The organism is Pseudomonas aylmerensis (assembly GCF_001702265.1).
Classification (GTDB): domain Bacteria; phylum Pseudomonadota; class Gammaproteobacteria; order Pseudomonadales; family Pseudomonadaceae; genus Aquipseudomonas; species Aquipseudomonas aylmerensis.
Window position 1 is genome coordinate 1 of the sequence record NZ_MAUE01000049.1, and the last position, 48,968, is coordinate 48,968.

At 65.1% G+C, this 48,968-nt stretch carries 15 protein-coding genes; 8 read left to right on the forward strand and 7 right to left on the reverse strand.

Annotation, left to right across the window (positions count from 1 at the left end; translation table 11 throughout):
• Positions 1-6,912 (forward strand): non-ribosomal peptide synthetase (locus tag BBG20_RS31375; protein ID WP_141697332.1); only part of this gene is annotated, 6,912 nt, incomplete at its 5' end.
• A 153-nt stretch (positions 6,913-7,065) separates the two neighbouring features.
• Here BBG20_RS31375 and BBG20_RS31380 read toward each other — a convergent pair.
• Both BBG20_RS31380 and BBG20_RS31385 read right to left on the reverse strand, forming a co-directional pair.
• Positions 7,066-9,507 (reverse strand): TonB-dependent siderophore receptor, encoded by a 2,442-nt coding sequence (locus tag BBG20_RS31380; protein ID WP_065910354.1) that lies wholly within the window; start codon positions 9,505-9,507, stop codon positions 7,066-7,068.
• Positions 9,508-9,606: 99 nt separating this feature from the next.
• Entirely contained in the window at positions 9,607-11,259 is a 1,653-nt protein-coding gene (locus BBG20_RS31385; RefSeq protein ID WP_065910356.1) for a cyclic peptide export ABC transporter, read from the reverse strand.
• A gap of 199 nt (positions 11,260-11,458) precedes the next feature.
• Here BBG20_RS31385 and BBG20_RS31390 point away from each other — a divergent pair, with 199 nt between their 5' ends.
• The gene (locus BBG20_RS31390; RefSeq protein ID WP_065910358.1) at positions 11,459-12,289 is read left to right on the forward strand and encodes a N(5)-hydroxyornithine transformylase PvdF; all 831 of its coding nucleotides are present in this window, start codon (positions 11,459-11,461) and stop codon (positions 12,287-12,289) included.
• 489 nt (positions 12,290-12,778) lie between these two features.
• Here BBG20_RS31390 and pvdO read toward each other — a convergent pair whose 3' ends face one another.
• The 3 genes from pvdO to pvdM are packed head-to-tail and all read right to left on the reverse strand — an operon-like array spanning position 12,779 to position 16,325.
• Entirely contained in the window at positions 12,779-13,651 is an 873-nt protein-coding gene (gene pvdO / locus BBG20_RS31395; protein WP_065910359.1) for a dihydropyoverdine dehydrogenase, read from the reverse strand.
• Positions 13,652-13,685: 34 nt separating this feature from the next.
• Complete coding sequence (gene pvdN / locus BBG20_RS31400) at positions 13,686-14,957, reverse strand: pyoverdine-tailoring periplasmic protein PvdN (protein WP_065910361.1); 1,272 nt, start codon at positions 14,955-14,957, stop codon at positions 13,686-13,688.
• An 18-nt stretch (positions 14,958-14,975) separates the two neighbouring features.
• Positions 14,976-16,325 (reverse strand): pyoverdine-tailoring dipeptidase-like protein PvdM, encoded by a 1,350-nt coding sequence (gene pvdM / locus BBG20_RS31405; RefSeq protein WP_065910363.1) that lies wholly within the window; start codon positions 16,323-16,325, stop codon positions 14,976-14,978.
• Positions 16,326-16,467: 142 nt separating this feature from the next.
• Here pvdM and pvdP point away from each other — a divergent pair, with 142 nt between their 5' ends.
• From pvdP to BBG20_RS31430, 5 genes are all read left to right on the forward strand, one after another.
• Positions 16,468-18,099: a pyoverdine maturation tyrosinase PvdP gene (gene pvdP / locus BBG20_RS31410; protein WP_065910364.1), complete on the forward strand. Its 1,632-nt coding sequence runs from the start codon at positions 16,468-16,470 to the stop codon at positions 18,097-18,099.
• A 275-nt stretch (positions 18,100-18,374) separates the two neighbouring features.
• On the forward strand, positions 18,375-31,283 hold the full coding sequence (locus BBG20_RS31415; protein ID WP_065910366.1) for a non-ribosomal peptide synthetase: 12,909 nt from the start codon (positions 18,375-18,377) through the stop codon (positions 31,281-31,283).
• Positions 31,280-42,547 (forward strand): non-ribosomal peptide synthetase, encoded by an 11,268-nt coding sequence (locus BBG20_RS31420; protein ID WP_065910368.1) that lies wholly within the window; start codon positions 31,280-31,282, stop codon positions 42,545-42,547. Before BBG20_RS31415 ends, BBG20_RS31420 begins: the two co-directional genes overlap by 4 nt.
• Before the next feature lie 17 nt (positions 42,548-42,564).
• Positions 42,565-43,686 (forward strand): macrolide transporter subunit MacA, encoded by a 1,122-nt coding sequence (gene macA / locus BBG20_RS31425; RefSeq protein WP_065910375.1) that lies wholly within the window; start codon positions 42,565-42,567, stop codon positions 43,684-43,686.
• Between the two features lie 3 nt (positions 43,687-43,689).
• Positions 43,690-45,648, forward strand: a complete 1,959-nt coding sequence (locus tag BBG20_RS31430) for a MacB family efflux pump subunit (protein WP_065910370.1) — start codon at positions 43,690-43,692, stop codon at positions 45,646-45,648.
• 60 nt (positions 45,649-45,708) lie between these two features.
• On the opposite strand, the gene BBG20_RS31435 is transcribed toward BBG20_RS31430, so the two are convergent.
• Both BBG20_RS31435 and BBG20_RS31440 read right to left on the reverse strand, forming a co-directional pair.
• Positions 45,709-46,380 carry a helix-turn-helix transcriptional regulator gene (locus tag BBG20_RS31435; RefSeq protein WP_177343972.1) on the reverse strand — a complete coding sequence of 224 codons (672 nt, stop codon included), beginning with the start codon at positions 46,378-46,380 and terminating at the stop codon, positions 45,709-45,711.
• Positions 46,381-46,491: 111 nt separating this feature from the next.
• Positions 46,492-47,736 carry a methionine gamma-lyase gene (locus tag BBG20_RS31440; RefSeq protein ID WP_065910373.1) on the reverse strand — a complete coding sequence of 415 codons (1,245 nt, stop codon included), beginning with the start codon at positions 47,734-47,736 and terminating at the stop codon, positions 46,492-46,494.
• 123 nt (positions 47,737-47,859) lie between these two features.
• Here BBG20_RS31440 and BBG20_RS31445 point away from each other — a divergent pair, with 123 nt between their 5' ends.
• Complete coding sequence (locus BBG20_RS31445) at positions 47,860-48,330, forward strand: Lrp/AsnC family transcriptional regulator (protein WP_065910374.1); 471 nt, start codon at positions 47,860-47,862, stop codon at positions 48,328-48,330.
• Positions 48,331-48,968: the final 638 nt, after the last annotated feature.

Below are 48,968 nucleotides of genomic sequence, written 5' to 3' on the forward strand. Positions count from 1 at the left end.
GTGTATGTGCCGCTGGATATCGAATACCCCCGCGACCGCCTGCTGTACATGATGCAGGACAGCCGCGCGCAACTGCTGCTCACCGACAGCCGAGCGTTGCAGCAACTGCCGATCCCGGCAGGATTGACCAGCCTGGCGATTGATCGCACTGAGGAGTGGGCGGGGTTCAGCGACACGGCACCCGATGTGAAGCTGGACGGCGACAACCTCGCCTACGTGATCTACACCTCCGGCTCCACCGGCATGCCCAAGGGCGTGGCGGTGTCCCACGGCCCGTTGGTGGCGCACATCATCGCCACCGGCGAGCGTTATGAAACCTCGCCGGCCGATTGCGAATTGCACTTCATGTCGTTCGCCTTCGACGGCTCCCACGAAGGCTGGATGCACCCGTTGATCAACGGCGCGAGCGTGCTGATCCGCGATGACAGCCTGTGGCTGCCCGAGTACACCTACGAACAGATGCACCGTCACAACGTGACCATGGCCGTGTTCCCGCCGGTGTACCTGCAACAGCTGGCCGAACATGCCGAGCGCGACGGTAATCCTCCGAAAGTCCGTGTGTACTGCTTCGGCGGTGACGCCGTGGCGCAGGCGAGCTATGACCTAGCCTGGCGCGCACTCAAGCCGACCTACCTGTTCAACGGCTACGGCCCGACGGAAACGGTGGTTACGCCACTGCTGTGGAAAGCACGCAAGGGCGACCCGTGCGGCGCCGTCTACGCACCGATTGGCACGCTGTTGGGCAATCGCAGCGGCTACGTGCTGGACTCGCAACTCAACCTGCAACCGATCGGCGTGGCCGGTGAGTTGTACCTGGGCGGCGAGGGCGTGGCGCGCGGTTACCTGGAGCGTCCAGCACTGACCGCCGAGCGCTTCGTGCCGGACCCCTTCGGCAAGCCGGGTAGCCGCGTGTATCGCAGCGGCGACCTGACCCGCGGGCGGCCGGATGGCGTGGTGGACTACCTCGGTCGCGTCGACCATCAAGTGAAAATCCGCGGTTTCCGCATCGAACTGGGCGAAATCGAAGCGCGCCTGCGTGAGCAGGACAATGTCGGCGAAACCGTGGTGGTGGCCCAGGAAGGCCCGACCGGTAAACAGTTGGTGGCTTATGTGGTGCCGGCCGACACGCAGCCGGCAAATGAAACCGAATTTCGTGAAAGCCTGCGTCGCGCGCTGAAAACCCGCCTGCCGGACTACATGGTGCCGACCTACTTCATGTTCCTCGCGCAGATGCCGCTGACCCCCAACGGCAAACTCGACCGCAAGGGCCTGCCGCAACCGGATGCGAGCCTGCTGCAACAAGCCTATGTGGCACCGCAGAGTGAGTTGGAGCAGCAACTCGCGACGATCTGGGCGGATGTGCTGCGCCTGCCGCAAGTGGGCCTGAACGACAACTTCTTCGAGCTGGGTGGCGACTCGATCATCTCGATCCAGGTGGTCAGCCGTGCGCGTCAGGCCGGTATCCGCTTCACGCCCAAGGACCTGTTCCAGCACCAGACTGTGCAGAGCCTGGCCGGTGTCGCGCGCCAGGGCGTCGAAGGGCTGACGATCAGCCAGGCTGCATTGAGCGGCGAGGCGCTGCTGTTGCCGATCCAGCAGGCCTTCTTCGCCGACGACATTGCCGAACGTCATCACTGGAACCAGTCGGTGGTGCTGCAACCCCATGCGCGTCTCGACGCGGCAACCTTGACCCAGGCCCTGCAGGCGTTGCTCGTGCATCACGATGCCTTGCGCTCGCAGTTCCTCGCAGGCGCTGATGGCTGGCAGGGTGTGTATCGCGGCGCCGAGCAGCATCAGGCCGATGCCGTGCTGTGGCAGACCGCACTGCGCAGTGTTGACGAGCTGGCGGCGCTCGGCGAAGAAGCCCAGCGCAGCCTGGATCTTGGCCAAGGCCCGTTGATGCGCGCAGTGCTGGTCGAGCTGGACGATGGCTCGCAGCGCCTGTTGCTGGTCATCCACCACCTGGTGGTGGACGGTGTGTCATGGCGGATTCTGCTGGAAGACCTGCAAACCGCCTACCGCCAGGTTGACCGTGGCGTCCCGGTGGCATTGCCGGCCAAGACCAGCTCGACCCGCGACTGGGCGCAACGTCTGCAGCAATACGCTCAAGGTGACGCGCTGACGCAAGAGCTGGCGTGGTGGCAGACCCAACTGCATGGCGTCGAGGCCGATCTGCCGGGCGCCCAGCCGGGTGCGAGCCTGAGCAACCGGCATGCCGCCAGTGCGACCACGCACCTGGATGCCACGCACACCCGTCGGCTGTTGCAGGACGCACCGGCGGCCTATCGCACGCAGATCAACGACCTGCTGCTGACCGCGCTGGCCCGTGTGGTCGGACGCTGGACCGGTCACGCCTCGACCCTGATCCGCCTCGAAGGACATGGCCGCGAAGACCTGTTCGAAGACATCGACCTGACCCGCACCGTCGGCTGGTTCACCAGTCTCTACCCGGTGAAACTGACCCCGGCGCTGACCCTGGGGGGCTCGGTGAAAGGCATCAAGGAGCAGCTGCGCGGCATTCCCGACAAGGGGATCGGCTTTGGCGCCTTGCGTTACCTGGGGCCGCCGCAAGTGCGTGAAACCCTGGCGCATCTGCCGCAGCCACGCATCACCTTCAACTATCTCGGCCAGTTCGATGCCAGCTTCGAAAGCAGTGACGAGCAGGGCCTGTTCATGCCTTCCGGTGATGCGGCCGGGGCCGATCAAAGCCCCGAAGCGTCGCTGGGCAACTGGTTGGAAATCAATGGCCAGGTGTATGGCGGCGAGTTGAACCTGAGCTGGAGTTTCAGCCAGGAAATGTTCGACCCGGCGAGCATCCAGCAGTTGGCCGACGACTATGCCGCTGAGCTCAAGGCGGTGATCGAGCATTGCTGCCAGCCCGAAAACAGCGGCGCGACGCCGTCGGACTTCCCGTTGGCGCACTTGAGCCAGGCGCAGTTGGATGGCTTGGCGCTGCCGTTGAGTCGCGTCGAGGACATTTACCCGTTGTCGCCTATGCAGCAAGGCATGCTGTTTCAATCCTTGTACGGCCAGGGCTCCGGCGACTACATCAACCAGTTGCGCGTCGACGTGCAAGGGCTGGATGTTGCACGGTTCGCGGCGGCCTGGCAGGTGGCCCTGGAACACCATGACATCCTGCGTACGGCGTTCCTCTGGCAGACCGAGCTGGAGCAGCCGTTGCAGGTGGTCTACAAGACGGTACAAGTGCCGTTGATCGAGCACGATTGGCAGCACCGCCCGGACCGCGCCGAGGCGCTCGATGCGTTGGCCGAATCCGCGCGCACCGAAGGTTTTGTGCTGGAGCAGGCGCCTCTGCTGAGCCTGGTGGTGGTACGCACTGGTGCCGACAGTCACCATCTTATCTACACCAATCACCACATCCTGATGGATGGCTGGAGTGCCTCGCAGCTGTTTGGCGAAGTCATGCAGCAGTATGCCGGCGAGTCGCTGCGTGCACCGAACGGGCGCTATCGCGACTACATCGCCTGGCTGCAGGCGCAGGATCCAGTCATCAGCGAAACCTTCTGGAAGGCCCAATTGGCGGGGCTGCAGGAGCCGACGCGGCTGTCGCGCGGGATCCAGCGCGAGCAAGACCTGGCCCAGGTCAACGGGGTTCACCGGTCGGTACTCGCACCGGCGGCGACCGAGCAGCTCAAGGCGTTCGCCCAACGCCACAAAGTTACCCTTAATACCCTGGTGCAAAGCGCCTGGCTGCTGCTCTTGCAACGCCACACCGGCCTCGACACCGTGGCATTTGGTGCGACGGTGGCCGGACGTCCGGCCGAGTTGCCGGGGATTGAGCAGCAGGTCGGCCTGTTCATCAACACGCTGCCGGTGGTGGCGACGCCCAGCCCGCAGTTGAGCGTGGAGACCTGGTTGCAGACCGTGCAGACGCAAAACCTGCGCCTGCGCGAACAAGAACACACGCCACTCTTCGATATCCAGCGTTGGGCGGGCCTCGGTGGTGAAGCGTTGTTCGACAGCATCCTGGTGTTCGAGAACTACCCGGTGTCTGCAGCGCTGGAGCAGGGCTCCCCAGCCGGCTTGCGCTTCGGCGCGATGGACAGCCTGGAGCAGACCCATTACCCCTTGACCGTGTTGCTGGCCATGGGCGACAGCCTGGCCGTGGAGTTCAACTACGACCGCGCCGCGTTCGATGCACAGGCGATCGTCCACCTGGCCGAGCACTTCCAGCAGCTGTTGCAGGCCCTGACCCTGCCGCAGGTGCAGCGCCTGGCGGACCTGCCATCGCTGCCGGACGCGCAGCGCACGCTGATCGTCGAGGATTGGAATGCGACGGCGCGCGAGTACCCGTTGCAACGCACGGTGCATCAGTTGATCGAGGACCAGGTCGCGCTGACACCGCAGGCTCCGGCCCTGGCCTATGGGCCGCAGCGCCTGAGTTACGCCGAGTTGAACCGACGCGCCAACCGCCTGGCCCATCGTTTGCTGGAAGCCGGCGTGGGCCCGGACGTACTGGTCGGCCTGGCGCTGGAGCGTTCCATCGAGATGGTGGTCGGCTTGCTCGCGGTGCTCAAGGCCGGTGGCGCCTATGTGCCGCTCGACCCGGAATACCCGCGTGAGCGCCTGGCCTATATGCTCGAAGACAGCGGGGTGAAACTGCTGTTGACCCAAGCCCATCTGCGTGAGCAGTTGCCGGTCCCTCAAGGCCTGGAAACGCTGATATTGGGTGACGCCGGGTTCGAAGACTACAGCGACGCCAACCCCGGGATTGTGCTGGACGGCGAAAACCTCGCCTACGTGATCTACACGTCAGGCTCCACCGGCCAGCCCAAGGGCGCCGGCAACCGTCATGTGGCGCTGACCAACCGCCTGTGCTGGATGCAGGAGGCTTACGCGCTGGATGCCGGCGATACCGTGTTGCAGAAAACCCCGTTCAGTTTTGACGTGTCGGTGTGGGAGTTCTTCTGGCCACTGATGACCGGCGCACGCCTGGTGGTCGCGGCGCCAGGCGATCATCGTGATCCGGCCAGGCTGGTCAGCCTGATCAACGCCGAGCAGGTCACCACCCTGCATTTCGTACCGTCGATGCTGCAAGCGTTCCTGCAGGATGCCAACGTGGCGTCCTGCACCAGCCTGCAGCGTATTGTCTGCAGTGGCGAGGCGTTGCCCGTCGATGCGCAGCAGCAAGTCTTCGCCAAGCTGCCTCATGCCGGGCTCTACAACTTGTACGGCCCGACTGAAGCCGCCATCGACGTGACGCACTGGACGTGCGTCGAGGAAGGTCGCGACGCGGTGCCTATCGGCAAGCCGATTGCCAACCTCGGCTGCTACGTCCTCGACGACAACTTCGAGCCGGTCCCGGCCGGCGTACTCGGCGAACTGTTCCTCGGCGGCGTTGGCCTGGCGCGGGGTTATCACCGTCGCCCGGGCTTGACTGCCGAGCGCTTTATCGCTCATCCGTTCATCGCGGGTAAGCGCCTGTACCGTACCGGCGACCTGGCCCGCTATCGCCCTGATGGGGTGATCGAATACGCCGGGCGTATCGACCATCAGGTCAAGCTGCGCGGCTTGCGCATTGAGCTTGGCGAAATCGAAGCGCGGCTGCTGGAGCACGCCTCGGTGCGTGAGGCAGCGGTGCTGGCGGTGGACGCCAAGCACCTGGTCGGTTACCTGGTCTTGCAGGAGCAGGGTGAACACTGGCGTGAAATCCTCAGTGCACACCTGGCCGTTCATTTGCCGGACTACATGGTGCCGGCGCAATGGCTGGTGCTGGAACAGATGCCCCTGAGCCCCAACGGCAAGTTGGATCGCAAGGCCCTGCCGAAGCCGGACACACAGGCAAGCCAGCGTTTTGAAGCGCCGCAGACCGCGTTGGAGCACACGGTCGCGCACCTCTGGCGAGAGGTGCTCGGCGTCGAGCAGGTGGGTGTCCACGACAACTTCTTCGAACTCGGCGGCCACTCGCTGTTGGTCTTGATGCTCAAGGAGCGGATTCGCAAGGCCAGCGGCATCGGCCTTTCGGTCAGTCAGTTGATGCTCAACCCGACCGTGCGTGCCCAGGTTGCTTGCCTGGAAGGCACTGCGCGCCGGTCGCTGCTGGTGCCGCTCAATAGCCGCACCGAGGGCACGCCGCTCTACCTGTTCCACCCCAGCTACGGTTCAGTGCATTGCTACAAGGCCATTGCCCTGGCGCTGCGCGATCAGCGGCCGGTGGTCGGTGTGATTTGCCGTGCATTGGCCGAGGAGGGCGCGCAAGTGCCGTCCTGGGCCGCGATGGTCGAGGACTACACCGCACAGTTGCTGGAGGCTCAACCCGAAGGCGCCTTCCGTCTGGGTGGCTGGTCATTGGGCGGCAACCTGGCGGTCGAAGTGGCCCATGGCCTGGAGCAGGCGGGTCGGCAGGTGGAGTTTGTCGGTTGGATCGACTCCTCGCCACCGCGCTGGCTCACGCAGTACTGGGACGCGGCAGTCGTCTGCGATGACAGCGAGATCTCCGACAACGAACGACGCGTGGCATTACTCGGCGTGATGTTCCCGGCCTCTGCAGAGGCGATCCACCGCGCTTGGAAAGGCTTGCAGGCCACCCACATCGCTGAAGACCAGCAATGGGCAGGCTTCGTCGAATGGGCCGAGGCCTCCCTGGGCCAAGCGTTCCAGGACATCAAGCAGGAACTGTTGGGCGGCAATGAGGCACAGGTCTCCTGGGAGGTCGACCGTGCGTTGTTCAAGCGCATGGAACAGGCGGACTTCAAGCCGCTCAAGGCGCCGGTCAGTTGCTGGTGGGCGGCCAAGAGCCGTGCAGGCCAACACAAGGCATTGATTGAGGCGAGCATGCAGCGGGTGATCGGCGCGGCGTGTGTGGTGCGCTCGGAGGTCATCGAGGTGGACCATGAGCGCATCATTGACAACGCCGGGTTCGTACGCAGCTTTGTAGCCGCCATGGAGTAACCGTCGCCTGACCAGACAGCCCCAGCCCACGTGATGTGCGCTGGGGCTTTTTGATGTGCGGGCGGCAACGGCAGCCAAGACGAATTACCCGCCCAAAAAAACACCCTGTGCAGGGTGCCTGCACAGGGTGTTGGGGGATTGCCTAGGCGGGGGTCAGAAGTCCCAGCGGGTCGACAGCATCACGTTGCGGGGGTCGCCGGAGTAAGACGAGGTGTAGAACCCGATGTTGGTGTAATAGCGTTTGTCGAACACGTTGTTGACGTTGATCGTGGCCGAGAGGTTTTTGCTGATCTGGTAGCGCGCCATCGCGTCCACCAGCCAGTACGGGTCTTGGGAAAACCGCTGGGTCACATTCTTGCCGCGGTTGTAGACATCCTGCCAGACCTCACCCTGCCAGCGCGCGCCGCCGCCGAGGGTCAGCTTGTCGAGGGCGCCGGTCAGCTTGTAGCTGGTATAGAAGTTCAACTGGTCCTGAGGCTCAAAGGTGGAGAATTTCTTGCCGTCGTCATCGCGGATCACCTTGTGGGTGTAGCCCGCCTGCACCTGCCAGCCTGGCGCCAATTCGCCGGAGATCTCGGCTTCATAGCCCTTGGTCTTGGCCTTGATGCCCATGTAGGCCCACTCGACGGGCGAGTTGGCCGGCATATTGTTGTTGTACTCGGTGTCTTCCTCGGCCCGATTCGATTCATGAATCTCGAAGTAGGCGAGGCTGGCGTTCAAGCGGCCGTCATAGAACTCGCCCTTCAGACCCAGCTCGTAGTTCTCGCCCTCGTCAGGCTCGACCATTTTGTTGTTGCGGTCGGGCCGCAGCATCTGCGGCATGAAGATCGAGGTGTAGCTTGCGTACACCGAGAAATTCTTGTTGAGGTCGTACACCATGCCGGCATAAGGGATGACCTTGCCGGTTTCCCGCGAGTCGTTGGTGCCGGTCAGCCGGTAGTCGGCCAGGCGCGAACCGAGCAACAGCGACAGGTCGTCGGTGAGGCTCAGGCGAGTCGAGAAGTAGACGGCCGCCTGGCGGGTGATGTCGTCTTTCTCGTGGGCCGGGCCCCATTGCGGTTCGAGGCTGTCACCGTCCCACTCATAGAGCGGGAAATTATTGCCGTCCCTGTAGGTCGCTTCGTAGCCGTAATAGTCGTTGCCTTGCCAGTGCGAGCGCGAGACCGAGGAACCGACGACCAGTTGATGCTCCCGTCCACCCAGGCTGAACGGCCCGGAGAGGTAGAAATCACCGTTGTTGCTGATGGTCTTGCCGGTGAACTTGGAGCCATAGACCGACGCCCGGTCGCTGGAATTCGGTATGGGCGATGCGTAACCCAGCGGCGCGTTGTAGCCATTGAGCTGGTTGCTGTAGTTGGCCTTGGCGATCCAGCCGTTATCCAGGGCGTGTTCCAGGGTGGCGAACACACTGCGGCTGTATTGCCCCCAGCTGCTCCATTTCGGACCGTTGTTGTAGCCGCGGTTGAAGCTGATCTCGTTACCGTTGCCATCGAACAGCGAACGGCTGCCCGACCAGCTGGAGCCTTTCGGGTCGTTGTTCTGGTAGTCGGCGCCGACGGTCAGCAGGGTGTCGGGCGTCAGGTCGAATTCGAGGATGCCGTAGTAGACATCCGTCTTGCGTTCATAGTGGTCCATGAACGAATGGCGGTCCTGATGCACCGCCACGGCGCGCCCGCGCACGTTGCCGCTGTCGGTCAGCGGGCCGCTGACGTCCAGCTCCGAGCGGTAGTTGTCCCACGAGCCGGCACCCAGGCTGACATGGCCCTTGAACTCGGCAGTGGGTTTCTTGCGCACCAGGTTGATGGTACCGCCAGGGCCGCCTGCGCCGGTCATCAGGCCGGTAGTCCCCTTGAGCACTTCGACGCGGTCGTAGATCGCCATGTCGCTGAGGGTCTGGCCGGCCGAGTAGCCGTCGTTGCGCGTGGTCGGCACGCCGTCGTACTGGAAGTTCTGGATCGGGAATCCGCGTGCGTAGTAGTTGGTGCGCTCGCTGTCGAAGGTCGACACGGTGATGCCCGGTGTGTGACGCATCACGTCGTCAATGCCGTTGAGGCCGAAGTCGTCCATGGTCTGGCGGGTGACCACGGAAATCGACTGGGGCGTTTCCCGTGGTGTCAGTACCATCTTGGTGGCAGTGGCGATGGTGCCCGGCGTATAGGAGCCGCTGTCCTCAGTGATGGTGCCGAGCTGGTTGGCGTTGATCTGGGTGGCCCCCAGCTCCACGGCGCCGGTGCCCGAGCTTGGCGCGTTGATGATCATCGAGCTGCCTTGCAGGCTGTAACTTACGCCTGTCCCCCCCAGGAGGCGCTCGATTGCCCGTACCGGGTCCATTTTGCCGCTGACCGCCGTGCTGTGTTTGTTCTGCACGGTTTCCGGGCTGTACAGGATTTGCAGGTTGGTCTGTTGACCGAACACCTGCAGCGCAGTACTCAGTGGTTGCGCCGGAATGTTCAATTCGAATTCTTCCGCCTGCACATAACCTGCTACGGGCAGGCTGATCGCCAGCGCCAGGGCGTTGGGCAGAACGTTGAATTTCAAAGCCCGCCGCATGGAAAGTGCGGTGCTCAATGGGCTGAGGGCAAGCCGTACGGGCATGGTGTGTTTCTCTTTTTAAGTGTTGGCAAATAGGTGGTTAATGCGGTTAATTCTCATTGCTGCATATGAGACGTTCCCACTCGCATAAACCGGAAAAATTTATGCGGGCTCCAGTTCTGCCACGACTTTCCCTGCGCTCAAGCGCACCAACTGATCGGCGATATCGAAATAACGATCGTCATGGCTGATCACGATGATGGTCTTGCCCAGGCGCTTGAGGTCCGGCAGCAGCTCGGTGTAGAACACGCGCCGGAACGCCGGATCCTGGTCGGCCGCCCACTCGTCGAACACCAGTACCGGACGTTCTTCGAGCCAGGCATTCACCAGTGCCAGGCGCTTGCGCTGGCCGGTGGAGAGGTCGGTGGTGCTGAACACGCCGTCCTTGACGCTGACCTTGTGCGCGATTTCCAGGCGTTCCAGGTACTTGGCGGCGCTGTCCAGCGACTGGGTGGCGCTGCCCTGGACCAGGTCATCGAACAGGTAGTAGTCGGCGAATACCGTGGTGAACAACTGGCGGTAGTCGTCGCGTGCTGCAGCGGTCAGCGTTTCGCCGTTCAGGCGGATTTCGCCGGCCTGGGGCTGGTAGAGGCCGAGCAGCAGCTTGATCAGGGTGGTCTTGCCACAGCCGTTCTCGCCGACGATAAACACGATATCGCCCTGCTTGATACTCAGGTTGATCGGCCCCAGGTGAAACGGCTGGCTGCCTTCCACCGGCGGCGGGCTGTAGGTCACACCGCGCAGCTCAAGGCTGTTGACCACCGGAGTCGGGGCTTCGCTGCCGTCCATCAACAAGTGGGGCTCGGGGGACGAGAAACGCTCGGACAGTTCGGTGATCCGCGCAAACGCAATGCGCGCCTTGCCGATGATCGGCAGGTAACCCACTACATGTTCCAGCGGGCCTTTCATGTACAGCAGCACCAGCACGAAGCCAGTGATCACCGCAGGGTCCGGGTTGGGGTTGTAGGCCTGCATCGCCAGGGCCAGGCCGATGACCACGAAGAACAGCATCGAGCCAAAGGTCTTGGCGACGATATAAATGTTCACCGAGCGCACCTGGATATCGCTGATGCGGTCGGCGGTCTCCTGGATGCGGTGGGTGTTCATGCGGTAGCGTCGTGGCCGGTGGATGCGCAGCTCCTTGGCACCCGAGGCGATCGCCGAATAGTAGCGTTGCAGTTCGTCTTCCTGGTCGCGGGCTTCGTCGAAGCCACGGATGCCCTTGGCGCCGGCGATGAATTGCACGCTGCTGCCGATGATGATTGCCACGACCATCATCAGGAACATCGGCACCGACAGGTACGCCAGGTAGCCCAGGCAGCCCAGGGTCACGGTGGTCGCGATGGCCAGCGGGGTGAAGGCGAAGGAAAAATCGCTGATGGTGTCGACGTCATGGGTCAATACCGGAATCAGCCGGTGGGAGCGGTACTGTTCGATCTGCTCGATGGGCGCCGACAGCACCTTCTCGCCGAGGTCCTTGCGCAGCGCGGCAATGATGCGTTGGCCGACGTAGTTGGTGCCGATATCCGAGACAATCGAGCTGGTCAGCGCCAGCAGGCACAACGCGGCAAACGTCAGAATCACGCCGTGCGTCATGCCGGTGGCGGAGTGCAGGGCGTTATTGATGGTCGCCAGCAGCAACGTGATGGCCAGGCCGCCGGCCATGCCCAGGGCGACGGAGACCGTCACGATGGTGCGAAAAGGCCTGAGCAATGCGAGCAAACCCTTGAAGGCGCCGCGCTTGGGGTCGGTCATAAGTACTTCCCGGAAAGTGAATAGAGGGGGCTGGGCACACAGACCCTTACCCATGACAAACGAAGGATTGGCGCGACTATTTAGCTCGGCGTGCCCGGCGGGGACGGCGGCGGATAAATTGCCCGGCGCCTGGTTCGTTCTTGTTGGGTAGGCGCACGCGTATGGGCGCGTGCCTGATCTATCCAGCGAGAGCGAAACAATGACGAAAAAGAATCTGGTGTACGTGTGGTCCCTGCGCAATGCCGCCGCCGACAAGGCCGGGCAGCCTGTGGCCTACAAGGACCATGAGCGCTACATGAAGTCGGTGCTGGAGTTTCTGGTGGGGTCGCTCAACGACACGCCGCTGGGCGAGGCCTACAACCTGGTAGGCGTGGTGTATGACGATGACGAGCAGAACCCGCGTGACCAGCAGCTGGTCAGCGACTACGGCTTTGCCTACCAGCCGGGCCGCCAGTGGCTGTACCCGGCCGACCTGCGGGTGCAGGGGCGCCTGGTCAACGATCTGCTGCTGAGCGTGCCGTCCACCTATCGTCGCCTGCCACGCGGCAGCGCCGAGCACATCGCCGGCAAGCAGGATTTCGAACGCCGCCTGCATGACACTCTGGTGGAGCTCAAGGCCGATATCGTGGTGCTCGATGGGCTGCTGGTGATCCTCGATGAACTGGTGCGCCCGGGTGCGCCGTTTGCGCGTCGGATCATGAACATTCATCCGGGGATTACCCGCATCGAGTCGCCGTACGAGCGCCGTGGCGCCTACGCCACCTGGAATGCGCTGTACGGCGCACGTGGGCAAACGGTGGTGGACTGGGCGACCAAGGCCACCACCCCGTCCGAGCCGCTGTACCTGACGGGCGCGTCGTTCCACTACGTGGACAATGGCATCGACTCCGGCGAAGTGTTCCACGACGTGCTCAAGACCGAGATTGCGCCGGACGACACCATCCTCGAACTGCGCTGGAACAACTTCAACAACAGCCTGTTCCCGGCGTTGCATGAAGGATTGGAGTTGTTGGCGCAGAAGGGTATCTAAAGCGGACACGGTGCCAACTGTGGGAGCGGGCTTGCCCGCGAAAGCGGTGTATCAGTCGCTGAAGAGGGTGGCTGATCTACCGTCTTCGCGGGCAAGCCCGCTCCCACATTTGGGGTGTATTTCAAGGTTGGAGCCGAGTTGTGCCTTCAGCTCAAATGCCGTGCAGCACCTCGGCCTCCAGCCCGAACACCGATCAAAACTGTGGGAGCTGGCTTGCCTGCGATGGCGGTGTGTCAGTCGCTGAAGCGGGTGGCTGAACCACCGCCTTCGCGAGCAAGCCCGCTCCCACATTTGGGGTGTATTTCAAGGTTGGAGCCGAGTTGTGCCTTCAGCTCAAATGCTGTGCAGCACCCCGAATCCCAGCCCAAACAGCGATCAAAACTGTGGGAGCGGGCTTGCCCGCGAAAGCGGTGTGTCAGTCACTGAAGAGGGTGGCTGACCCACCGCCTTCGCGAGCAAGCCCGCTCCCACACTGGATCTCCTGTGTTGTCAGAGATCGCGCACTACCCGAAAACCGATCCAGTCTCCGCGCGTCTGCGGGAAAATGTTGTTGCGGTTGCCCGAGCGCGAGAACACGGGCGCCTCGCCCCAGTCATTGCCGCGAATCTGGTAACCCTCGCAGTTCGGCTCCATCCATGCACTGCCATCGGTTGGCGCGCCGATGTAGTTGGGGTGCTCGCAGTCGGCAACCCGTTCGTACACATTGCCGTGCATGTCGTACATGCCGAATGCATTCGGCGGATAGCTGCCCACCGGCGAAGAATAGCTGTAGCCATCTGCCGGGCCGTAGGTGTTGGCGTGCTCGGCAATGCTGTAGCCCTTGCCTTCATCGAACGGGAAGGGGAATGGCCCGGTGGAGCCGGCGCGGGCAGCGTATTCACGCTGGGCTTCGCTGACCATGTGGTATTGATGGCCGGTCTTTTTCGACAACCAGGCCACGTAGTGCTTGATGTCATCCATGTCCATGCACACCGCCGGCTGGCGCGGGCCCTGGGGATAGCGTGGCTTGCTGGCGATACATTCGCGGCCGGGGCGGGTGTCGCCATCGGCGATCTTCACCCCGGTCTGGCGGATATAGCTGTCCCATTCGCCGGCGGTGATATGGAAGCGGCTCATGGCAAAGGGCTTGGCGAAAGTCACGTCGTGCATCGGGCCTTCATCCGGCTCGCGGCCGACTTCATCTTCCGGCGTGCCCATGGTGAAGGTGCCGGCGGGCAGCACCACCATTTCCGGGCAGTCCTTGCAGTCCTTGAATACTTTGCCGGGTTGCGGCGTGGCGGCCTGGGCCAGGTTGGGCAGCAGCGCGGCGCACAGGGCGGTGAGCGCCAGGGCGCCCAGGGGCTTGAGTCGGGATGGATTCATGTGGGCATCTCGTTCAAAGGAAAAAGGGCGGGCCTCAGGCCCGCTGGTTCAGCAGGGTCATGAAGCGCTGGATCTCTTCGCTGGAATTGAGCAGGCCCGGGGAGGTACGGATCACCGGGCCGACATCGCGGTCCACCGCGTCGATCACCACACGGTTTTTCATCATGTAGGCCGCCACGGCATCACTGTCCTGGCCCTTGACCCGGAAGAAAGTAAAGCCGGCCGACAGCTCGGGGCTGCGTGGGGTAACCAGTTCGATCTTCGGGTGCGTTAGCAGTTGATCTTTCAATTCGGTGTTCAGCGCATGGATGCGCGCCTGCACCTGTGCCTTGCCCAGTTGCAAGTGCAGCTTGAAGGCCTCGTCCGCCGCCCAGCGATGCTCGAAGGCGTGGTAGCCACCAGGGGTCATGATGGTGGCGAAGTCCTTGTCCTCGGAGAAGGTCGGCACCATCGGCGTCACGTACTTGTTCTCGGGGTCGCGGGCGCACACCAGGCCGGTGCCGCGCGGCCCGAACATCCACTTGTGGGTGCCGGCGATGAAGAAGTCGCAGTGCATGTCCGGGAAATCGAGGTTCTCCACGCCAAAACCATGCACACCGTCGACGATATAGAGGATACGGTCCTTGTCATCACGCTGGCGGTTGTGTTCCTCGACCAGCTTGCCGATCTCACCGATGGGCAGCTTCACACCGCTGCCGGACTGTACCCAGGTCATGCCGAGCACGCGGGTGTTGGGGCGGATATTGCGTTGGATATTGCCCAGCACTTCATCGGCGGACACCCGGTGGGCATCGTCGAACAGGCGAATCTTGCGGACCTGGGTCTGTTGCTTGCGTACCCGGAAATCCAGGCTGAACTCGGTGGCGTAATGCTCGTGCACCGTGGTCAGGATCTCCTGGTCGGCGCGCACCTTGATCCCGCCATAGATCATCGCCAGGCCTTCGGAGGTGCTCCCGGTGAGGGCGATCTGCGCGGGCGTGGCCTTCAGGTAGCGGCCGGCCCATTCGCGGACCTGGCCTTCGCGCTTCCAGGTCTCCTGCAGGTCCCAGTCCATCGCCAGGCCCGGGTTGCGGTCGATCTGTGCGCGGTAACGTTCAATGGCCTCGCGCACCGGCCTGGGGTGCGAGGCCACGAGGAAGTTGGAAAAGTGCAGGTAGCTGGGGTCCTGGTTGAACAGTTGCTTGAATCCCGTCCATGGGTCGTTCGTGCTGTCGGCAGCCATTGCCTGGGGGAGCAGGGCGGTGCCCAGCGGCAGGCTCGCGGCGAAAACACCGGCCTGCTTGAGAAAAGTACGGCGGTCGGTCATGGACATACTTCTAGGTGATTAGCGGTTGGCCAAGGGTTTGGCAGCTTTTTGGACCTGGTCCCACACGCGCAGGAAGTTGCCTCCCCACAGCTTGGCGATATCGGCTTCGGAATACCCACGCTGAATCAGTTCGGCGGTGACGTTGCGCACTTCCCCGACGTTGTTCCAGCCCTGGATGCCGCCGCCGTCGTTGAAGTCCGACGCCAGGCCGACGTGATCGATACCGATCTTGCGCACGGTGTAGTCGATGGCGTCACCCAGGTCCTTGAGGGTGGCCTTGGGCTCTTCGTCGAGGATCGCGTACAGCGCGCCGGCGTACTCGCCGAACTTGTGTTCGGGCCAGGCGGCGATGATCGCGTCGCCCGGCATCAAGGCCACGGCCAGGTTGGGCAGCGGTGGCAGGTCGAAACGGGCGCGCAGGGCGTTGAGCTTGTCCTGGGTCGGCTGGCTCAGCGGGCGCAGGTAGGCGGAAAACCCGACAATCTGCACCACGCCGCCGCTCTGCTTGATCAGTTGCAGTTCCTTGTCGCTGAGGTTGCGCGGGATATCCACCGCCGCGCGTGGCGCCGAGTGCGATGCCACCATCGGCGTACGGCTCAACTGCGCCACCTGCTCCAGGGCCTTGGTCGACATCTGCGACACGTCGATGATCACGCCGAGGTCATTCAGGCGGTGCACCGCTTGCTTGCCGATGTCCGAGAGGCCGTCGAGGGCATCCACCGAGTCATTGAAAAACGGCAGCGGGCGCGACGAGTCGGACCAGGCGTTGTTGCCCACATAGCTGAAGCCGAACATGCGCATCCCGCGTGCGGTCCACAGGTCCAGCTGGTTGAGGTCGTTGCCCAGCGGGTAGGCGTTGAGCATGCTGATGAAGATCGCGAACTTGCCCTCGCCATGCAGGCGCCGGAAGTCGTCCGGGGTGTAGGCGATGCCGACCTGGTTGGGGTAGTCGCGGACCATGCCACTGATGATTTTGTAGCGCACTTCCTGTTCATTGCGCGCGGCTTCGACAAAACCGTCGGTGGGTTTGTGCGGCGCGTTGGGGCCGTTCCAGATTTCCGGCCAGCCAAAGATCGTCAGGGCGGCACCGGACAGGCGGCCGCGTGCGGCCTTGGCCAGGTCGAACTGGCCACTGCCGTCCTTGTCGGCCTCGTTGCCGGCGGTGCCGAAATCTACCGGCACGGTGATATGGCTGTCGAACGACAGCAGCCGGTCCTGCATTTCATTGGCCTGCTTGATGACCTCCAGCGGATAGCCGGCATTGCCCTTGAACCAGTGATCCCAGACCAGGAAACCGGCCCCGGCACCGATGGCCAGTGCCAGCGGCAGGCCGATATACAGCGCCTTTTTCGAACGTGGTTTTGTCATTGCCATCTCAGTCAGTTGAGCCCTTCGCTATCAGGGAAGAACGAGTGATGGGCGCGCAAATTTAGGCGCCGCCGACAGCGCGGTAAATTTCCCCGGGCTGCAAACGTTCTAGCTCTGATAAAGCCGTTTCCTAAGGTAGACAATGACCATCTCTCGACGTGGGTTCATCGCCGGCCTGGCGCTCACCGGCGCCGCTGTGCCGGCGGCCTTCTATGCCCATCGCGAGCTGACGCGCGAAGAAGAATTCCCCATCACCCCCGGCGAGGCCACGGTGGCGCTGGCCGATACTGCCGGCCAGCACCTGGCCAACACCTTGCGTGGCGTGTGGAGCCTGCGCCTGGAAGGTCGCGACGCCGGCCTCAAGGGCCTGCCGTTGCAAGGCCTGGAACTGCTGCTCGACATCGCCCCGCGTGGCCGCGGCGTGCGTGGCTACCTGGACACCGCCGCCAACCTGCGCGCCGAAGGCGAGCCGCGCTATCGCGTACTCGGTGACCTGGTGAGCGGCGACAGCGCCTTGCTCTATTGGCGCCTGATCGACCGCGATTCCGCCGACGGCAGGCCCGCCTATGAATTCAAGATGACCCTCGACCAGGTCTGGGCGGACTTTGCCAACGCCGGCAGCAGCACCCTCAGCGGGCAGATCCTCGACCTGGATCGCCCGCTGGCATTGACCGAGCGCGACAACCGCTTCATTGCCCACAAACACTGGTTTCCCGAAGCGCGCCAACGCATCGGCCTCAACCCGACGCTGCTGGCCTGGCTGATCGCGCCCGAGCACCGCCTGTTCCATCAGCTGTGGCACGCCACCCGGGACCAGTGGCACAAGCTCTCCGAAGAAAAGCGCGAGGCCCTGCGCGGCATCGGCTGGCAACCCGGCCCACGGGGCAAGGAACGTGACGCGCGTGGCAAGCACAAGGACCGCAACGGCTCGGGCATCGATTTCTTCTTCATGCACCGGCACATGCTCGGCACCGCGCGCTCAATGCAGGATTTGCCCTCATGGCCGCAATTCCCCGCGCCGCAACCGCCCCTTGAGCGCGATCGCCTGGGCTTTCTGCGGTACTTCGACAACCACGATGGCTTCGCCCTGCCGCCCACCTGGTGGGCCGCGGATGACAGCGAATACACCCAGTGGGTCAGCGACATCAAGGCCGCCGAGACCTACCACAGCAATTTCCAGGTCTGGGAATCCCAGTACCGCGACCCGCGTTACCTGGCCAGATTGAGTCTCGGCCAGTTGGGCTCGGAGATGGAGCTGGGCCTGCATGACTGGCTGCACATGCGCTGGGCCTCGGTGCCCCGTGACCCTTCCAACGGTGCGCCCGTGCCCCTGGCCCGCGACCCGGCAGACTTCGCCCCGCGCTGGTATGCGGCGGAAAACGACTTCCTCGGAGACCCGTTTTCGTCCCACGTTAACCCGGTGTTCTGGCACTTCCACGGCTGGATCGACGACCGCATCGAAGACTGGTTTCGTGCCCATGAGCGTTTCAATCCCGGCGAGGTCAGCCGCATGCAGGTCAACGGCGTGGCCTGGTTTGCGCCGGGGCGCTGGGTCGAAGTCGCTGACCCGTGGCTGGGCCCGGACACCCATGGCTGCAGCACCACGCCGGGGTTGCAGATGGGCAAGTCGATGGAGATGGATCCGGAGACCATGAAGCTCGCGCTGCGCATCACCTTCGGTGCCGAGGACGATGCGCTGCTGGGTTTGTTCAAGCGCGTGCCGAAGCGGCCCTGGTATGCGCGGCATTTGAAGGTCAAGGCGCGCGAAGCCTGACCCTCGTCGCTGCCTGACACCGCGCCATCGCTGGCGCGCCTGCGCGTTAAAACCACACCGCTGCTCAGCCCGATCCCAGGGCTGGCGCCCTTGTCCCCGCTTCCCATGTCACCTCCCTGCGGTCAAATCCCTTAATTTCCCAACCCTGCCGGAAGCCTTCCAGGCCCCCGGCTGTGCCCGTGTTTCTTTCACCGGGCGCCCAGCACAGACGATTGCAAACGGCAGCTGAAAACGGACTTTCTTCTCCACCGTGACTTATCAGGCAGGTTACCTCCATGCAGTTCAGCGAATTATTGGCAGCGATTTCCACCCATGCGATCCGTCTGCAAAGGGAAGCAGACGACCTGATTGTCCTGGGTGACGATGAGGCATTGGATGACGCGCTGTGGGATCAATTGATCGCCCACAAACCCCGGTTGCTCGCGCTGGTGGCCGAGCATGGCGGTGACTGGCTGAGCCCGGCCTATCGGATCACGCCGGCCATGTTGCCGCTGGTCAGCCTCGACCAGGCGGCCATCGACCGGATCGTCGCGGCGATCCCCGGTGGTGCGGCGAACGTGCAGGACATCTACCCGCTGGCGCCGTTGCAGGAGGGCATGCTCTATCACCACCTGTCGGCGCAGCAGGGCGATCCGTATGTGCTGCACGCGCAGTTTGTGTTCGACAGCCGTCCTCGCCTGCACGCATTTGCCGAGGCGCTGCAATGGGTCATCGACCGCCACGATATTCTGCGTACGTCGATGGCCTGGGAGCGCCTCGACGAGCCCCTGCAAGTGGTGTGGCGCATGGCGACCCTGGCCTGTGAAGAGGCGCATTTCAGCGGGGGCGATGCGTTTGACCGTTTGCTGAACCGCTATGACGCGCGCACGTTCCGCCTCGACCTGGGCCAGGCGCCGCTGCTGCGCCTGGTATTTGCCGAGGACCCGACCCACCAGCGCGTGGTTGCCATGTTGCTGTTTCACCACACCATTCTCGACCACACCGCGCTGGATGTGGTGCGCGATGAAATCCAGTTGTACCTAGCGGGCCAGCAGGACCAGGCCACGGCGCCGGTGCCGTTTCGCAGCTATATCGCCCAGGTGCGCCACGGCGTCAGCGAGCAGGCCCATGAGCAGTTCTTCCGCGAGATGCTGGCGGATATCGAGGCGCCCACACTGCCGTTCGGCTTGCAGGATGTGCAGGGCGACGGCCAGGGTATCGACGAGGTACGCATCCCCGTCGACGCCGCCCTGGGCCTGCGCTTGCGCAGCCTGGCGCGGGCGCAGGGCGTGAGTGTGGCAAGCCTGCTGCACCTGGCGTTGGCGCGGGTCCTGGGCGTGGTGTCCGGGCGCGAGTCAGTGGTGTTCGGCACGGTGATGCTCGGCCGCATGAGCGCGGGAGAGGGCGGTGAACGGGCGCTGGGCATGTTCATCAACACCCTGCCACTGCGCGTGGACCTGGGCGCGCAGGGTGTGCGGGCCGGCGTCAAGGCCACCCATGCACGGCTGACCGCGTTGCTCCAGCATGAGCACGCGTCCCTGGCGCTGGCCCAGCGTTGCAGCGGCGTGGCCGCGCCGACGCCGTTGTTCAGCGCGATACTCAACTACAGGCACAGCGCTGCGGGTGATATGGCCGAGGTGATTGACGTCGCCGAGGGGATCCAGGTCCTTGGTGCCGAGGAACGCACCAACTACCCGCTGACGGTGAACGTGGACGATCTCGGCGAAGCGTTTGCACTGACGGTGATGGTCGCGGCGGCCATCGGCGCGCAGCGTGTGGCGGGCTACCTGCACACGGCGCTGGCGAGCCTGGCCGAAGCCCTGGAGCAACGACCGGAGATGCCGCTGAGCGGCCTGAACATCCTGCCTGACCCCGAACGCCATGCCCTGTTGCACACCCTCAACCACACCCCGCAGACCTTCGCCGACAGCGCGCTGATCCACCAGCAGGTCGAAGCCCACGCCGCCGCCCAGCCCGAAGCCATTGCCTTGCGCTTCGACAACCAACGCCTCAGCTATCGCCAGCTCAACGAACGTGCCAACCAGGTTGCCCATCGCCTGCTCGCCCAAGGCGTGTGCCCGGATGATCGGGTCGCGATCTGCGTGGAACGCGGTGTGGAGATGATCATCGGCCTGCTGGGCATCCTCAAGGCCGGCGCGGGCTATGTGCCGATCGATCCGGCCTATCCGCTTGAGCGCATCGCCTACACCCTGGCCGACAGCGACCCGGTGGCCGTACTGGTGCAGGCCAACACCCGTCATCGGGTGGGCGACCGGGCGCAGATCGATCTCAACGGCCTGCGGGGCGAGTCCATCGTCAACCCGCGGATCACGCTGAGCCCGGCAAACCTGGCCTATGTGATCTACACCTCCGGCTCCACGGGCCAGCCCAAGGGCGTGATGATCGAGCATCGCCAGGTCGCGCGGTTGTTCACCGCCACCGAACACTGGTTCGGCTTCAACCACAACGACGTGTGGGCGCTGTTCCACTCCTTCGCGTTCGACTTCTCGGTGTGGGAAATCTGGGGCGCGCTGATGCATGGCGGGCAACTGCTGATCGTGCCGCAACGGATCAGCCGCTCGCCGGACGAGTGCTACACGCTGCTCTGTGAAGCGGGGGTGAGCATTCTCAACCAGACCCCCAGCGCCTTCCGTCAACTGATCGCCGCCCAGGGCCAGAGCCCCCAGGCGCATTCCCTGCGCCAGGTGATTTTCGGCGGCGAAGCGCTGGAACCGGGGATGCTCAAGCCCTGGTATGCCCGGGCGATCAATGCCGGCACGCAGTTGGTGAACATGTATGGCATCACCGAAACCACCGTGCACGTCACCTACCGTGCATTGCAGGCGGCGGATGCGCACCGGGTCGGCGCCAGCCCGATTGGTGTGCGTATTCCCGACCTGCAGCTGTATGTGTTGGATGAGCGCCGCGAGCCGCTGCCGTTCGGTGTGGTCGGTGAGCTGTACGTCGGCGGCGCCGGTGTGGCGCGCGGTTACCTGAACCGCGATGCGCTGACCGCCGAGCGCTTCCTGGTTGATCCGGCCACCGGCTTGCGTTTGTACAAGACCGGTGACCTCGGCCGAATGCTCGCCGACGGCAGCGTCGAATACCTGGGGCGTAACGATGACCAGGTGAAAATCCGCGGATTCCGCATCGAACTCGGCGAGATCCAGGCGCGCCTCGCCAGCGCTCCGGGCGTGCGTGACGCGGTGGTGATTGCCCGTGAAGACGAACCGGGTGACAAGCGCCTGGTGGCCTACGTGATTGCCGACGGCGCACCGAATATCGCGGATTTGCGCGACCACCTGCTGCTGAGTCTGGCCGAGCATATGGTGCCCAGCGCCTTCGTGTTGCTGGACCGTTTTACGCTGACCGCCAACGGCAAGCTCGACCGCAACGCCTTGCCCGTGCCCGATGCCACAGCCCTGGCGCGGCGGGGCTACCAGGCGCCCCGGGGCGCGGTGGAAAACGCCATCGCCGCGATCTGGCAGGACCTGCTCAAGCTCGAGCGCGTCGGCCGTGACGATAACTTTTTCGAACTGGGCGGCCATTCGCTGCTGGCGGTCAAGCTGATCGAGCGCATGCGCCAGGTCGAGCTGGGCGCCGACGTCCGCGTGCTGTTCGGCCAGCCGACCCTGGCGGCACTCGCTGCCGCAGTCGGCGGGCAGCAGCAGGTGCAGGTGCCGGCCAACCTGATCACGGCGGCCACGCAGCACATCACCCCGGACATGGTGCCGCTGGTGGAGCTGAGCCAGGCCGCCCTCGACCACATCATCCAGCGCGTGCCCGGCGGCATCAGCAATGTGCAGGACATCTACGGCCTGGCTCCCCTGCAGGCGGGCATTCTATACCACCACCTGGCGACCCGCGAAGGCGATCCCTACGTGTTGCAGGTACAGTTCGGCTTCAACGATCAAGCGGCGGTCGATGCCTTTATCCAGGCGCTGCACAGCGTGATCGAGCGCAATGACATCCTGCGCACCGCGATCCTCTGGGAAGGCCTCGACGAGCCGGTGCAAGTGGTGTGTCGCCAGGCGCCACTGGCGGTCGAGCGCATAGAGGGGCTGGGCGCCGATGCCTTGGCGCAGTTGCAACAGCGCTTCGACCCACGGCACTTCCGTCTCGACCTCACGCGCGCCTCGCTGATGCACTTCGCCTACTGCGCAGAACCGGGTCGCCTCGTCGGCATCCTGCTGCTGCACCACATCCTGCTCGACCACACCGCCTTGCAAGTGCTGGTGCAAGAGATGAGCGCCAGCCTGTCCGGCAGCAGCGCGCAACTGCCGGAGGCCGTGCAGTACCGCAACTACGTGGCGCAGGCGCGCCTCGGGGTCAGCCAGGCGCAACACGAAGCGTTCTTCACTGAGATGCTCGGCGACATTGACGAACCGACCCTGGCCTTCGGTTTGCAGGATGTGAACCGCGACGGCAGCGGCATTCTCGAGGCACGCCTGCCGTTGGAACCGGCCTTGAACCTGGGCCTGCGTGAACAGGCGCGGCAACTCGGGGTGAGCACCGCAAGCCTGGTGCACCTGGCTTGGGCCCAGGTGTTGGGGCAGGTCTCGGGCCAGCAAGAGGTTGTGTTCGGCACGGTGCTGCTGGGCCGCATGCAAGGCGGCGCGGGCGCCGACCGCGCGCTGGGGATGTTCATCAACACCTTGCCGCTGCGGGTCAGCCTCGGCAACACCTTGGTGCTGGCCGGTGTGCGCGCCACCCATGCACGGCTCGCACACTTGCTCGGGCATGAGCACGCGTCGTTGTCCCTGGCCCAGCGCTGCAGTGGCGTGCCGGGCTCACTACCGTTGTTCAGCACCTTGCTCAACTACCGTCACAGCGCTGCGGACCAAGCGCCGGGGGATAACCCGTTTGCGGCCAGCGGCATCCAGATCCTCAGTTCCGAAGAGCGCAGCAACTACCCGCTGGTGCTCAATGTCGATGACCTCGGCAGCGGTTTTGCCCTGACGGTGCAAGGCGTAGCCAGCCTGGATGTGCAGCGAGTGGGCGACTACCTGCTGACCGCGCTGCGCCACCTGGTGAGTGCGTTGCAACAGGCGCCGACCACGCCGTTGCAGGCGGTGTCGATCATCCCGGCGGCCGAGCGCCACCAACTGCTGGTGGAATTCAACGCCACGACGCGCGCCTACCCGTCGCAATTGACCGTACACCAGTTGTTCGAAGCCCAGGTGCTGGCACGTCCTGAAGCGGTGGCGGCGGTGCAGGGCAGTGTGTCCCTGAGCTACCGCGACCTCAATCGCCGCGCCAATCGGCTGGCCCATCACCTCATTACCCTGGGTGTACAGCCGGGGGAAAGCGTGGCCATCGCGCTGCCGCGCAGCATCGACTTGCTGATCTGCCAGCTGGCCATCCTCAAATGCGCGGCAGTCTATGTGCCGCTGGACATCAACGCGCCGGCCGAGCGCCAGGCCTTCATCGTGCAGGACAGCGGTGCGCACCGCGTGCTTGGCGATCTCGCCGAGCTGAATCTGGACGCGCAGTCGCCGCGCAATCCCGACCTGTTCCAGACCGCCCAGTGTGTGGCGTACATCCTCTACACGTCCGGCTCTACCGGCGCGCCCAAGGGCGTGCAAGTGCCGCACCGTGCGATCACTCGTTTGGTGCTCAACAATGGCTATGCCGACTTCAACGCCCGGGACCGCGTGGCGTTCGCCTCCAACCCGGCGTTCGACGCCAGCACCCTGGAAGTCTGGGCGCCGCTGCTCAATGGCGGTTGCGTGGTGGTGGTCGAGCCGGCAGAACTGTTGTCCCAGGCCGCGTTTGGCGCACTCTTGCAGGAGCAGGCCGTCAGCGTGTTGTGGATGACCGCCGGGCTGTTCCACCAGTATGCCGATGCGCTGATGCCGGTGTTCCGCCAGTTGCGTTACCTGATCGTCGGCGGCGATGTGCTTGACCCGCTGGTGATTGGCCGCGTGCTCGCGCACGGCAAACCGCAACACCTGCTCAACGGTTACGGCCCGACCGAGGCGACCACCTTTTCCACCACCTATGAGATCACGGCGCCGGGCGAGGGCGGTATTCCCATCGGCCGGCCGATCGCCAACGCCCAAGCCTATGTGCTGGATGCGCACCAGCACCTGCTCCCGCTGGGCGCGGTCGGCGAGCTTTACATCGGCGGCGCAGGCCTGGCCACGGGCTACGTGAACCAGCCGCACTTGACCGCCGAAAAATTTATCCCCAATCCCTTCGGCGAGGGCTTGCTGTACCGCACCGGTGACCTGGCGAGCTGGCGGGCCGACGGCATCCTGTTGTACCAGGGCCGCAATGACCTGCAAGTGAAGATCCGTGGTTATCGGATCGAACCCGGCGAAATCGAAACCTGCCTGGCGAGCTTCCCCGGCGTGAACGACGCCGTGGTCGTGGTGCGCGAAGATGCGCCCGGTGACAAGCGCCTGGTGGCCTACTACACCGCCGAGGCGGCGCTGGAGATCGAAGCGCTGCGGGCCCATCTGCAAGGCCGGTTGCCGGACTACATGGTGCCGTCGGCCTATGTCTGGCTGGCGCTGTTGCCGCTGACCGCCAACGGCAAGCTCGATCGCAAAGGCCTGCCGGTGCCCGACCACAGCGCGCTGCTCAGCCGTGGCTACGAGGCGCCGGAGGGCGCAGTGGAAACCCTGCTGGCGCAGATCTGGCAGGACGTGCTCAAGCTGGAGCGCGTGGGTCGCCATGATCATTTCTTCGAGCTGGGCGGGCATTCGTTGCTGGCAGTCAGTTTGATCGAGCGCATGCGCCAGGCCGGCCTCAGCGCGGACGTGCGCGTGCTGTTCAGCCAGCCGAGCCTGGCCGCGATGGCGGCAGCGGTGGGCGAGGGGCGCGAAGTGCGGGTGCCGGCCAACGGCATTCCATTGGGGTGTACGCGTATCACCCCGTCGATGCTGAGCCTGGTGCAACTCGACCAGGACGCCATCGACCGTATCGCCGCCAGCGTGCCGGGGGGCGCGGCCAATGTGCAGGATATCTACCCGTTGGCGCCGTTGCAGGAAGGCATTCTCTACCACCACATCAGCGCCGAGCAGGGCGACCCGTACCTGCTGCAATCGCGCCTGGCATTCGACAGCGTCGAGCGTCTGCAGGCATTTATGGGCGCGTTGCAGCAGGTGGTGGCGCGTCACGACATCCTGCGCACCGGCGTGGTCTGGGAAGGCCTGGACAGCCCGGTGCAAGTGGTGTGGCGCGAGGCACGGCTGAGCGTGCAGGCCGTCGACCTGGACCCGGCGGACGGCGCCATCATCGAGCAGTTGCACGGGCGTTTCGATGCTCGTCACTACCGCCTGGATATCACCCAGGCGCCGTTGCTGCGCATGGTCTACGCCGAGGACCCGGACAACGCGCGGGTGGCGGCGATCTTGCTGTTTCACCACCTGGCGCTGGACCACACCGCCATGGCCGTGGTCGGCCAGGAAATGCGCGCGTTCCTGTTCAACCAGGCGCAGGACTTGCCGGCGCCCGCACCGTTTCGCAATTACGTCGCCCAGGCTCGCCTGGGTGTCAGCGCGCAAGAGCACGAACACTTCTTTCGCGCCATGCTCGGCGATGTCGACGAACCGACCTTGCCCTTTGGCATACAGGATGTGCAGGGCGATGGCCGTGCGATCGAAGAGGCCGAGCAAGCCCTGGACGCAGCGTTGGCCCGGCGCGTGCGCGGGCAGGCCCGGCAGATGGGTGTCAGCGCGGCGAGCCTGATGCACCTGGCCTGGGCGCAGGTGCTGGGGCTGGTGTCCGGGCGTGACGACGTGGTGTTCGGCACCGTATTGATGGGCCGCCTGCAGGCCGGCGACGGTGCCGACCGGGCGCTCGGAATGTTCATCAACACCTTGCCGCTGCGAGTTGACGTAGCGGCCAGCGCCGCCGTGGCGGTCAGGGCCACGCATGCGCGCTTGAGTGCCTTGCTCGGTCACGAGCACGCATCGTTGGCGCTGGCCCAGCGTTGCAGCGGCGTGGCGGCCTCCACGCCGTTGTTCAGCGCCTTGCTCAATTACCGTCACACCACTCCGGACGAAATGGCGCGCGACGGCCATGGCATCTGGACGGGCGTGCAGTTGCTCGGCGGTGAAGAACGCAGCAACTACCCGCTGACCTTGAGCGTGGATGACCTGGGTGACGGCTTTGGCCTGAATGTCCTGGCGCTGCCGCAGATCGGTGCCGAACGCCTGTGCAGCTACATGCTCGGCGCGGTGGAGCAGTTGGTCGCGGCCTTGGAAAGTGCGCCAGATACGCCGCTCAACCGGCTGCCGATTCTGTCGGTGGCGGAGCGTGACACCCTGCTGCGCGACTTCAATGCCACTGCCCACGATTTCCCCCGAGGCCAGACGCTGCACGGCGCCTTTGAGGTACAGGCCGAACGCCAACCCGAGGCGATCGCCGTGGTGCAGGGCGACGAATCGCTGACCTATGCGCAACTCAACCGTCGCGCCAACCAGTTGGCCCATCACCTGCTGCAAGTTGGTGTGCAACCGGACGACCGCGTCGCGCTCTGCTGCCGGCGTGGCCCGCAGATGCTGGTGGGGCTGCTGGGTATTCTCAAGGCTGGCGCCGGCTATGTACCCATCGACCCGGCGTACCCCGCCGAGCGCATCGCCTACCTGCTGCAGGACAGTGCCCCGGTGGCGGTGCTGGCCGAGGCGAGCACCCGCGACCTGCTGGGCGCGGTCGCCAGCATCGACCTGCACGACCCGCGCTGGCAGCACGCCGCCAGCAACCCGCACATCAGTGCCTTGACCCCGGCGCACCTGGCCTACGTGATCTACACCTCGGGCTCCACCGGCCAGCCCAAGGGCGTGATGGTCGAACACCGCAGCGTCGAAAACCTGCTGCACTGGCACTGCGAAGCCTTTGGCCTGGATGCGCGGAGCCACACCAGCAGTGTCGCCGGGTTCGGCTTTGACGCGCTGGCCTGGGAGCTGTGGCCGGCACTGTGCGTAGGCGCCACCCTGCACCTGCCGCCTGCACAGGTCGGCAATGAAGATCTCGACGCGCTGCTGGCCTGGTGGCTGGCGCAGCCGTTGGACGTAAGCTTCCTGCCGACGCCGGTGGCTGAGTACGCCTTCAGTCAGAACCTGCAACACCCAACCCTGCGCATCCTGCTGATCGGCGGTGATCGCCTGCGCCAGTTCAGCCAGGAGCGACGCTTTGCGGTGATCAACAACTACGGTCCGACCGAAGCCACGGTGGTCGCCACCTCCGGCCGCGTGCGCGCCGGGCAGGCGCTGCATATCGGCCGGCCGATCGCCAATGCCAGCGCCTATGTGCTGGACGCGCACTTGCGCCCGGTGCCGGTGGGGGTTGCCGGCGAGCTGTATGTCGGCGGCAGCGGCATCGCGCGGGGCTACCTGAATCGCCCGCAGATGACCGCCGAACGCTTCCTGCAGGACCCGTTCAACCAGGGGCGCATGTACCGCACCGGCGACCGGGTGCGCTGGTTGCCGGATGGCAACCTCGACTACCTGGGCCGCAATGACGACCAGGTCAAAGTGCGCGGCGTGCGCGTCGAGCTGGGCGAAATAGAAAGCTGCCTGGCCGCACTGCCAGGCGTGGGTGACGCCGTGGTGCTGGTGCGCGAGGGCCGTTTGATCGCCTGGTTCACCGAACAGCAGCCGCTGGATATCGACGAACTGCGTTCGCAGCTGCAAGCGCAGTTGCCCGCAGCCCTGGTGCCGGTCGCGTACGTGAAACTTCAGGCATTGCCGCTGACCGCCAACGGCAAGCTCGACCGCAGGGCCTTGCCGGAGCCCGATCACAACGCCTTGTCGAGCCGTGACTATGCGCCCCCCCAAGGCGCGGTCGAAACCACCCTGGCGCGCATCTGGGCCGAAGTGCTGCAGGTCGGGCAGGTCGGTCGGCATGATCACTTCTTCGAACTGGGCGGGCATTCGCTACTGGCCGTGAGCCTGATCGAACGCATGCGCCAGGCTGGCCTCAGCGCCGATGTACGGGTGCTGTTCAGCCAACCCACCCTGGCGGCGCTGGCAGCCGCCGTCGGCAGTGGCCGCGAAGTGCCGGTGCCGGCCAACCGCATTGCCGTCGACTGCCAACGCATCACCCCGGACATGCTCTCGTTGGTGAGCCTGGACCAGGCCACGCTGGATCACGTGGTGAGCCGTGTGCCCGGCGGTGCCGCCAATGTGCAGGACATCTACCCGCTGGCGCCCTTGCAGGAGGGCATCCTCTACCACTACATCACGGCCGAACAGGGCGACCCGTACCTGCTGCAATCGCACCTGGCATTTGACAGCGTCGAGCGCCTGCAGGCCTTCGCCCAGGCACTGCAACAGGTGATCGACCGTCACGATATCCTGCGCACCGGGGTGGTCTGGGAAGGTCTCGTACAGCCGCTGCAAGTGGTGCAGCGCAGCGCCGAATTGAGCGTGCAGGAACTGCACCTGCACGGCGACGTACTGGCCGAGTTGCATGCGCGTTTCGACGCGCGGCGCTATCGCCTGGATATCAGCCAGGCCCCGCTGATCCGCCTGATGTATGCACAGGACCCGGCCAACCAACGTGTGGTCGTGGTGTTGCTCTATCACCATATCGTCCTCGACCACACCGCCTTCGACGTGGTGCTGCGCGAAATGCAGGGCTATCTGCTGGGTCACCCCGCGCCAACGACGGTACCGATGCCGTACCGCAACTACGTGGCCCAGGCCCGCCTGGGGGTGAGCGAGCAGGAACACGAGGCGTTCTTTCGCGGCATGCTCGCTGATGTCGACGCGCCGACCTTGCCCTTCGGCTGGCAGGATGTGCGCGGCGACGGCAGCGCCATCGAGGAACACAACTTGCGCCTGGACAGCGACCTCAACCGCCGCCTGCGCGCCCAGGCCCGGCTGCTGGGCGTGAGCACCGCGAGCCTGTTCCACCTGGCCTGGGGGCAGGTGCTGGCGGCCACCTCGGGTCGGCGCAGCGTGGTGTTCGGCACCGTGTTGGTCGGCCGCCTGCAGGGCGGCGAGGGTGCCGACCGCGCGCTGGGTGTGTTTATCAATACCTTGCCGCTGCGCCTGGATATCGACGCGCAGGGCGCCCGCGCTGCCGTGCGTACCACCCATGAGCGCCTCAGCGCTTTGCTCGGGCATGAGCACGCGTCCCTGGCGCTGGCCCAGCGCTGCAGTGGGGTGGCTGCGCCGGTGCCGCTGTTCAGCTCGATGCTCAACTACCGTCATCGCGGCGCGGCCACGCGCTCGCAGGAGGCGCAGCAGGCCTGGGAAGGCATGCAGACCCTGGTCAACGACGGGCGCACCAACTACCCGCTGACCTTGAACGTGGATGACCTGGGCGATGGCTATGCCATCACCGCCCTGGCGCGCACCGACGCGCAGCGGGTATGCGGCTATCTGCAAGTGGCCCTGTCCGGCCTGGTCGACGCGTTGGAGCAGGCGCCGCAGCGGGCGCTCGACCGCCTGCCGGTGCTGGGCGTCGAGGAGCGCAAAAAGCTGCTGGTCGAGTTCAACTCAACCGAGGTGCCGTACAACCTCGACCAGACCCTGCACAGTCTGTTCGAAGCCCAGGTGGTACGCACACCGCAGGCCGTGGCGGTCACCGCCGGCGAGCAACACTTGACCTATCAGGCACTCAACGAGCGCGCCAATCGCCTGGCCCATCACCTGCGTGAACGCGGGGTGCAACCAGACGCGCGGGTAGGTATCTGTGTGGAACGTGGCCTGGAGATGGTCGTCGGCCTGTTTGCGATCCTCAAGGCCGGTGGCGGTTATGTGCCGCTGGATCCGGCCTACCCGCAGGAACGCATCGCCTACATGCTGCAGGACAGCGCGCCGGTGGTGGTGCTGGCCGAGGGCGCGACCCTGGCGCTGCTGGGGGACGCGCCGGTGATCGATCTCGACCATTGCACCTGGCAGCACAAGCCCGCGACCAATCCCCACGTCGCCGACCTCAATGCGCGCCATCAGGCCTACGTGATCTACACCTCCGGCTCCACCGGCCAGCCCAAGGGCGTGATCAACGAACACGCCGGGGTGGTCAACCGCCTGTTGTGGATGCAGGACGCCTACGGTCTCAAGGCCGAGGACGCGGTGTTGCAGAAAACCCCGTTCAGCTTCGACGTGTCGGTGTGGGAGTTCTTCTGGCCGCTGTTCACCGGCGCCCGCCTGGTCATGGCGCGTCCGGGCGGGCACAAGGACCCGGCGTACCTGTGCGAGGTGATCGAGTCCGAGCGGATCACCACCGTGCATTTCGTGCCGTCGATGCTTGACGTGTTCCTCGCGCATGGCGACGTCAGCCAGGCCGCCGGCTTGCGGCGCGTGATGTGCAGCGACGAAGCCTTGCCGGGCAGCCTGGTGCGGCGCTTCAAGCAGCAATTGCCGGGCCTCGGCCTGTACAACCTGTACGGTCCGACCGAAGCCGCGGTGGACGTGAGCGCATGGAACTGCGCGCGCCCCGAGGTGCCCGACAACACGCCGATCGGCAAGCCGATTGCCAACACGCGCCTGTACCTGCTGGATGAGCAGTTGCAGCCGGTGCCGCTGGGGGTGGTCGGCGAACTGTTCATCGGCGGCGTGCAGGTGGCGCGCGGTTACCTGAACCGTCCGCAGCTGACCGCCGAGCGCTTTATCAAGGACCCGTTCAGCGACGGGCGCCTGTATCGCACCGGGGATGTGGGGCGTTATCTGGCCGACGGCAACATCGAATACCTGGGCCGCAACGACGACCAGGTGAAAATCCGTGGCCTGCGCATCGAGCTGGGGGAAATCCAGGCGCGCCTGATCGAGCACGCAGCGGTCAAGGACGCCGTGGTGGTGGCCCGCGAAGAATGCCTGGTGGCCTATTACACCGGTACGCAGACGCCCGTCGACAGCTTGCGTGAACAGCTGTTGCGGCACTTGCCGGACTTCATGGTGCCCGCGCTGTTTGTGCACCTCGACACGCTGCCGTTGAGTCCGAACGGCAAGCTTGACCGCAAGGCCCTGCCAACACTGGGCCTGGACGCGTTGGTGGCGCGTGAGTACGAGGCGCCAGAAGGTGACACCGAGAAGCTCCTGGCGCGGCTGTGGGCCGAACTGCTCAAGGTCGAGCGGGTCGGTCGCCAGGACAATTTCTTTGAATTGGGCGGGCACTCGCTGCTCGCCGTGAGCTTGATCGGGCGCTTGCGCCAGGAAGGCATGGAAGCCGATGTGCGCGCGCTGTTCGAACAGCCGACACTGGCCGGCTACGCCGCAATGACCGAACGAATGGAGATCGTCCTGTGAGCATCAACCAACTGCTGGCGACGCTGAAAACCAAGGACATCCAACTGGCGCTCAAGGGCGATCAGTTGTCGGTGCAGGGCAACAGGCAAGCCTTGAGTGACCCGGCGATTATCGCCGCGCTGCGTGAACACAAACCGGCGTTGATCGCGCTGATCCAGGCCGGTGAGTACTCGGCGCCGCAGGCGGGCGCCGTCGAGGTGCCGGCCAATGGCATCCCGGCCGGCGCCGAGCGCATCACGCCGGACATGCTGAGCCTGTCGACCCTGAGCCAGGAGGAGATCGACCGAGTCGTCGCCAGCGTCGACGGCGGCGTGGCGAATATCCAGGATATCTACCCGCTGGCGCCGTTGCAGGAAGGCATCCTGTTTCACCACGTCAGCGCCGAGCACGGCGATCCGTACGTGATGCAGGCGCAATTCGCGTTCGACAGCCTGGCGCGCTTCGACGCCTTTGCCCAGGCGCTGCAGGCGGTGATGGATCGCCACGATATCCTGCGCACCGGCGTGGTGTGGGACGGCCTGCAAGAGCCCTCGCAAGTGGTGTGGCGCACTGCGCGCCTGCCGGTGCAGGCCCTCCAATTGCCGGCGGCCGAGGGCGACATCGCCGCGCAACTGCATGCGCTGTTCGATGCCCGCCACTATCGTCTCGACGTGACACAGGCGCCGCTGCTGCGCCTGGTGCGCGCGGATGATCCGGCCAACCAGCGCATCGTCGCCAGCTTGTTGTTCCACCACATGGCCCTCGACCACAGTGCCCTGGAAGTGGTGTGCCATGAAATGCAGGCGTGCCTGCTGGGGCAGGGCGCGGCGCTCGGCCAGGCGGTGCCGTTTCGCAACTATGTGGCCCAGGCGCGGCTGGGGACCTGCGAAGAGGAGCACGAAAGCTTTTTCCGGCAGATGCTCGGCGACATCAGCGAACCGACCTTGCCGTTTGGCCTGCACGATGTACAAGGCGATGCACGCGGCATTGCCGAGGTTCACCTGGCACTGGCGCCGGCGTTGTCGCAACGGCTGCGGGCGCAGGCGCGGCAACTCGGGGTGAGCGCCGCCAGCCTGTTCCATATGGGCTGGGCGCAGGTGCTGGGGGTGTTGTCCGGCAAGGAGCAGGTGGTGTTCGGCACCGTGTTGATGGGCCGACTGCAGGGCAGCCATGACACGGACCGGGCGCTGGGGATCTTCATCAACACGCTGCCGTTTCGCGTGGACGTGGGCAACGAGGGCGTGCGCGCCGGGGTCAAGGCCACCCACGCAAGGCTCACCACGTTGCTGCGCCATGAGCATGCGCCGCTGGCCCTGGCCCAGCGCTGCAGTGGCGTGGTGGCGCCGACGCCGTTGTTCAGTGCGTTGCTCAATTACCGCCACAGCGCCCCGGCCGCCAGCGCCGAGGCGGTCTCGGCCTGGCACGGTATCGCCGCGCTGAGTGCCGAGGAGCGCACCAACTACCCGCTGACCCTGAGTGTCGATGACCTGGGTGAAGGCTTCGGCCTGAGCCTGCTCGCCAGCACCTTGGTGGACCCGCACCGCGTCTGTGCCTACCTGCAGACCGCGTTGGAAAACCTGCTGGACGCGCTGGAACAGGCGCCGGACACCGCGCTCAACCGCGTGTCGGTGCTGCCGCTCGCCGAGCAGCAGCGCTTGTTGCAGCAGTTCAATGCCACCCAGGTGGATTTCCCCCAGGGCACCACGCTGCATGCCCGCATCGAAGCCCAGGCCGCGCTGGCGCCCGACGCCATCGCCGCCGTGCATCAGGGGCGGCAGATGACCTATGCCGAGCTGAACCAGCAGGCCAACCTGCTGGCGCATCACCTGCTGGCCCTGGGGGTCAAGCCTGATGACCGCGTGGCGGTTGTCGCGCGCCGGGGCCTGGACACCCTGGCCGGGTTGCTGGCGATCCTCAAGGCTGGCGCCTGCTATGTGCCCGTGGACCCGTCCCACCCGGCCGAGCGCCTTGAGTACCTGCTCAGTGACAGCGCGCCGGTCGCGGTATTGGCCCAGCACGCGTTGCTTGCCCGCCTGCCGGCGCTCGACGTGCCGGTGATCAACCTTGACCGCTACACCTGGCAGCATCATTCGGCGAGCAACCCGATGGTCGCGATGACCGCGTCGAACCTCGCCTATGTGATCTACACCTCCGGTTCCACCGGCCAGCCCAAGGGCGTGATGGTGGAACACCACACCGTGGCCAACCTGGTGGACTGGCACTGCCGCACGTTTGACCTGTGCGCCGGGCGCCACACCGCCAGCGTCGCCGGGTTTGGCTTTGATGCGATGGCCTGGGAGGTCTGGCCGGCCCTGTGCGTGGGGGCGACCCTGCACCTGCCGCCGGCTACGGACGGCGTCGAGGATATTGACGCGCTGCTGGCCTGGTGGTGCGCGCAGCCGCTGGACGTGTGCTTCCTGCCGACCCCGGTGGCCGAGTACGCGTTCAGCCAGCAGATCGAACACCCGACCTTGCGCACCCTGCTGATCGGCGGCGACCGCCTGCGCCAGTTCGCGCGTGCGCAACGTTTTGAACTGATCAATAACTACGGCCCGACCGAAGCCACGGTGGTCGCCACCTCGGGCAAGGTCGAGGCCGGCCAGTTGCTGCACATTGGCAAGCCCATCGCCAATGCCCGCGTGTACCTGCTGGACGCGCAGCAGCGGCCGGTGCCGCTGGGCGTGGCGGGCGAGCTGTATGTGGGTGGCAAGGGCGTGGCGCGCGGCTACCTGAACCGCCCGCAGCTGACGGCCGAACGTTTCCTGCACGACCCGTTCAACGCGGGGCGCATGTACCGTACCGGCGACATGGCGCGCTGGCTGCCGGACGGCACTCTCGAGTACCTGGGGCGCAACGATGACCAGGTGAAAATCCGTGGCGTGCGGATCGAGCTGGGCGAGATCGAAGCCCAGCTCAACCACCTGCCGAGTCTCCTGGAAGCGGTGGTGCTGGTGCGTGACGAGCGCCTGGTCGCCTACTACACGGAAAACCCGCAGCTCGACCCACTGACCGTGGCCGACCTCCGTGCCCACCTGGTGACACACCTGCCGGACTACATGGTCCCGGTCGCCTACGTGAAGCTGGACGCGCTGCCCCTCACCGCCAACGGCAAGCTCGACCGCAAGGCCTTGCCGGCCCCGGACATGGCCGCGGTGTTTACCCGTGAATACGAAGCCACCGAGGGCGAGATCGAAAGTGTGCTGGCGCAGATCTGGGCCGAGGTGCTGCAGGTCGAGCGCGTGGGGCGCCGCGATCATTTCTTCGAGCTGGGCGGGCACTCGTTGCTGGCGATGCGCATGGTCTCCCAGGTACGCCAGCGCCTGGGCGTGGAGTTGCTGCTCAGCGACGTGTTCGCCAATGCCGAACTGGCCGCGGTCGCCGAGGGGTTGGCCCAGGCCGGCCGCAGCACCTTGCCGCAGATCCTGCCGGCCGACCGCGATGAGCCGGTGCCGCTGTCTTTTGCCCAGCAGCGCCTGTGGTTCCTGGCGTTGATGGAAGGCGCCAACACCGCCTACAACATTCCCATCGGCCTGCGCCTGCGCGGCCAGCTGCACGTCGAGGCGTTGCAACGCGCGCTGGCGCGGATTGTCGCGCGGCATGCCACCCTGCGCAGCCGTTTTGCCCAGCACGGTGACGTGGCCCAGGTGCTCAGTGTGCCGGCCGAAGCCGTGCTGCCCCTGCAAGTGCAGGACCTGCGCCGCCACCCGCAACCCCAGCAGGCGCTGGATGCGTTGATCCAGGGCGAGGCTTCCGCCCCCTTTGACCTGGAGCGCGGCCCGCTGCTGCGCGGGCGCCTGGTGGTGATGGCCGACGATCACCACGTGCTGCTGTTGACCCTGCACCATATCGTCTCGGATGGCTGGTCCATGGGCGTGCTGACCCGTGAGCTGACGGCGTTGTACCAGGCGTTCAGCCACGGCCTGCCAGACCCGTTGCCGGCGCTGGCGATCCAGTATGGTGACTTCGCCGTGTGGCAGCGCCTGTGGCTCAGCGGCGAAGTGCTGCAGCGCCAGAGCCGCTATTGGCAGCAGGCCCTGGAAGGTGCGCCGGCCTTGCTCACGCTGCCCACCGACCGCCCGCGCCCGGCACTGCAGGACTACGCCGGCAGCAGCGTCGAGGTACGCCTGGATGAACGCCTCACCGCTGGTCTCAAGGCCTTGAGCCAACGTCACGGCAGCACGTTGTACATGACCTTGATGAGCGCCTGGGCTGCCTTGCTCTCGCGGCTGTCCGGCCAGCACGACGTGGTGATCGGCTCGCCGGTGGCCAACCGCACGCGCAGTGAGGTGGAAGGCTTGATCGGCCTGTTCGTCAACACCCTGGCGGTGCGTATCGACACCTCCGGCGCGTTGAGCACCGAGGCGTTGCTGGCACGGGTCAAGGGCCTGACACTGGCGGCCCAGGACCACCAGGACCTGCCGTTCGAGCAGGTGGTGGAAATCACCCGGCCGCTGCGCAGCCTGGCCCACAGCCCGCTGTTCCAGACCCTGCTGACCTGGCAGGACAGCAGTGCGCCGACCCTGGCCCTCGGCGACCTGGCCCTGGAGCGCATTGTCGAACACAGCCACTTTGCCAAGTTCGACCTGTCGCTGGACCTGGGCGAAGTGCAGGGCACGATTATCGGCGCGCTGGAATACGCCGTGGCGCTGTTCGATGAGTCGACGGTGCGCCGTTATGTCGGCTACTTCACACGCCTGCTGCGGGCCATGGTCGACAACGACCAGGCGGTCCTGGAGCAGGTGCCGCTGGTGGACGAGCGCGAGCGCCAGCAGCTGCTGTTCGACTTCAATGCCACAGCGGTCGACTACGACCTCGAACAGACCCTGCACGGGATGTTCGAAGCGCAGGTGGCGCGCACTCCGCACGCGATTGCGCTCAAGGCCGGCGAGCGGCAACTGACCTATGCCGAACTGAATGCGCGGGCCAATCAGTTGGCGCATCACTTGCTGGCGCTGGGTGTACAGCCCGGCTCGCGGGTGGCGATCTGCGTCGAGCGCGGCCTGGACATGGTCATCGGCCTGTACGCGATCCTCAAGGCCGGCGCCGCCTATGTGCCGCTGGACCCGGCGTATCCGCTGGAGCGCCTTGCCTACATGCTCGCGGACAGTGCGCCGGTCGCCGTGCTGGCCCAGGCGGCAACGCGTGGGCTGCTGGGGGACGTGGCGGTAGTCGACCTCGACCAGCCGTGCTGGCAGCACCAGCCGCTCGACAACCCCACGGTTGCGGCCGTCAGCGCCTACGTGATCTACACCTCCGGCTCCACCGGCCAGCCCAAAGGCGTGATCAATGAGCATGCCGGGGTGGTCAACCGCCTGTTGTGGATGCAGGACGCCTATGCGCTGACGGCCGACGACGCGGTGCTGCAGAAAACCCCGTTCAGCTTCGACGTGTCGGTGTGGGAGTTCTTCTGGCCGCTGTCCACCGGCGCGCGCCTGGTGATGGCGCAACCTGAAGGGCATAAGGATCCGGCCTATTTGTGCGCCGTGATCGCGGCTGAGCAGATCACCACGCTGCATTTCGTGCCGTCGATGCTCGACGTCTTCCTCGCCCATGGCGACGTCAGCCAGGCCGCCGGCGTGGTGCGGGTAATGTGCAGCGGCGAAGCCTTGCCCGGCAGCCTGGTGCGGCGCTTCAAGCAGCAGTTGCCCGGCAGCGAGTTGCATAACCTGTATGGCCCCACCGAAGCCGCCGTCGACGTGACGGCCTGGAACTGCGCGGGAGCCGTGACGCCTGACAACACGCCGATCGGCAAGCCGATTGCCAACACGCGCCTGTACGTGCTCGACGCGCAGTTGCAACCGGTGCCCCTGGGCGTGGTCGGCGAGCTGTTTATTGGCGGCGTGCAAGTGGCCCGCGGTTATTTGAACCGTCCGCAGCTGACCGCCGAGCGTTTCCTGCAAGACCCGTTTACCGAGGGGCGCATGTACCGCACCGGCGACGTCGGCCGTTATTGGCCGGACGGCACCCTCGAATACCTGGGGCGCAACGACGACCAGGTGAAGATCCGTGGCCTGCGTATCGAACTGGGGGAAATCCAGGCGCGGCTGACCGAATGTGCTGCGGTCAGCGAGGCTGCCGTGGTCGCCCGCGATGAACGCCTGGTGGCGTACTACACCGGCGTGCGCACGCCGATCGACACACTGCGTGCGCAACTGCTGCGGCACCTGCCGGCGTTCATGGTGCCGGCGGTGTTCGTGCATCTGGAGGCGCTGCCGTTGAGCCCCAACGGCAAGCTCGACCGCAAGGCACTGCCGGCGCCGGGGGCGGATGCGGTGGCGGTGCGCGCTTACGAAGCGCCTCAGGGCGAGCGCGAAATGATCATCGCTGCGCTGTGGGCCGAGCTGCTCGATGTAGAGCGCGTGGGGCGCCATGATCACTTCTTCGAACTGGGCGGGCACTCGCTGCTGGCGGTCAGCCTGATGGGCCGTTTGCGCCACCTGGGGTTGGCGGCGCCGGTGAAAGTGCTGTTCGGCCAACCCACCTTGTGTGCCTTCGCCGCAGCACTGGGCGGTAGCGCGCAAGTCGCGCAGTTGCCGCCGATCCCGCTGGACTCGCCCGCCATCGCGCGTATTGTCGCCGGCATCCCCGGTGGCTTGGCGAATGTGCAGGACCTCTACCCGCTGGCGCCGTTGCAGGCCGGCATGCTCTATCACCATCGCGCCGAGCAGGCCGCCGATGCCTATCTGCTGCAGGCGCAATTTGCCTTCGACAGTCGCCAGCGCTTCGACGCGTTTGCCCAGGCCTTGCAGGCGGTGATCCAGCGGCACGACATTTTGCGCTCTTCCTTCCATTGGCAAGGCCTGGAGGAACCGTTGCAAGTGGTGTGGCGTGAGGCGAGCCTGCGCGTCGAAACCGGGCCGGTGCCGTCGCGCCTCGACCTCGGGCAGGCGCCGCTGATGCGCCTGGTGTATACCGAGACGCCGCAGCGGCTGGTCGCGACCTTGCTGTTCCACCACCTGGTAATGGACCACCTGGCGCTGGAGATCCTGCAGCATGAACTGCAGGCCTTCCTGTTGGGTGCCCAGGATCAGCTGGGCGCGGCGGTGCCGTATCGCAACTACGTGGCGCAGACCCGCGTGGGCGCCGAGACCCACGAGGATTTTTTCCGCGCGATGCTGGGGGACATCGATGAGCCAACGGTGGTGCAGGACCTGGGCCCCGCTGCACAGGCGCGGATGACGCTTGACGCTGCGTTGGGTCAACGCCTGCGTACCCAGGCGCGCCAGGCAGGGGTCAGCACTGCGAGCCTGATGCACCTGGCGTGGGCCCATGTACTCGGCAAGGTCAGTGGGCGTGAGTCGGTGGTCTTCGGCACCGTGCTGCTGGGCCGCCTGCAAGGCGGCGAGGGTGCCGAGCGCGCCATGGGGGTGTTTATCAACACCTTGCCGCTGCGGGTCGATCTCGGTGAACAGTCGGTACGCACTGCCGTGCAGGCCACGCATGTGCGCCTCACCCAACTGCTCAGCCACGAACATGCGTCGCTGGCACTGGCCCAGCGGTGCAGCGCGGTACCGGCGAGCACGCCCTTGTTCAGCGTGTTGTTCAACTATCGTCATAGCGCGCCGTGCGGCGCGGGTGTGGCCGAGGCGTGGCAGGGCATTCAACTGCTCAAGGCCGAGGAATCCAGCAACTATGGCTTGTCGATGAGTGTGGACGACCTCGGCGACGGCTTCGGTCTGAAGGCCGTGGGGCCGGGCGCGGGGCGGTTGTGCGACTACCTGCAGATCGCCGTGGAGCAGGTGGTGCAGGCGCTGGAAGGGGCGGCGGAGATTGCCATCGGCCGCTTGCCGATCCTGCCCGCTGCCGAGCACCAGCAGCTGTTGGCGTTGAATGCCACTGCCCGGGCATTCCCGCGTGAGCACACGGTGCAGCGCTTGTTCGAAGCCCAGGCGCAGGCACGGCCTGGCGCCGTGGCGGCGCTGCAGGGCGAACACAGCCTTAGCTACGGCGAACTGAACAGCCGCGCCAACCGCCTGGCCCATCACCTTATCGAGCTTGGCGTGCGGCCTGGGCACAGCGTGGCGATCCTGCTGCCACGCTGCCTGGATTTACTCATCAGCCAGCTTGCAGTGCTCAAGTGCGCGGGCGCCTATGTGCCGCTGGATATCCACGCGCCGGCCGAACGCCAGGGCTTCATGGTGCAGGACAGCGGCGCGAGCTGGCTGCTGACCCACAGCGATGCGGTGATCGGGTATCCGGTCCGGCGCCTGGACCTCGACACCCTGGTCCTCGACCCGCAACCGAGCCATAACCCGGACGTGTCGCAATCCTCGGACAGCGTGGCGTACATCATGTACACCTCCGGCTCCACGGGCACGCCCAAGGGCGTATTGGTGCCCCATCGCGGCATCACACGGCTGGTGCTCAACAACGGCTATGCCGATTTCAATGCCGGCGACCGCGTGGCCTTCGCCTCGAACCCGGCGTTCGACGCCAGCACCATGGACGTCTGGGGCGCGTTGCTCAACGGCGGCCAGGTGCAGGTCATCGACCATGCCACCGTGCTCGACCCGAGCGCGTTCGGCGCGGCCTTGCAGGAGGTGACGGTGCTGTTCGTGACCACGGCGCTGTTCAATCAATACGTGCAGATGATTCCCCAGGCGTTGGCGGGCCTGCGCATTCTGTTGTGCGGCGGTGAGCGGGCCGACCCGGCCGCGTTTCGCCGCCTGCTGGCCGCGGCCCCCGCGCTGCGCCTGGTGCACTGTTACGGGCCGACGGAAACCACCACCTATGCCAGCACTTATGAAGTGCGCGCGCTGGCCGATGACGCCGAGAGCGTGCCGGTGGGACGGCCGATCTCCAACACCCGGATCCATGTGCTGGATGCGCAATTGCAGCCGGTGCCGCTGGGGATCAGCGGTGAAATCTGCATCGGCGGCGATGGCGTGGCCAAGGGGTACTTGAATCGCCCTGAGCTGAGCGCGGAAAAATTTGTCCAGGACCCCTTTGTCCCAGGCGCCCTGATGTACCGCACCGGCGACCTCGGTCGCTGGACGGCGGACAGGTTGCTGGAGTGCATCGGGCGCAATGACGACCAGGTGAAAATCCGCGGTTTCCGCATCGAGCTGGGCGAGATTGAAGCGCGCCTGGCAACCTTTGCCGATGTCCAGGAGGTGGTGGTGCTGGCGCGCGAAGACGCGCCGGGGGACAAGCGCCTGGTGGCGTACTTTACCGGTGCCGCCGCCATCGACGCCCTGCGTGCACACCTGCAGGCGCAATTGCCGGAATACATGCTGCCTTCGGCCTATGTGGCGCTCGCGCACTTGCCGTTGACTGCCAACGGCAAGGTCGACCGCAAGGCGCTGCCGGCACCTGAGTGGGACGCCTTGAACCGCCGCGACTTCGAAGCCCCCAGCGATGCCCTGGAGCACACCCTGGCGCGGCTGTGGGCCGAGGTGTTGAAACTGGAACAGGTGGGCCGGCATGACAGCTTCTTCGAATTGGGCGGACACTCGCTGCTGGCGATTCGGCTGGTAAACCTGCTGGAGGAAGCGGGTCTGCCGGTGTCCCTCGCCGAGCTGTTCCAGCATGCCAGCGTGGCGTGCGTCGCCGCGGTGTTGCGCGCACGCACCCAGGCACCGCTGCGCGACACCGGCGTGATCACGGTGCGCAGCAGCGGTACGCAACCGCCGTTGTTCCTGATCCATGAGTTCAGTGGCATGGACGTCTATTTCCCGGCGTTGGGCCAGCACCTGCCCGGTGATTATCCGATTTTCGGCCTGCCCGGCGTGCCCTTCGGTGAAGCGCATCTGCACAGCATGGAAGGCCTGGCGGCGCGCATGGTCGGGCTGATTCGCGAGCGCCAGCCCCACGGGCCGTATCGGCTGGCGGGCTGGTCGTTTGGCGGCGTACTGGCTTATGAGGTCGCCATGCAATTGCTGGGGCTGGATGAGCCCGTGGCGTTTCTCGGCTTGATCGACAGCTATGTGCCGCGCATGACCGACCAGGGCAAGGCGCGCTGGAGCGGGCCGGACGCGCTCAAGCGGCACCTGTTGTTGCAGTGCACGGCCTATTGGAACGCACAGGGAGGTGCACATGAGTTGGCGAGTCTTGAACAGTTGGCGGCGGGCATTGGACAGCTGGACTTTGCAGGCCTGCTGCAACGCTGTCGCGATCAAGGTCTGCTGTACGCGCAAATGGCGGCGGCGACGGACGCGGACCTCTTGAGCTTCATCGAGCGCGAAGTCGGGCATGGGCATGCGCTGGCGCATTACAGCCTGTTCCCGCTGCCGATTCCGGTGCATCTGTTCAGCGCACTGGAGCGCCCGACCGAGTTGTCGCGGCGCAGTGAATCGCTGGGTTGGGAGGACGCGCTGGCGCCGGGCCAACTGCGCCGCATCGAGGTGCCTGGCGATCACCAGAGCATGATGCAGGCCCCGCATATCCGCACGTTGGGCGCGGCGATCAGCGCCGCCCTGGCGACGTGTTCGCCACAGAAGCAGGCGCCGCACCAGCCGCTGCTGCGAATCCAGAGCGGGCGGGAAGGGCATGCGCCGCTGTTCTGTGTGCCGGGGGCGGGGGACAGCGTCACCGGTTTCGTGGGGTTGAGCGATGCGCTCGGGCGCGATTGGCCGCTGTTCGGCCTGCAACCACGCGGCCTCGACGGTGAGGCAGTGCCGCACAGTCAGGTCGAAGCGGCGGCGGCCTGTTACCTGGCGGCGCTGGAGCAGGAGTACCCGCACGGGCCGGTGCACCTGGCCGGGCATTCCTTCGGTGGCTGGGTGGCGCTGGAGCTGGCGCTGCAGTTGCAGGCGGCCGGACGTGAAGTGGCGTCGTTGACGGTGATCGACAGCGAGGCGCCAGGCGGCGCGGGCAAGCCGTATACCACCACGGCGGCACTGCTGCGCCTGATCGAAGCGATGCAGTTGTCGGCCGGCAAGTCGTTGGGCATTGACCCCCTGGACTTCGCCGCACGCGATGACATCGCGCAACGGCAATGGCTGCACGCGGGCATGGTCGGCGTCGGCTTGCTGCCGGCGCGGGCCAGTGTGGACGCGATGGACGGTCCGGCGCGTACCTATGCGGCGGCGTTGCGCACGGTGTATCGGCCGGCGCGGCGGTTCGAGGGGGTGGTGCGGTTGGTGTTGGCCCAGGACCCGGCGCTGGATGCAGCGGGTAATCAGCGTGAGCAGGGCCTGATGATTGAAGGGTGGCGACGCCAGGGCAACGGGTTGCAGGTGTGGTACGGCGGCGGCAATCACTTCACGTTGCTCAAGGCCCCGAATGTTCACGGGCTGGCACGTTGGTGGCTGGACGGTGTGGTGGTTGCGGAGGTGGTGTCGTGAAGTGGCGCAAAACCGGTATGTGCCTGGCGTTGGCGGCCGCTATTGGCCTGGTGGTGTATGCCGTCCAGGCTCCCGCCGACGCCCCCCAATACCTCACGGCTAGCGTCGAACGCGGCGATATCGAGAATGCCGTGTTGGCCACCGGCGTGCTTGAAGGCATCAAGCAGGTCGACGTCGGCGCCCAGGTTTCGGGCCAGTTGAAGTCGCTCAAGGTCAAGGTCGGCGACAAGGTGAAAAAGGGCCAGTGGCTGGCAGAGATCGACCCGCTGATCCTGCAGAACACCCTGCGCAAGGCCCAGGTCGACGAAGAAAACCTGCAGGCCCAGCGCCGTGCCACGGCGGCCCAGCTCAAGCAGGCCAAGTCGGTGTATGAACGCTACAAGGGCCTGCAGGATGATGAGTCGGTGTCGCGACAGGATTTCGAAGACGCCGAGTCCACGTTCCAGGTGCAGCAGGCCAACCTGCTGTCCCTGGATGCGCAGATCAAGAGTGCGCATATCCAGATCGACACGGCCAAGGTCAACCTGGCCTACACGCGCATCGTCGCGCCCATCGACGGCGACGTGGTCGGCATCGTCACCCAGGAAGGCCAGACGGTCATTGCCAACCAACTGGCGCCGGTGCTGCTCAAGCTGGCGGACCTGGACACCATGACCGTCAAGGCCCAGGTCTCGGAGGCCGATGTGATTCATATCAGCCCCGGCCAGCAGGTGTACTTCACCATCCTCGGCGAGGCCGACAAGCGCTACTACGCCAAGCTGCGCGGCACTGAGCCGGCGCCGCAGAACTTCCTCGAGACCCAGACCGCCGGCACCCCCAAGCAGAACACGGCGGTGTTCTACAATGCGCTGTTCGACGTGCCCAACCCTGACCATCGCCTGCGCATCGCCATGACCGCCCAGGTGCGCATCGTGCTCGACACCGCCGAGGCCGCGCTGATGGTGCCGGTGGCCGCGCTGGGTCCGCGCAACCCCGATGGCAGCTACCCGCTGCGGGTGCTCGACGCCAAGGGCAAGGCGCTGTCGCGGCAGGTGAAGACCGGCATCAACAACAACGTCAAGGTGCAGATCCTGGAGGGCCTGGCCGAGGGCGATAAAGTCGTGATCGGCGATGCCTCGCCGGCCGTGGCGGGGAACTGAGCCATGACCCAGCCACTGTTGGAACTCAAGGGCATTACCCGCAGTTTTATCGCCGGCGAGCGTGAATTCATTGCGCTCAAGGGCATCGACCTGACCATCGAAGCCGGCGAGATGGTGGCGATCATCGGGGCCTCGGGCTCGGGCAAATCGACCCTGATGAACATCCTCGGCGGCCTCGATTACGCGACCGCCGGCAGTTACAGGATCAACGGCATCGAGACCCGCTCACTCGGCGATGAGCAACTGGCCGAACTGCGCCGCGACTACTTCGGCTTTATCTTCCAGCGCTACCATTTGCTTGCGCACCTGAGTGCCTTGCACAACGTGGAAATGCCGGCGATTTATGCCGGTACCGCGCAAACCCAGCGGCACGCCCGCGCGGGGGAGCTGCTCGCACGGCTGGGCCTGGCCGGCCACACCAGCCACCGGCCCAGCCAGCTCTCCGGCGGGCAGCAGCAACGGGTGAGCATTGCCCGCGCCTTGATGAACGGCGGCGAAGTGATCCTCGCCGACGAGCCCACCGGTGCCCTCGACACCCACAGCGGCAAGGAGGTGATGCGTATCCTCGCCGAGCTGCACGCCGCCGGGCACACGGTGATTATCGTCACCCACGACCCCAAGGTGGCGGCGAATGCCCAGCGCATCGTCGAGGTCTGCGATGGCGAGATTGTCAGCGACAAGGCCAACCAGAGCAGCGGCCTGGAGCTGCCCGCGGAAGCGCCCGTCGAGCCACGGCGCAGCGGTGCGCGGCGCCTGGTGGCGAGCCTGGGGTTGTTCAAGGAAGCTTTCAATATGGCGTGGGTCGCGCTGGTGTCCCATCGCATGCGCACGTTGCTGACCATGCTCGGCATTGTCATCGGCATCACCTCGGTGGTGTCGATCTCGGCCATCGGCGAAGGCGCCAAGCGCTATGTGCTCAAGGACATCCAGGCGATCGGCAGCAACACCATCGATATCTTTTCCGGCACCAGTTTTGGCGACAGTCGCGCGTCGGCCATCGAGACGCTGATGCCGTCGGATGTGGACGCGTTGAAACAGCTGTATTACGTCGACAGCGCGACCCCGGTGGTGGGCCGCAACCTGTTGCTGCGCTTTGGCAACATCGACCTGGATGCGCAGGTCAATGGCGTCAGTGATCGCTACTTCAAGGTCAAGGGCTTGAAGCTCGAGGCCGGGATCGCCTTCAGCGAAAGCGATGCACGGCGCCAGGCCCAGGTGGTGGTCATCGACCACAACACCCGCCAGCGCCTGTTCGGGCCAACTGTCGACCCGTTGGGCCAGGTGATCCTGGTGGGCAACCTGCCGTGCACGGTGATCGGTGTCACGGCCGAGAATAAAAACATGTTCGCCGCCAGCAAGGCGCTGAACGTCTGGGTGCCGTATGAAACCGCCGCGGGGCGGCTGCTGGGCCAGCGCCATCTGGACAGCATCACGGTGCGCATCAAGGACGGCCAGCCGAGCAAGGTGGTGGAGGAGAACGTCAACAAGCTCATGCTGCAACGCCACGGCACCAAGGATTTTTTCACCAACAACCTCGACAGCATCATGCAGACCGTGCAGAAAACCAGCCGCTCGCTGGCGTTGCTGTTGTCGTTGATTGCGGTGATTTCCCTGCTGGTGGGCGGTATCGGCGTGATGAATATCATGCTGGTGTCGGTCACCGAGCGCACTCGCGAAATCGGTATTCGCATGGCGGTGGGCGCGCGACAGTCGGACATTCGCCAGCAGTTCCTGGTGGAGGCGGTGATGGTGTGCCTGATCGGCGGGGTGATCGGGATCTCGCTGTCCTACGGGCTGGGCTTGCTGTTTTCGCTGTTTGTGAAGGAGTGGGAGATGGTGTTTTCGGTGGGCTCGATCGTCACCGCGTTTGCCTGTTCGACGCTGATTGGCATTGTGTTTGGCTTCGTGCCAGCAAGGAATGCGGCGCGGCTGGATCCGATCGAGGCGTTGGCGCGCGATTGAGTGCCCGAGGTCGAGGTGGACCTGTGGCGGGCAGGGCAAGCCTGCTCGCCACAGCGGGGGCTAAGGGGCTGTTTCATCCTTGGTGGCATACATCCACCGCAACAACGAGTGCCGCCCGCTGATCCCGAGCTTGATCGCCGCGCGTTTGAGGTAGCTCTCGATGGTGTTGACCTTCAACGCCAACTGCTCCGCCAGCTCCGGTGCCGTGCGCCCGGCCAGCAGGCCCACGCACACTTCCAGTTCACGGTTGGACAAGGTCAGCCCCGACTGCACCAGCCGTTCTTCGATGCGCCGGCGCAGGGTGTCGATGCCTTGGTTCTGCGCGGGCACCGGGTCGCTGTCCTGGCGGCACGGGTGGAGCGCGGTGATGTGTTTTTCGACCATGGGCAGCAGCAGCGTGGAGAAGTCCTGCAGCATGCTGCGTTCCTGCAGCGAAAAGCTTTCGGATTGGTGCGAGCGGTACACCGAGAGCACGTAGCGCACGTCGTCTTTGTGGCGGGTGAGGTGCAATTGTGCGGCCGGTTGTTCCACGCCCAGGGTCACCACGGAGTCGGTATAGACCGGGCTGATCTGGCGACGGGTGTGGCCTTCGTGACTGACGCGCAGTTGGGTGATATGGGTGGCGTCCACTGCCAGTTGGGTGAGGATCAGGTCATGCAGCATGCGTGGGAAATGGCGACTGCCGGTGCTTGCGATGACCTTGCCTATATGTGGGAACAGGTGTGAGTTCATCAGTTCGTCCATGAGTTTCGGGTGCAGGACGTATGCTAGTACAGCCTGGCGGGGTGATGGGGATCCAATCCGCAAAAAGCCGCATTAAACCCCCTACAGCCCGCGTAAGCCCTATCTCACAGACTGCGACGCCAACACCGGCTGCCGGGGCAGGGCGCGGGTGCATTTGGCCAGGGCCTGCTGCACGTCCGCCAGCAGGTCGGCGACATCCTCCAGGCCGACCGACAGGCGCACCAGCCCTTCGCTGATGCCATGGTGCGCGCGCTGCTCGGGGGTGTAGGTGGAATGGGTCATGCTCGCCGGGTGCTGGGCCAGTGACTCGGCGTCGCCGAGGCTGACCGCGCGGGTGAACACCTTGAGCGCATTCATGAAACGCCGGCCGGTGTCGATCCCGCCCTTGAGCTCGAAGGCGATCATGCCGCCGGACATTTTCATTTGCTGCTGCGCCAGTGCGTATTGTGGGAAACAGCGCAGGCCCGGGTAGGTCACCGACTCCACGGCCGGGTGTGCCTGCAGGGCTTCGGCCAGCGCCTGGGCGTTGCTGCAATGACGGTCCATGCGCAGGGCCAGGGTCTTGAGACCGCGCATCAGCAGGGCCGCGTCCTGCGGCGACATCACCGCACCGGTCAGGTCCTTGAGGCCTTGCAGGCGGATACGCTGGGCCAGGGCCTGGCTGCTCACGGCAATACCGGCGGTGATATCGCCGTGGCCGCTGAGGTACTTGGTGGCCGAGTGCACGACCACATCGGCGCCGAGGTCGAGCGGGCGTTGCAGGTAGGGCGTGCAGTAGGTGTTGTCGACCACCACGGTGATATCGCCATGTTGGTGGGCGAGGGCGGCCACGGCGGTGATATCCACCAGTTGCAGGTTGGGGTTGGCCGGGGTCTCGCAATAGATCATGCGTGTGGCCGGGCTGATTGCCGCTTGCAGGGCGGCCAGGTCAGTCAGGTCGACGTGCCGCACCTTGATGCCGAACTCGCCGATGCCGTGGTGCAGCAGGGCGAAGGTGCAGCCGTAGACGGTCTGGCCGACGATCACCTCGTCACCGGGGCGCAGCAGGGTCCAGAACGTCGCGGCAATCGCGCCCATGCCCGAGCTGAAGGCTACTGCCGCCTCGCCGTTTTCCAGGCTGGCCATGCGCGCTTCCAGGAGTGCCAGGGTCGGGTTGGAAATACGCGTATAAAAGTGCCCATTGGCTTCGCCGGCAAAACACGCGGCGCCGTATTCGACGGTGGGAAAGGCGAACGTCGCCGACAGATAAATGGGCGGGACAAGCGCGCCGTGGTGGTCCTTGGGGTCGTAGCCGTGGTGGATGGCGCGGGTGGAAAAGCCGAATGCATTGTGTTTATTGTTCATGTCGGACGCTCCTTATTTCCTACAATGCTATGCTCATAACCAAAGATGAACGTTGCAAAGTTTGCTGCCAAATCCCGCGTACCGGGATGAAAACCCGATAAAAACAACAATCAGAGGCAAGATATGCCCGTGAGTCTCGATCGTACCGACAAGGCCCTTTTAAACGCGCTGCAAGGCAATGCGCGCCTCACCGTAGCGGAACTGGCCGAGCGGGTGTCCCTCACCACCTCGCCCTGCTGGCGCCGCGTGCGCAACCTCGAAGAGAGCGGCGTGATCAGTGGTTACCAGGCGATCCTGTCGCCCAAGGCGCTGGGGTATGGCGTGACGGCGTTTGTCAGCATCATGATGGACAGCCACACCCAGGAAATTGCCCGCGCGTTTGAGCAGCGGCTGCTTGAAATCCCGGAAATCGTGGCGTGTCATAACGTGTCGGGGCGGTATGACTTTTTGCTTGAAGTGGTGGCCAGGGACCTTGAATCGTTCGGGGAGTTTGCGCGGGAGGTGTTGCAGACGCTGCCTTGTGTTAAGGAGATTTATTCGAGTTTTTCCTACAAGTCGGTGCGGGCTTTGCGGGTTATTCCGTTGCCGGGGTGACGGTCGGGTTTGCATTCTTTTATTTGGGTAACGGCTGCTATTGGTTCCGCCCTTACGGCGGGTCACTTTTGGAAAAGAGCCCCAAAAGTAACCAAAAGGGCTCTTGCCCCAACACTCGGCACCTCGCCTAGGCTCGGTGTGCCCGTAATCCGACATTGATTTGGGGGGCCGCCGCCACGCGCCATCCATGGCGCGGGGCGGCTAAACCGGCATCCCTGCCGGTTTACCCCCCAAATCAATATCGAATTCCGGCCAGCGTGTTTGATGGGGCGCCTAGATCAAGATCAAAAGCAAAAGCACGGCGGCCTGACAGCCGGCCTGAGTGGTTAGATCAAGAGCAGAAACCTCTAGGAGCCGGCTCCCACAGAGGATCGGCGGTGTTGGCCTCGATACCGGCCTGACGCAAGCACCCTTGAGTCACACCCCATAATCCGCCGCCCTGAAAACCAAATGTGGGAGCCGTCGAGCCCCAGCGAGGCCGCGAAGGCGGCGGCATTGCCAATCAATTTCGCGCCTGACCCACCGCTTTCGCGGCCTCGCCGGGGCTCGACGGCTCCCACAGGGAATCGGCGACCGGCCTGCCGTAATCGAATATAACTCAGCGCCGGAAAGCCCGGATTACCTGACCGGTTACTACC

Excerpts from the sequence above, each read along its gene's own strand:
- BBG20_RS31390 (WP_065910358.1), top strand. The coding sequence starts at position 11,459 with ATGACGAAAAAGAATCTGGTGTACGTGTGGTCCCTGCGCAATGCCGCC.
- macA (WP_065910375.1), top strand. The coding sequence starts at position 42,565 with ATGTGCCTGGCGTTGGCGGCCGCTATTGGCCTGGTGGTGTATGCCGTC.
- pvdO (WP_065910359.1), bottom strand. The coding sequence starts at position 13,651 with ATGAATCCATCCCGACTCAAGCCCCTGGGCGCCCTGGCGCTCACCGCC.
- BBG20_RS31445 (WP_065910374.1), top strand. The coding sequence starts at position 47,860 with ATGCCCGTGAGTCTCGATCGTACCGACAAGGCCCTTTTAAACGCGCTG.
- BBG20_RS31415 (WP_065910366.1), top strand. The coding sequence starts at position 18,375 with ATGCAGTTCAGCGAATTATTGGCAGCGATTTCCACCCATGCGATCCGT.
- BBG20_RS31380 (WP_065910354.1), bottom strand. The coding sequence starts at position 9,507 with ATGCCCGTACGGCTTGCCCTCAGCCCATTGAGCACCGCACTTTCCATG.
- BBG20_RS31430 (WP_065910370.1), top strand. The coding sequence starts at position 43,690 with ATGACCCAGCCACTGTTGGAACTCAAGGGCATTACCCGCAGTTTTATC.
- pvdN (WP_065910361.1), bottom strand. The coding sequence starts at position 14,957 with ATGACCGACCGCCGTACTTTTCTCAAGCAGGCCGGTGTTTTCGCCGCG.
- pvdP (WP_065910364.1), top strand. The coding sequence starts at position 16,468 with ATGACCATCTCTCGACGTGGGTTCATCGCCGGCCTGGCGCTCACCGGC.
- pvdM (WP_065910363.1), bottom strand. The coding sequence starts at position 16,325 with ATGACAAAACCACGTTCGAAAAAGGCGCTGTATATCGGCCTGCCGCTG.
- BBG20_RS31440 (WP_065910373.1), bottom strand. The coding sequence starts at position 47,736 with ATGAACAATAAACACAATGCATTCGGCTTTTCCACCCGCGCCATCCAC.
- BBG20_RS31435 (WP_177343972.1), bottom strand. The coding sequence starts at position 46,380 with ATGAACTCACACCTGTTCCCACATATAGGCAAGGTCATCGCAAGCACC.
- BBG20_RS31385 (WP_065910356.1), bottom strand. The coding sequence starts at position 11,259 with ATGACCGACCCCAAGCGCGGCGCCTTCAAGGGTTTGCTCGCATTGCTC.